At 64.8% G+C, this 55,782-nt stretch carries 55 protein-coding genes, 2 tRNA genes and 1 pseudogene (1 of these 58 cut by a window edge); 32 read left to right on the forward strand and 26 right to left on the reverse strand.

All coding sequences use genetic code 11. The annotated features are described in order from the left end of the window. The 4 genes in view from ISF28_RS07420 to ISF28_RS07435 are tightly spaced (at most 18 nt apart) and all read left to right on the forward strand, a layout consistent with a single transcriptional unit that may run on beyond the window. A protein-coding gene (locus ISF28_RS07420) for a type VI secretion system Vgr family protein (protein WP_198116516.1) crosses the window boundary here: on the forward strand, positions 1–1,430 show its 3' portion. 1,297 nt of this gene lie to the left of the window's left edge; 1,430 of the gene's 2,727 nt are visible here — the last part of the coding sequence; its start codon lies off the left edge, out of view; the stop codon is at positions 1,428–1,430. Positions 1,431–1,441: 11 nt separating this feature from the next. After that, complete coding sequence (locus ISF28_RS07425) at positions 1,442–3,589, forward strand: T6SS effector phospholipase Tle3 domain-containing protein (RefSeq protein WP_198116517.1); 2,148 nt, start codon at positions 1,442–1,444, stop codon at positions 3,587–3,589. Positions 3,590–3,607: 18 nt separating this feature from the next. Next, entirely contained in the window at positions 3,608–5,083 is a 1,476-nt protein-coding gene (locus ISF28_RS07430; RefSeq protein ID WP_198116518.1) for a virulence factor, read from the forward strand. A gap of 12 nt (positions 5,084–5,095) precedes the next feature. Beyond that, the gene (locus ISF28_RS07435) at positions 5,096–5,359 is read left to right on the forward strand and encodes a PAAR domain-containing protein (RefSeq protein WP_198116519.1); all 264 of its coding nucleotides are present in this window, start codon (positions 5,096–5,098) and stop codon (positions 5,357–5,359) included. 14 nt (positions 5,360–5,373) lie between these two features. On the opposite strand, the gene ISF28_RS07440 is transcribed toward ISF28_RS07435, so the two are convergent. Further along, a complete protein-coding gene (locus ISF28_RS07440; protein WP_198116520.1) occupies positions 5,374–6,324 on the reverse strand; it encodes a LysR family transcriptional regulator in 951 nt (316 codons plus the stop codon). 97 nt (positions 6,325–6,421) lie between these two features. Between ISF28_RS07440 and ISF28_RS07445 the strand changes: the two genes are divergently transcribed. Beyond that, a complete protein-coding gene (locus ISF28_RS07445) occupies positions 6,422–7,636 on the forward strand; it encodes an MFS transporter (protein WP_198116521.1) in 1,215 nt (404 codons plus the stop codon). A gap of 57 nt (positions 7,637–7,693) precedes the next feature. Here the strand turns inward: ISF28_RS07445 and ISF28_RS07450 are convergent, their stop codons facing one another. The 10 genes from ISF28_RS07450 to ISF28_RS07495 all read right to left on the reverse strand — a co-directional run bounded on the left by ISF28_RS07450 (position 7,694) and on the right by ISF28_RS07495 (position 17,425). Further along, complete coding sequence (locus ISF28_RS07450; protein WP_198116522.1) at positions 7,694–8,737, reverse strand: hypothetical protein; 1,044 nt, start codon at positions 8,735–8,737, stop codon at positions 7,694–7,696. Positions 8,738–8,942: 205 nt separating this feature from the next. Beyond that, on the reverse strand, positions 8,943–9,281 hold the full coding sequence (locus ISF28_RS07455) for a PAAR domain-containing protein (protein WP_198116523.1): 339 nt from the start codon (positions 9,279–9,281) through the stop codon (positions 8,943–8,945). A 251-nt stretch (positions 9,282–9,532) separates the two neighbouring features. After that, positions 9,533–10,492, reverse strand: a complete 960-nt coding sequence (locus ISF28_RS07460; RefSeq protein WP_198116524.1) for a DUF4268 domain-containing protein — start codon at positions 10,490–10,492, stop codon at positions 9,533–9,535. A 295-nt stretch (positions 10,493–10,787) separates the two neighbouring features. Further along, positions 10,788–11,264 carry a hypothetical protein gene (locus ISF28_RS07465; RefSeq protein ID WP_198116525.1) on the reverse strand — a complete coding sequence of 159 codons (477 nt, stop codon included), beginning with the start codon at positions 11,262–11,264 and terminating at the stop codon, positions 10,788–10,790. 7 nt (positions 11,265–11,271) lie between these two features. Next, positions 11,272–11,469, reverse strand: coding sequence for a hypothetical protein (locus tag ISF28_RS07470; RefSeq protein ID WP_198116526.1), 198 nt, complete (start codon positions 11,467–11,469; stop codon positions 11,272–11,274). Between the two features lie 244 nt (positions 11,470–11,713). After that, positions 11,714–12,376, reverse strand: a complete 663-nt coding sequence (locus ISF28_RS07475) for a GAD-like domain-containing protein (RefSeq protein ID WP_198116527.1) — start codon at positions 12,374–12,376, stop codon at positions 11,714–11,716. Then, positions 12,373–13,491, reverse strand: a complete 1,119-nt coding sequence (locus ISF28_RS07480; RefSeq protein ID WP_198116528.1) for a polymorphic toxin type 15 domain-containing protein — start codon at positions 13,489–13,491, stop codon at positions 12,373–12,375. Before ISF28_RS07480 ends, ISF28_RS07475 begins: the two co-directional genes overlap by 4 nt. 3 nt (positions 13,492–13,494) lie before the next feature. Then, positions 13,495–13,848, reverse strand: coding sequence for a DUF4150 domain-containing protein (locus tag ISF28_RS07485; protein WP_198116529.1), 354 nt, complete (start codon positions 13,846–13,848; stop codon positions 13,495–13,497). Between the two features lie 9 nt (positions 13,849–13,857). After that, a complete protein-coding gene (locus ISF28_RS07490) occupies positions 13,858–15,279 on the reverse strand; it encodes a DUF2169 family type VI secretion system accessory protein (RefSeq protein WP_198116530.1) in 1,422 nt (473 codons plus the stop codon). Positions 15,280–15,292: 13 nt separating this feature from the next. Next, positions 15,293–17,425: a type VI secretion system Vgr family protein gene (locus tag ISF28_RS07495; protein WP_198116531.1), complete on the reverse strand. Its 2,133-nt coding sequence runs from the start codon at positions 17,423–17,425 to the stop codon at positions 15,293–15,295. A gap of 294 nt (positions 17,426–17,719) precedes the next feature. On the opposite strand from ISF28_RS07495, the gene ISF28_RS07500 reads away from it, so the two are divergent. The 4 genes and pseudogenes from ISF28_RS07500 to aroQ all read left to right on the forward strand — a co-directional run bounded on the left by ISF28_RS07500 (position 17,720) and on the right by aroQ (position 20,688). After that, positions 17,720–18,091, forward strand: a complete 372-nt coding sequence (locus ISF28_RS07500; RefSeq protein WP_198116532.1) for a FlxA-like family protein — start codon at positions 17,720–17,722, stop codon at positions 18,089–18,091. Between the two features lie 76 nt (positions 18,092–18,167). After that, positions 18,168–19,388, forward strand: coding sequence for a hypothetical protein (locus ISF28_RS07505; RefSeq protein ID WP_198116533.1), 1,221 nt, complete (start codon positions 18,168–18,170; stop codon positions 19,386–19,388). 34 nt (positions 19,389–19,422) lie between these two features. Beyond that, a pseudogene (locus ISF28_RS31150) lies at positions 19,423–20,214 on the forward strand (transporter substrate-binding domain-containing protein); the annotation flags it as partial. Between the two features lie 12 nt (positions 20,215–20,226). Beyond that, a complete protein-coding gene (aroQ, locus tag ISF28_RS31155) occupies positions 20,227–20,688 on the forward strand; it encodes a gamma subclass chorismate mutase AroQ (protein WP_267876948.1) in 462 nt (153 codons plus the stop codon). Positions 20,689–20,703: 15 nt separating this feature from the next. Here the strand turns inward: aroQ and ISF28_RS07515 are convergent. From ISF28_RS07515 to ispB, 3 genes are all read right to left on the reverse strand, one after another. Further along, a tRNA-Pro gene (locus tag ISF28_RS07515) sits at positions 20,704–20,780 on the reverse strand. A 50-nt stretch (positions 20,781–20,830) separates the two neighbouring features. Then, positions 20,831–20,907: transfer RNA gene (locus tag ISF28_RS07520), tRNA-Pro, on the reverse strand. 53 nt (positions 20,908–20,960) lie between these two features. Next, positions 20,961–21,950, reverse strand: a complete 990-nt coding sequence (gene ispB, locus ISF28_RS07525) for an octaprenyl diphosphate synthase (protein ID WP_198116535.1) — start codon at positions 21,948–21,950, stop codon at positions 20,961–20,963. A 241-nt stretch (positions 21,951–22,191) separates the two neighbouring features. Here ispB and rplU point away from each other — a divergent pair, with 241 nt between their 5' ends. The 5 genes from rplU (at position 22,192) to proB (ending at position 25,699) form a co-directional block, all read left to right on the forward strand. After that, positions 22,192–22,503: a 50S ribosomal protein L21 gene (gene rplU, locus ISF28_RS07530; RefSeq protein ID WP_036230184.1), complete on the forward strand. Its 312-nt coding sequence runs from the start codon at positions 22,192–22,194 to the stop codon at positions 22,501–22,503. Between the two features lie 42 nt (positions 22,504–22,545). Then, positions 22,546–22,818, forward strand: coding sequence for a 50S ribosomal protein L27 (rpmA, locus tag ISF28_RS07535; RefSeq protein WP_036229665.1), 273 nt, complete (start codon positions 22,546–22,548; stop codon positions 22,816–22,818). A gap of 208 nt (positions 22,819–23,026) precedes the next feature. Then, complete coding sequence (gene cgtA / locus ISF28_RS07540; protein ID WP_198116536.1) at positions 23,027–24,139, forward strand: Obg family GTPase CgtA; 1,113 nt, start codon at positions 23,027–23,029, stop codon at positions 24,137–24,139. Between the two features lie 4 nt (positions 24,140–24,143). Further along, complete coding sequence (locus ISF28_RS07545) at positions 24,144–24,584, forward strand: hypothetical protein (RefSeq protein ID WP_198116537.1); 441 nt, start codon at positions 24,144–24,146, stop codon at positions 24,582–24,584. After that, on the forward strand, positions 24,581–25,699 hold the full coding sequence (gene proB, locus ISF28_RS07550; protein WP_198116538.1) for a glutamate 5-kinase: 1,119 nt from the start codon (positions 24,581–24,583) through the stop codon (positions 25,697–25,699). Before ISF28_RS07545 ends, proB begins: the two co-directional genes overlap by 4 nt. A gap of 18 nt (positions 25,700–25,717) precedes the next feature. Here proB and ISF28_RS07555 read toward each other — a convergent pair whose 3' ends face one another. The 3 genes from ISF28_RS07555 to ISF28_RS07565 all read right to left on the reverse strand — a co-directional run bounded on the left by ISF28_RS07555 (position 25,718) and on the right by ISF28_RS07565 (position 27,393). After that, on the reverse strand, positions 25,718–26,266 hold the full coding sequence (locus tag ISF28_RS07555) for a hypothetical protein (protein ID WP_198116539.1): 549 nt from the start codon (positions 26,264–26,266) through the stop codon (positions 25,718–25,720). Between the two features lie 105 nt (positions 26,267–26,371). Further along, positions 26,372–26,989, reverse strand: coding sequence for a LysE family translocator (locus ISF28_RS07560; protein WP_198116540.1), 618 nt, complete (start codon positions 26,987–26,989; stop codon positions 26,372–26,374). Positions 26,990–27,000: 11 nt separating this feature from the next. Continuing rightward, on the reverse strand, positions 27,001–27,393 hold the full coding sequence (locus tag ISF28_RS07565) for a VOC family protein (RefSeq protein ID WP_198116541.1): 393 nt from the start codon (positions 27,391–27,393) through the stop codon (positions 27,001–27,003). A gap of 143 nt (positions 27,394–27,536) precedes the next feature. Between ISF28_RS07565 and ISF28_RS07570 the strand changes: the two genes are divergently transcribed. From ISF28_RS07570 to ISF28_RS07625, 12 genes are all read left to right on the forward strand, one after another. Then, a complete protein-coding gene (locus tag ISF28_RS07570) occupies positions 27,537–29,003 on the forward strand; it encodes a UbiA family prenyltransferase (protein WP_229518922.1) in 1,467 nt (488 codons plus the stop codon). Continuing rightward, positions 28,997–30,292: an FAD-binding oxidoreductase gene (locus ISF28_RS07575; protein WP_198116542.1), complete on the forward strand. Its 1,296-nt coding sequence runs from the start codon at positions 28,997–28,999 to the stop codon at positions 30,290–30,292. The genes ISF28_RS07570 and ISF28_RS07575 overlap by 7 nt, the downstream gene beginning before the upstream one ends. A 1-nt stretch (position 30,293) precedes the next feature. Continuing rightward, positions 30,294–31,046 (forward strand): SDR family NAD(P)-dependent oxidoreductase, encoded by a 753-nt coding sequence (locus ISF28_RS07580; protein ID WP_198116543.1) that lies wholly within the window; start codon positions 30,294–30,296, stop codon positions 31,044–31,046. Between the two features lie 5 nt (positions 31,047–31,051). Beyond that, the gene (locus ISF28_RS07585; RefSeq protein ID WP_198116544.1) at positions 31,052–31,207 is read left to right on the forward strand and encodes a hypothetical protein; all 156 of its coding nucleotides are present in this window, start codon (positions 31,052–31,054) and stop codon (positions 31,205–31,207) included. A 2-nt stretch (positions 31,208–31,209) separates the two neighbouring features. Continuing rightward, positions 31,210–33,207, forward strand: a complete 1,998-nt coding sequence (locus ISF28_RS07590; protein WP_198116545.1) for a magnesium transporter — start codon at positions 31,210–31,212, stop codon at positions 33,205–33,207. A gap of 9 nt (positions 33,208–33,216) precedes the next feature. Then, positions 33,217–34,161, forward strand: a complete 945-nt coding sequence (locus ISF28_RS07595; RefSeq protein ID WP_370663401.1) for an NAD-dependent epimerase/dehydratase family protein — start codon at positions 33,217–33,219, stop codon at positions 34,159–34,161. Beyond that, entirely contained in the window at positions 34,162–35,451 is a 1,290-nt protein-coding gene (locus tag ISF28_RS07600; protein WP_198116546.1) for an NAD(P)/FAD-dependent oxidoreductase, read from the forward strand. After that, on the forward strand, positions 35,448–35,849 hold the full coding sequence (locus tag ISF28_RS07605; protein ID WP_198116547.1) for a GtrA family protein: 402 nt from the start codon (positions 35,448–35,450) through the stop codon (positions 35,847–35,849). The genes ISF28_RS07600 and ISF28_RS07605 overlap by 4 nt, the downstream gene beginning before the upstream one ends. Before the next feature lie 153 nt (positions 35,850–36,002). Next, positions 36,003–36,704, forward strand: a complete 702-nt coding sequence (locus ISF28_RS07610; RefSeq protein WP_198116548.1) for a MotA/TolQ/ExbB proton channel family protein — start codon at positions 36,003–36,005, stop codon at positions 36,702–36,704. After that, positions 36,694–37,113 (forward strand): ExbD/TolR family protein, encoded by a 420-nt coding sequence (locus ISF28_RS07615; RefSeq protein ID WP_198116549.1) that lies wholly within the window; start codon positions 36,694–36,696, stop codon positions 37,111–37,113. The genes ISF28_RS07610 and ISF28_RS07615 overlap by 11 nt, the downstream gene beginning before the upstream one ends. Before the next feature lie 2 nt (positions 37,114–37,115). Further along, on the forward strand, positions 37,116–38,594 hold the full coding sequence (locus tag ISF28_RS07620) for a hypothetical protein (protein WP_198116550.1): 1,479 nt from the start codon (positions 37,116–37,118) through the stop codon (positions 38,592–38,594). A gap of 141 nt (positions 38,595–38,735) precedes the next feature. Next, positions 38,736–39,092: a cupin domain-containing protein gene (locus tag ISF28_RS07625; protein WP_198116551.1), complete on the forward strand. Its 357-nt coding sequence runs from the start codon at positions 38,736–38,738 to the stop codon at positions 39,090–39,092. An 18-nt stretch (positions 39,093–39,110) separates the two neighbouring features. Here ISF28_RS07625 and nth read toward each other — a convergent pair whose 3' ends face one another. Beyond that, positions 39,111–39,758, reverse strand: coding sequence for an endonuclease III (gene nth, locus ISF28_RS07630; RefSeq protein WP_198116552.1), 648 nt, complete (start codon positions 39,756–39,758; stop codon positions 39,111–39,113). 7 nt (positions 39,759–39,765) lie between these two features. Beyond that, complete coding sequence (gene rsxB, locus ISF28_RS07635; protein WP_198116553.1) at positions 39,766–40,452, reverse strand: electron transport complex subunit RsxB; 687 nt, start codon at positions 40,450–40,452, stop codon at positions 39,766–39,768. Positions 40,453–40,699: 247 nt separating this feature from the next. Between rsxB and ISF28_RS07640 the strand changes: the two genes are divergently transcribed. Next, positions 40,700–41,116 carry a VOC family protein gene (locus ISF28_RS07640; RefSeq protein WP_198116554.1) on the forward strand — a complete coding sequence of 139 codons (417 nt, stop codon included), beginning with the start codon at positions 40,700–40,702 and terminating at the stop codon, positions 41,114–41,116. 224 nt (positions 41,117–41,340) lie between these two features. Here ISF28_RS07640 and ISF28_RS07645 read toward each other — a convergent pair whose 3' ends face one another. From ISF28_RS07645 to ISF28_RS07660, 4 genes are all read right to left on the reverse strand, one after another. Further along, positions 41,341–42,576 (reverse strand): polyhydroxyalkanoate depolymerase, encoded by a 1,236-nt coding sequence (locus ISF28_RS07645; protein ID WP_198116555.1) that lies wholly within the window; start codon positions 42,574–42,576, stop codon positions 41,341–41,343. Positions 42,577–42,817: 241 nt separating this feature from the next. Then, positions 42,818–43,915 (reverse strand): NAD(P)/FAD-dependent oxidoreductase, encoded by a 1,098-nt coding sequence (locus ISF28_RS07650; protein ID WP_229518923.1) that lies wholly within the window; start codon positions 43,913–43,915, stop codon positions 42,818–42,820. A 121-nt stretch (positions 43,916–44,036) separates the two neighbouring features. Beyond that, a complete protein-coding gene (gene fdxA, locus ISF28_RS07655) occupies positions 44,037–44,360 on the reverse strand; it encodes a ferredoxin FdxA (RefSeq protein ID WP_198116556.1) in 324 nt (107 codons plus the stop codon). Between the two features lie 189 nt (positions 44,361–44,549). Beyond that, positions 44,550–46,097 (reverse strand): gluzincin family metallopeptidase, encoded by a 1,548-nt coding sequence (locus tag ISF28_RS07660; RefSeq protein ID WP_229518924.1) that lies wholly within the window; start codon positions 46,095–46,097, stop codon positions 44,550–44,552. 285 nt (positions 46,098–46,382) lie between these two features. Here ISF28_RS07660 and ISF28_RS07665 point away from each other — a divergent pair, with 285 nt between their 5' ends. Then, positions 46,383–46,661 carry a polyhydroxyalkanoic acid system family protein gene (locus tag ISF28_RS07665; RefSeq protein ID WP_198116557.1) on the forward strand — a complete coding sequence of 93 codons (279 nt, stop codon included), beginning with the start codon at positions 46,383–46,385 and terminating at the stop codon, positions 46,659–46,661. 14 nt (positions 46,662–46,675) lie between these two features. On the opposite strand, the gene ISF28_RS07670 is transcribed toward ISF28_RS07665, so the two are convergent. Together ISF28_RS07670 and ISF28_RS07675 are read right to left on the reverse strand one after the other, a co-directional pair. Then, complete coding sequence (locus ISF28_RS07670) at positions 46,676–46,933, reverse strand: acyl-CoA-binding protein (RefSeq protein ID WP_198116558.1); 258 nt, start codon at positions 46,931–46,933, stop codon at positions 46,676–46,678. Positions 46,934–47,059: 126 nt separating this feature from the next. Further along, entirely contained in the window at positions 47,060–47,416 is a 357-nt protein-coding gene (locus tag ISF28_RS07675; protein WP_036235195.1) for an FKBP-type peptidyl-prolyl cis-trans isomerase, read from the reverse strand. Between the two features lie 244 nt (positions 47,417–47,660). Between ISF28_RS07675 and ISF28_RS07680 the strand changes: the two genes are divergently transcribed. The 4 genes from ISF28_RS07680 to ISF28_RS07695 all read left to right on the forward strand — a co-directional run bounded on the left by ISF28_RS07680 (position 47,661) and on the right by ISF28_RS07695 (position 54,622). Continuing rightward, positions 47,661–48,485, forward strand: coding sequence for an EI24 domain-containing protein (locus tag ISF28_RS07680; protein WP_307727424.1), 825 nt, complete (start codon positions 47,661–47,663; stop codon positions 48,483–48,485). Between the two features lie 73 nt (positions 48,486–48,558). Next, on the forward strand, positions 48,559–49,359 hold the full coding sequence (locus tag ISF28_RS07685) for a competence/damage-inducible protein A (RefSeq protein WP_198116559.1): 801 nt from the start codon (positions 48,559–48,561) through the stop codon (positions 49,357–49,359). A gap of 228 nt (positions 49,360–49,587) precedes the next feature. Beyond that, the gene (locus tag ISF28_RS07690; protein ID WP_229518925.1) at positions 49,588–53,220 is read left to right on the forward strand and encodes a transglycosylase domain-containing protein; all 3,633 of its coding nucleotides are present in this window, start codon (positions 49,588–49,590) and stop codon (positions 53,218–53,220) included. 40 nt (positions 53,221–53,260) lie between these two features. Then, positions 53,261–54,622 (forward strand): TAXI family TRAP transporter solute-binding subunit, encoded by a 1,362-nt coding sequence (locus ISF28_RS07695; protein WP_198116560.1) that lies wholly within the window; start codon positions 53,261–53,263, stop codon positions 54,620–54,622. 2 nt (positions 54,623–54,624) lie between these two features. On the opposite strand, the gene ISF28_RS07700 is transcribed toward ISF28_RS07695, so the two are convergent. Next, complete coding sequence (locus ISF28_RS07700) at positions 54,625–55,716, reverse strand: NHL repeat-containing protein (protein ID WP_198116561.1); 1,092 nt, start codon at positions 55,714–55,716, stop codon at positions 54,625–54,627. Between the last annotated feature and the right edge of the window lie 66 nt (positions 55,717–55,782).

The following is a 55,782-nucleotide window of genomic DNA, read 5'->3' on the forward strand; positions in this document are numbered from 1 at the left end:
ACGTCACCGTGGTCGGGCCGGTGAACGAAGAGATCCATTGCGACCATCTCGGCCGCGTCAAGGTGCGCTTTCCCGGCTGCCGCGAGGACGACCACGCGCACGCGCAGGGCGCGGGCGCGTCCGGCAGCGACCGCGACTCGGCCTGGGTCCAGGTGGCGAACCCCTGGGCGGGCGACCAGTACGGCACGATCTCGCTGCCGCGCGTGGGCCACCAGGTGCTGTGCGCCTTCGTCGGCGGCGATCCGGACAAGCCCTTGATCATCGGCCGCGCGCACGGCGGCAGGACGCCGCCGCCGTCGTTCAGCCGCACGAGCCGCCTGCCGGGCGACCGTTACCTGTCCGGCATCGTCAGCCGCGAAGGCAAGTCGCAGCGCTACAACCAGCTGCGCCTGGACGACACGCCGGGCGAGATCAGCACCCAGCTGGAAAGCGTGCACGCGCGCAGCCAGCTGAACCTCGGCTACCTGACGCACCCGCGCCAGGACGGCCGCGCCGACCCGCGCGGCCAGGGCTTCGAACTGCGCACGGACGACAGCGGCGCGATCCGCACGGCCAAGTCGCTCTTGATCTCGGCCTGGAAACGCCTGGACGCCGCCGGGACGCAACTGAGCGGCAACGAACATCTCGCGCTGATGCAGGACTGCCTGGACCTGTTCAAGACACTGGGCGACTACGCCGCCCAGCACCAGGGCCTGCCGGTCGACCCGGCGCCGCAGGACGCGCTCAAGGCCGACCTCGAAGCCGCGCCGGGCGCGCGCGGCGCCGACGTGGCGGGCGACGCCAAGCCGACCGTGAGCCTGACCGGCCCGGCCGGCATCGCGTTCAGCACGCCGAAGACGATCGTCAGCTACGCCGGCGTCAACCTGGACACGGTCGCGCAACAGCACATGCAGCTGGCCAGCGGCAAGCGCTTCAACGTCAACGCCGGCAAGGGCATCTCGCTGTTTTCGCACAGCGACGGCATCACGCAGATCGCGCACAACGGCGACTTCACGATGCAGAGCCAGCACGACGACATGAAGCTGGTCTCCGCGAAGGACATCAAGGTCACGGCGGCCAAACGGATGATCGCGATGGCCCAGGACGAGATGACGTTCATCGTCAGCGGCGGCGCTTACCTGAAGCTGAAAGGCGGCGACGTCGAGATCGGCGGACCGGGGAATTTGACCGTCAAGACGGCGGAGCATCACTGGAACGGGCCGGCGAGCGGGAAGACCGAGATCCCGACGTTCGATGCGGGGACGTTCGAGCGCACGCCGCGGCTGGTCCGCGCCACCGACGGCAAGCCGGTCGAGGGCATGCAGGTGCACATCGAGCGCGACGGCGCCGATGCGCTCACCGGACAAACCAATGCGGCCGGCGAGGGCCCGAAGATCAAGGGCGACCGGCTGGAGCAACTCAAGGTGACGTTCAAAAAACTGTTGAAGTAAGCGGGAGCGGCATGGAAGGCATGACAATGGACGGCCCGACCGTAATCACGGTGGGCGACGGCAGCGGCAGCACGCTGCTGAATGAGAGTTACCTGGACGTGGTGATGCAATTGCCGCTGCCGGGGATCGTGATCTTCGTGCACGGGGTGAATTCGGATGGGGAGTGGTTCCAGGCGGCGGAGCGTGGCTTGTGCGACGGCTTGAACAAGCGCCTCGCGCGGCAGGATTGGCAGATCGTGCACGCAAACACGGAAGGCGGGCAGTTGAAGCCGGTCGCATACCTGGACGATCTGACGGCCGACGGATACCTGAATCCGGACAAACAGCCGGATACGTTCATCGCGCCGGATGCCCACTTCTCACCCGTCATCCAGTTCCGCTGGGGCTACAAAGCGAGCGCCGACGATTTGCAGACCTATGGCGACGGCATTTACCTGAACGAGCAGAATTATTGGGGCGGCGGGCCCTTCGCCAACGGCTGCACGTCGCTGCCGGATTTGTGGGGCCAAGGCCTGAACGATCAGCTTTTCCTTTGGCTGCACGCGCAGCACCTGAACCCCACTAACGACCGCATGGTATATGCTTGTCCGCCACGTCCGTATTACGTGCTGGCTGCATTGCGGCTTGCGAAGCTGGTCAAGGCAATCCGGGAAAAGCAGGCGGACGTGCCTATCACCATCGTGTGTCACAGCCAGGGCAATATGGTCAGCCTGGCGGCTGCGTTTCTCGGCGATCGGCTCGGTGAGGTCAAGGACGGCGCCGGAAAGCTAGGCCGCTGCGTGGCCGACAGCTACGTACTGTGCAATCCGCCGTACAGTCTGGTGCAGAAGAACATCGTCGAGGCATGGTCGGGCACCGAGATGGCGGCCGGGGAATTGCACTGGGGCCGGCAGACCTTCAAGGCGCGCAGCACCACCTTGAAGAACTTCTTCGAAATTATCGGGAAACAGGCGGCAAAAGCGCAAGCGCCGGAAAAGATCGATGAGTTCATGAAGAACGAGGCGCACGAATTCACGGCAAAAGCGGATCGCGAGCAGTGGGGGTACGGTCCGAACAAGACGAACCATGGCCGGGTTACCTTGTACTTCAATCCTCACGACCAAGTCATTTCAGCCAGTCCGGTCCAGGGTATCGGCTGGCGCGGGATGAGCCAGAAAGAAATCGATGCGACAGGAGCTCACGGTGTGTTCTGCCAGCGCGTATTCGCCGAAAAATTTACTGTAGGGAAAGAAAACGTCAAGACCTACCATTTCTGGAAGAATCATCATGGCGTCGGATTGAAACCCGGCAGTCGGCATTTCTGGTATCCCGAATCGCCGCGGGCGAAGTACGCGATCAAGAAAGGCTTGGACGCGAACAAGAACTGGATTGCCAAGGTGGCGACTGTCTTCACGGCGCCGATCTTTTACCTGGTCACGGCTGTCATCGATATCCGCATCAACGCGCTCCCGGACGACGATTGGGAAACGCCGCTGGAGGCCCCGAAGTTACCGGAACCGTTCGAGCCGAAGTCGAAACGTTTTGGGAAAATCGACGATGTATTTGACGAAGGAACGGATGCGCCCGGCGCCAGTCGTGACAGGGAGCGCGTGCGTGACGACGACGATCCCTACAATACCGAAAAAGGAGGGGCTGCCGAGGGGAACAAGGAAACCGAGGCAGCCCTGCGCTACGAGCATCACGCCCTGCTGCGGATGAGGGCAAGGCGCGAAGACTTGTACATAGACTCGGACAAGAGCAAGGGATCGTATCGGGAATCGGAATTCGTCACCGAGGAGGATAATCCCGACCGCGCCAGCGATGATTACAAGGCCTGGCGTGCGAAAAAGATCAAAGAAACGCTGGCCGAGAATGTCAAGGCGCCGGCTACCGATCACTCGTCGATCATGACGAATCCGGATCATGCCAGGATGGCGTTGGCGTATGACATTCCGGTTGGGGTGTGTCATATAAAAAGCGACGATATGCGAGTATTTCGGCAAATGGCAGATTGGCGATATTTAAGCGGTTTAGATGACGGGAATATCTTCAAGGAATTCATCGAATACTTAAAAATTGGAAAATTCAAAGGAAATGTTGTCTACGACTGGGCGAAAAACGATCCCGAGGGGAGAATGCCCAATAAGATTGTCGACGAGCGAAACATGCTCGGTCTTTGATTATTGAGAAAGCGATACATGCGTAGTCTTACCAGCACATCGATCCGTCGTGTCGCATGCGGCACTTTTGTCTTCGCGCTAGCATTGTTCGTGTCGCTCTGGATGATGTGGCGTGCCGATCCAGACGCTACGCGCTCTTCCACCAGTGCCCAAATTTTTACCAGATTGTTTGCGCTCCCTGCGACGTTTGCCGCGATCACTCTTGGCGTTATGACCGTTTTTTCCTCACGTCCCGCACGCGCCGAGGCGGTCGCGAAACCCGTGGAGACCACGCAGAAGGCGCGACCATTCATGGCTCAGGTGGTGGGATTGCAGTGGCTGAATCCGTTGCAGCGCCGGGACTATCCCACTGAATGGCAGCTGCTGTGGACACTCGGTATAGTGGGACCAAACAAGAATGACGATATGGTTCGCGCTAAGCCTGAGAAATATGGCAAGTTGCAGGCTATCGGTTCGATTGCTGTCGGGAACGATGGTAAAGAAACCTTTAAGGGATACCATCATAAATATATTGAGGAATTGATATACGCATACCACGATATCTACTTCATGGATTCGAATTATTTTTATAATGCACATTCCAGAGAAGATAAGTCGACATGGAGAGAGCTGGCAGGAATCCATATTGAATATGCCATTCCCAAGGACAAGCTCGATCCCGTCGAATCAGGAAATTATCTGCGAGATATCCTGATCAATACTTTCAGCATCGGGAGCAAATCGTTCCCGAATGCTTGGACCCGCAGTACTCCCCCCGACGTGCGCATCACCATGGGCGGCGCGAACGCCGGCTTCACGTCGCTGTCCGCCGCGCTGGACTACCTGCAAGCCCATCCGAACGAAACGGTCTGGGTCATGAACTGGGACGCCCCGAGCCGTCCGAAAGACCGCCAGATCAACGAAAACATGGTGCAACTGATCCTGGCAGGCCCCAACTACAAGACGGAACGCGCGCCGCTGGCCTGGCTCGGCTATCCGGCCAGCGCCAAGGTGTCGGACTTCGACAGCGCCAAGGACAAGCCGCCGCGCGTCATCCAGGCCTGGAAGGCGGCGGTCGAGAAAGCGGCGCACAACGCCGGCAAGCAGACGACTGACGTCGGCTACGTCATCCACGACGCCAGCAACAACAAGCCGACGATGTCCGACCGTATCGCGGCGCTCGCGCGGACGGTGACCGAGGAGATGCCGGAACTGGATTTCACGAAGCACGCGTTCAACACGCCCGAGCTGCTGGGCGAGATGGGCGCGGGCACGGCGCTGACGAACGTCGCGCTGGGCATCGCCTACGCCAACCACATCGGCAAGACCGTGCTCGTCGCTGGCACGACGGACGAGGCCCAGCCGATCGCGACCGTCGTGGTGCCGCCGGCCGTCGTTCGGCCGATCCGGCCCGACGAGCCATGGTTCCGTGCCCGGGGCGAGAACGCGGCTCATCTGGCCTGGTGGGGCATCCGTCATGACGTCAAAGATATCGAGCAAGGCTATTCCCGCTGACACGAGGCCCGCATGCGCAAAGTGATCCGCCTGAACGACCCGACCACGCACGGCGGCAAGGTCATCACGGCATCTTCCAACAGCAAGGTGCTGGGGATCGCCGTGGCGCGCAAGGGCGACCGCTGCCTGTGCCCGATCCGCGGCCACGACAACTGCGTGATCGCGGAGGGCGATCCGCACGTGTTGATCGATGGCGTGCCGGTCGCGTTCGAAGGCCATGCGACCAGTTGTGGGGCCAAGTTGATCTCGACCGTGGGCGCGAGCGGTCGTGGTTGAGCGTCGTTCCTCGATCAGCGCTCCGGCGGCGCGACGATGCCGAAGGCTTGCGGCACCGCCACGCGCATGATGTCGATGAAACGGCGCAGCCGCGCCGGATAAAAGCGCGCTGGAGGATAGATCAGCCAGATCGGCAGCGGCGCCGCCTGCCATTCCGGCACCAGCTGCACGACGCGGCCCGCTTCCAGTTCTTCCCGCAGCGCCCAGCGCGACCCGATCGCCGCGCCCACGCCCAGCACGACGGCATTGCGCATCGCATATAGATTGTCCGTGTACAGGCGCGGCCGGATATCGAGGCGCGCGGTCTCGCCGCGCTGCGCATGGGTCAGCGTCACCTCGTCGCGATAGAAATGGCTGACGGCGACCCAGGGCAGGCGCGCCAGTTCGTCCGGATGCGCGGGCAGGGCGCCGCCGTCGAGCAGGGCCGGCGCGGCGACGACGATGCGCGGCACGTCGCCCAGCCGGATCGCCACCACGGACGGATCCGTAATGTCTCCCACGCGGATCGCGCAATCGATGCCTTCGCCGATGAAGTCGGGCGTGCGGTCGTGCAGGGTCCAGTCCACCGTCATGCGCGGATAGCGCGCCAGGTACGCGGCCAGCGGCGTCACCAGCTGCTGCTGGCCGAACGCGTGCGGCGCGACGACGCGCAGCATGCCGACCGGCTCGTCCACCGCGCCCCGGATCTCGCTCTCGAATTCCTGCCAGCCCGCGATGAGTTCTTTTGCCCGGGCATAGCAGCGCATGCCGTCGTCCGTCAGCTTCATCGCGTGCGTGGACCGCTGCAGCAGGCGCACGCCCAGCGATTTCTCCAGAGCTTTCAGGCGCCGGCTGATCGTCGGCTGCGTCGTCGCGAGCGCCCGCGCGGCGGCGGACAGGCTGCCGGCGTCCACGATGCGCACGAAGGTTTCGACCAGCATCATACGGTCGGCAGATGGATTGATAATCGAAAAGTCTGTGCTCATACGTGTATCGTATAACAGTTCGACGCCCGCCGCTGCTACACGCGCGTTTCCGCCATCTCCATAATGCGATGCAACATCACTCACCGGAGTCACCACCATGAGCATCGCACACACCGCCCCGGCCGCCGCACCGGCGCACACGCGACTGACCTCGCCGCTGATCTTCCTGCTGGCCGCCAGCACCGGCCTGTCCGTCGCCGCCCTCTACTACAGCCAGCCCACGCTGGGCATCCTGGCCGCCGAGCTCGACGCCAGCAACCGGGCCGTCGGCTGGATTCCGACCTTGACGCAATTCGGCTACGCCCTCGGCCTGCTGTTCCTGGCGCCGCTGGGCGACCGCTTCGACCGCCGCACGATCATCGTCGTGAAATCGCTGCTGCTGGCCGCCGCGCTGCTGGCCATCGGGGTCGCGCCGAACCTGGCCGTGCTGCTGGGCGCGAGTCTCGCCGTCGGCCTGCTGGCCACCGTCACCCAGGACATCGTCCCGGCCGCCGCCACGCTGGCCCCGGCCGAGCACCGCGGCCGCATCGTCGGCACCGTGATGACGGGGCTCCTGCTGGGCATCCTGCTGTCGCGCGTCGTCGGCGGTGTCGTGGCAGAGGCGTTCGGCTGGCGCGCCGTGTTCGTCGGCGCCGCGGGCATCGCCGCCCTGACGGCCGCCGTCCTGGCCCGCTGGCTGCCGCGCTTCAAGCCGACGAGCACCGTCACCTATCCAGCCCTGCTGGCGTCGCTGGCCGCGCTGTGGAAACAGCACCGCGCCCTGCGCCTCGCCGCGACGGCCCAGGGCCTGCTGGCGGTCGGCTTCTCGGCGTTCTGGTCCACGCTGGCCGTGATGCTGCATGGCGCCCCGTTCCACCTCGGTTCGGCCGCCGCCGGCTCGTTCGGCCTGGCCGGTGCCGTCGGCGCGCTGGCCGCCCCGTTCGCCGGCCGCCTGGCCGACCGCCGCGGTCCGCAATGGGTGACCCGCCTCGGCGCCGCCTTGTCCGTCGCCTCGTTCGCCGCCATGTTTGCCATGCCGCACCTGTCGACGCAGGCGCAGCTGGTGCTGCTGGCCCTGGCCACCGTCGGTTTCGACCTGGGCGTGCAGGCGACCCTGATCGCCCACCAGACCATCGTCTACGGCATCGCGCCGGAAGCCCGCAGCCGCCTGAACGCGGTCCTGATGACCACGATGTTCGTCGGCATGGCGGCCGGCGGCGCCCTCGGCGCCCAGGCGCTGGCTGCATGGGGCTGGAACGGCGTAGTGGCCCTGGCCGTCGGTGCGAGCCTGGCCGCGCTGGCGGTGCGCATGCGGGCCGCGTCGGCAAAATAAGCAGTGGCAAGAACGCACGGCGCCAGGCCACCGCAACGCGGCCTGGCGCCGTGCTCTTCAGAGCGCGGCGCCGGCGCGCGTCACGAGCGCCGTCGTGCCCACGCAGGCCGCGACGACGGCGACGAATTCGCCGTAGCGCGTCGTCGTCGGCTGTTGCATGATGGGATGGCCGAGCAGCGTCGCCCCCGCCGCGACGAGCAGCATCATGACGGGGAAGTGGAAGAAAAAGGTGAACGCCGCGGCTGACCCGGTCCGGTCCACGACCGTTCCGCCGTAGAACGCCCGTGCCGGATACACCGCCAGGGCGGCGACGGCGAAGCTGGCCCCGACGAGCAGGTATTTGCACTGGATGAGCCAGGCGCCGAACGGCGGTGGCAGCACGTGCGTGTCGGCGCCGACGATCCTCGACAGCAGCAGGGAACCCACGAAGCAGGCGAGGGCTATGGCCAGGGACGGCCGCGCGTCGCGCGTGGCGCCGAGCCAGGCGACCGCGAGGCCCGACATCCAGATGGCGGCCCAGACCAGAAACTGGAACGGCACGAGCAGGACCACGGCCGCCAGCAACAGCACCTGGACGAGCCGCTTCGCGCGCAAGACGAGGGCGAGCAGGACGAGCGACCAGAACAAATAGGACAGCAGGTACAGCATGCCGTTGCTGCCGAACGTGGGCACGACGAACGGCTGCAGCATCAGCAGATTCCCCAGCAGCGAGGTGTAGCTCAGCGTCAGTGTGCTGAATGCCGGGTAGGCCGTGTACAGGCCGGAACCGTTGAAGTACCGTGCGCCCAGCACGTCGAGGAAGGCGCCGAGGACCAGGCCGGGCAGCAGGAGCCGGTACAGGCCGGCCACGTGCCGGCCGACGGCCGCGCCGGGTGGGCCGCGCTGCAGCATGAGTCCCGTCAGGATGCCGTCGACGACGAAGAACACGGCGAACGATTCGTGGCCGAGCCCCGTCAGGAAGTAGAACGCTTTCGACAGGCCTGTTTTCGTGTGCACGTCTTCGTAGTCGACGAACAGCAGGAACCGCACGTGGTACATCAGCGCCACGATGACGCTGGTCCAGCGTGACACGAGCAGGAACGTTAGGAATCGGTTGGGCATGTGAAACCACACGGTCGTCGATTTGGAAGTCATGTCTCGCGCGACAGTGCTGCAAGACATTGACGAAGTTCATCTGGAAGCATGCAGTTCAATGGTAGGAAATACACCGGCGTCGGGCTTGAGGCGACGCAGCTTGCTTAGATGGCTCGACGGAATCGCGCGGGATGGTTGGCCGGATTGTCGCGGGCGGGCCACGCAGTGCGCGTCATCCCGAAGCGGGCGACGGGGACGCGGGGTTGGCCGCGGCCCAGCCTGCGTCGATGATCTGCCGGAACAAGGTCTGGCTGGCGACCAGGCGCGGTGGCGGGTCGCACCTGCAGCGGCACAGGTCGTCGCCGAGCGCCACTTCCTTGCCCTCGAACCGGTCGCCAAGGCGCGGCCCGTCCGGCTCGATCACCCCGGTGGCGTGGCATGTGGGGCAGGACACCGGATCGCCCGCGCAGGCGACCCGCACCCCGTTGATCGTCTGGGTCGAACTGCCCGACACGACCTTGCCGCCGGCCGTGGTGCTTGCGCCGGCCGTGATGAGGTATCGGATGAGCATGGCGTCCTTTCGTTGGCATCGTCGGCTGAAAACGCCAATCTAGCCGGGGGCGGGGATGCTGTTTTGATGGGTCACAACGGGCGGCCGTTCCATGCAACGCCTGCGGCGGCGGGATGCACGAGGTGGTCCGGCGGTATGCGCGGCGCCCGTGGCGGCTGGCCGCCGGGAGACAGGACTCGACAAGTCCTATACCGCTGAGTGGTCGAATTTCGTTCGACCGGCAACGTTATGTGGTTGAATGCTTGATATATTTATAGAGCATTGCTTGGTAGTGATCTAATCATCGGTCGGAAAATGCCGTCGAGCTTCTTTAAGGATTGTGCTTGCCACTGGATATATTCGGGCCAGCGAGTTTCATCTTCGATATCGCAGTCATGGCGAATCATACCAATGCCTATTCCTTTCTTTTCAGGCAGGTCCGCCCATTCGAGCGCATGACCTACGGCAGCTTCAATCTCGTCTTTGCGGGTGTGAAAGTATCGAAAGATTGCTTTTGGACTAGGAGAGTTGCATACAACGTAAAGCCGAACTGATATTCTTCCTTCCCATGATACGATAGTTTCAAAGGAGAAGCCTGTGCGACCGGCGCTGAACGATAGCCAGTGCTGCGGAAATGGTTTGGGTGCCTTGATCGGCGGGTTTTGTTCTTTCTGATACTGGTGAAATGCTTGCCAATAACGGAAATAAAGCGCCTGCCGCGGCCCGTGAATTTTGTTCGAAGAAGCTGCTTCTTTAACGCTCCGGCTCCACTCATTCGGACTCGAAATTACGTTGAATTTCGGAGCAGGGACGGAATCGCCAATCCGCCAAAGCTCAATCTCTAGACCGAAAAACTCATGTTCTTCATTCGTTATTTCATTTAGCCAGTCGATCGCTGCGCGATGTTCATCAGTAAAACGAGAGGCCACCCATATCACGGTCTTAGCTTCAATCCCAGCGGCATAAGTTAGGATTTGCCCCAGATGGAGATGATCTGTTTTTTCAAGCTGGTTCTCCACGAGAACAGTCTGACCACTAAGCCGATCTTTACAAATAATGTCCGCGCGATAGGGACCAATAAATTCTTCTTGACTGACCAACTCAAGGTCAAGCCCAACTGAAGCACTCATTACTGCGAGATTGTCCGGACTTGCAAGCCAAGGAGTGAAATCTGTAGCTTCGTGCGTCCAAACATCACGCAGGTTTACACGAGAAAGTGATCCTAATTGCATCGTTGACCTTTGAATGCCGATAACAGATTTGCATGATGCATTAAAATTGCGCCTGCGCCAAGCTTTTTATTCCGGTCGTGGTTTTGGTTGTGGATCGATATTTGATGACCGCGATAATAGGCAGGCAACGCCGCGCTGATCCTGGACTATATCGCTTCATGGATGTGATGATGTCATCCCATATGCCTCGAGCGAATGCTGTAATTGCTCGTGAACTATCGTCAATCCTTGTGAATCCCCGTAAGAGTTATGCCGAGAATTAAAAACACTATCGAGCGATTTCCAATGAATGCATTTAATTATGGGTGGAGTTGGTTTTCTGCGAGAATGGTTTCAATTTCGGAAGTCTTTTGTCCCAAGCGCCGCGTGGAAATAGTGCTACCGATTTCTGTGAAATGTCATGATCATGAAAACCGGCAAGTGTCATGCCAAGATTCAGTAAAACTACGAAGCCAAGGTACAAAAATGGATTGCCATCCTCCAATGTTAATCTTTTTAGAACCTGATCTTCATCATCAAGAAATATGTTTGCATCTTTAAATTGCACGCCCTCCATTTGGCGTCCGAAGCCAATGTGAGATACGCCTTCGGTAGGGCCAGTCGAGTAGCCAACATTCATGAATGATCGGAATTCTACTCGCTGCTTAAGATGATTCAAACTTACACTGTCCGCAGGGCCATATATGGTCTCAACTTCTTGTGGCGTCATCCCGAAGCTAATTTTTCCGGCGCCGCTGTACGGAAGGATGTCAAAAGGTTCATTTTCATTCATGTTTTCATCACTTTAAAAGAGAATGCTTTTCGAGGCATTTGTAATGCTCTAGCATTTCCAGTATTGCCTCATTGTATTTTCTTGGGTCGCCAGCTTCTTTTGCGATTCTTCTTACATCTCGGACTTCAATAGCCATTGCCTCCCTCCATTTTCCTTGCGAAATCAACTCTTCAAGTGATTCTCGATATTCGATTGAGCCAGCCATTTGACCGTTACTTGAGGTTTTGCCATGGTCTTTGGCATATCGTTATACACATCTTTTTCACTAATAAAATCAATGACTTGAAGCTGACTTTCCCGGGTCGTCGCGGGCACGGAAGCGAGCGCAAAATTGGTGCGTTTGATACAGAAGTCTCACTTTTCGCCCAATTTTTAAGCAAAACGTCACGAAAATCGCAGCCTAGGGCTGAAATGGCGCTGAGCGGAAAAAGATGTGTATAACGCTATGGCTATGGTTTGAGTAGCTTTTCAATGTCAGTATTTGAAAACGGTAGTGTCGGTGACGCGAGCTGTCGAAGAATGGTCAAATGCACGTCTAGCTTGAGCTTTACAAGATTTTCTAGACGCATTTTTCCTCCAAGCACAATGGCTGGTTCAAAACCATACATTTCATCTGCCGCAAGCGGACCTAATTTGGCAAGTGCCTGCTCAAAGAGTGGGGTGCCAGACTCATCCTTTAGATCGCATTCACTGATACTTAATCCGATAAATGACTTAACTGACCAGTCTTGATCTTCTTTGCTTTTGGGTTTTAGGTCTTTTGGTAAGGCAAAGATTGCGTTGAGTGGGCCACTGATTGTCATATTTACGCCTGAGTGCTCGCCGCAAACGTATAAATTTCCAAATGCTGTCCGTCCAACAACGTGAAACGCATCTATTTGTTCAAGCAATGTATCTTCAAGCCATTCATCAACTAGGTCTTCATAGTCATCTGGATTGACAATCCAAAAAAGGCCGTTCGCATAGCTGCCCCAACCTTCTTCTTGCCAGTATGTTAATAACTGATCCGGGAGCTTAGTGCGCCATTTCTCAATCGTTTCGACCGGTACAGAAACCTGATTGGTCGCTTCACCAAATTTGCTCACAAAATATTCAAAATCTTCATCTCTCATCTTATTCCCTTGCCCCGGCAAGGCTCCAATTTAACATTCATTTTTTGATCCCCGCGACCGTTCCCAATTGCCCTGTTCGCTTCGCGATCCATTCCTGCTACTCTATCATTTTGGTTCCAACTGCCGCCGATCGACGAGTTCACGTCCGCGCGGCCCATACCTGTCGGGTTCGGGTGCATCCAGCCACCAGCGACCATGTCGGGCTCGTGAAGCGCTGCCAACTTTTCCATCACAGCTTTTGCGCGCGTCGCGGCCTCAGCATCCGCTTTGGCAGCCCCCATTCCGGCTTTTCGAAGACTCTCGCGGATACTCGTCGCTATTCTGGATGAAGCAATTTCGCGGAATCCGGCCTGTGCGGCATCCGCAGCCGGGTTACGATTCATTGACGCAAATGCATCTCTCGCGGCTTTGTATTCGGTAGCCGAAAGGCTGTTGATCGCGTCTTCTTGGCGTTTGAGCTGCGCGGCCATTTCCTTCAAATACGCCTTTTGCTCGTCCTTGCTCATCCGCATGAACTTCTTCTTGTCGAAGGGATGAAAGCAAGGCACTTTATGCTCGCGGGCCTTGACCGTCACCTCTTTTTTAGGCTTCCTTGGACCAGGCGCAGCTTCCCGAGCCTCTTCCGCTTCCTTGGCTTCTCGAGCAACCCGGGCGGCTTCTTCCGCATCCTTGGCTTCTCGGGCAACCCGGTCGGCTTCTTCCGCTTCCTTGGCCGCCTTCGCGGCTTTTGCAACTTCGTCCGCTTCGTGTGCGCCCTTGGCGATCCGCGCAGCCGCCCCGGCACCTTTCGCCATGCCGACGGCACCTTTGGCGACCTTGCCTACCGTCGTGACGACTTTACCACCGGGGATCATGCTTGCTGCCGCGATGCCCGCTTCGACAAAGTCGCCCTCGGCTGCGTAGATCGCGGCATCCGCCGCTCCCGTCACGACCGACAGGCCGGGAACAAAGCTGACAATTCCCAGCGCTCCGTGCACCCACGGGCTGGACTTTTGCCAAATGGTCTTTTCAGCTTCGGTTTCGGGTTTAAGTGCAGGATTGGCACCGCCGCCGTGCGGTTCGATGTGCGTTACCGATTGCTCAGCCTGTTCTAGGATGACCCCTTTTGTGCTCATGGCTTAACTCGCCAGATTCATGTCGCATTCGTCGCCATGGCGCACCACAAATTTCTGCTCCGCCCTCACGGAATTCGCGCTTTGTGTTGCGCGCACCTTGCCTTTATTGACGCCCGACTTCATGCCACCGCCCGTTCCCGCCTCGTTGCCGGTCACGTGCGTGACCACACTGTCGCTGAGCAGAAAGACAGGGTTGCCATTGAACCTCACCGACTTCGCCACCTCGACGCTATCGCTCAAGTCGGCAATGATGGGATAGGGCACAGGCACCATATTCGGCCCCATCGGCGTCTTGCACACATTGGGAACGAGGCTGACCGCCTTGAAGATACTGTTCTTGCGCGCACCAGTTGGCATGGATTCCTCTCAAACCGCGATTGGCGTACTTTGAACGGGCCGGATCGTGGACGGCATGGCCTCTGGATTTTGGGCCTGTTCGCGCAACGCCATCACGTCCGCGCGGGACAGCATTCGGGCTTCGAGCACGCGGATGGCGGGTTCGCAGGCGACCGTGGCGCGCCAGACGCATACGACGGAAGGTTTTTTGTCCGGGGCGTCGGCGTCGTGGGCCGTATCGATGATGAGCGTATCGAGCTTGGCCGCGAGTTCTCCGATGCGCCCGTCTTCGAAGCGAACCACCACGAACGGCAGATGGCCGGGCAGCGCGAACGAAAGCAGGGTGTTCCCCGCGGGGTCTTGCGTTGTCGCCGTGCCCGCTGGACTGAGGTTGTACAGCGTGATGGTTTCGTCGCCGTCCAGATGCGGGACGACTTGCTGGTCGGCGGGCGCGCCGTTCCAGTACGCGAAGTTGAAATCGGCGGGCAAACCGGGATGGCGGTTTTCCAGCCAATCCTGATCGTAGGTGCCTGCCAGCTCCAGGCGCGGTCGCCAAGCGCGTCCAACGACGCCAAAGCCGTCTGGTACGTACTCGTCACCAAAGCGCGCAATGGGCTGGTTAGCGGGTTCTATCTGCGGAGCCGGCACGCGTGAAAGATTTGTCGCACGAAGATACCAGTCTTCGGCGAAGCCACGGCCTACCGGATTCTGCTCGCACACCGTGTGGGCGATCGCTTCGGGTGCTTCGCCCGTGGCCGGGTTGTCGGGTTGCGGTACGCGGTCCGGCAACCGGTGTTTTTTACGCACGCGCCTGGCCGCCCGCTCGGTGACGAGTATCTTGTTCTCGCCGCCGTAAGCGTATTCGTAGCGCAGTGGCAGGGTCGTGACGGTCTGCGGCGCCGTCAGTTTCCACTTCGGCAGCGTGAACAGGCTCAGCGCCCGCAACAGGAGAGGGCGCTTGCGCCATTCGCGCGCGCCGGTGATCGTCAGTATCTTGCATAGAATCAAAGGGCCTTGCCTGGCTTGCGCCGTCAAACGGGCGCATTCCTGTCGCCATTCGGCCATGCGCTCCGGCGATGCATGAAATGATGGATTCATGCCATGCGGTTCGGGCGGCAGATCCGGTTCCGTGGGCGCGCCGTTGATCTTGAGGGCGACGGCGAATTCACGGGCCGGTCGTCCTTGCGGCGCGCAGGCGTCGCCGATCACGATCACGTCGGTGTGCGGTTTGTACGGCGCCAGATCCGACTCCTGTCTGACGTTGGAGCGATTAATTTCGCCGTAATACTCGTCGCTCGTCGCCAATGGCGTTTGCACGGGCGCGAGCAGCAGTTGGCCGTCGTCCTGCAACTCGAACGTGAGCCGCATGACGACCACGTGGAAGCGCTGGTCGTGCTGGTCGAGGGCATCGAAGGCCATGGAGGGGTAGGGCGTGAGGTTGCGAAATTCCATGTTCGGTGCGCGCCTAGTTGATATCGACGTCCTTGCCCGATATCTGCAGCGGCCCGGTCGCGTCCACGCTGATCTGGGAACCGTTGATGAATATCTTGCCGTCCGCCGTCATCTTGAGCGTCGCCAGGCCGACCGTAATCGACAGTTCTTCGCCGGCCGTGATCGAGACCGTCTTGCCCACCTTGGTGATCTGGTCGATGCCCACGACCGTCGCCATGATCGTGCCGACGTTGAGGTTGTAGGCGAGTCCCACGTTGTCCATGCGGCCCATGCCGACGTTCTGCATGTAGGCCATGCCGACGGTTTCCGTCTTCATCCGGGCCACGTGCGTCGACCAGTTGCGGCCGATGTCGTCCTTGCGGTTCCGGCCGATCGACTTGACCCGGTTGCCGCCAATGGCGACCGATTCGTTCCGGTCGACCGTCTTCTTGCGGTCGTTGCGGATCGCGATCGTCTCGTCGTTGCCGACCGTCTCGGTACGGTCGTGCCCGACGTGCGTGGTCTCGTCGCGGTCGATGGTCTTGCGGCGGTCGTTGCCGACCCATTTGTCTTCGTCGTGTTCGACTTCGGTGAGCTGGTCCCGCTCCGCGTGCAGCCAGAGTTGTTCCCGGCCTTTCATGTCCTCGAAGCGCAGGGCGTTGGCATTGTCGTAGCCGCCGTTCGGCGTCGAACGGGACAGGATGCCACTCTGGGTCTTGTTCGCCGGCAGGGGCCAGGGCGGCATGTTGTGCGCGTTCGGCACCATGCCGGTGACGATCCCGCGATCTGGATTCCCATCCAGGAACTGGACCAGGACTTCGGTGCCGATGCGCGGGATCGACGTCATGCCGAAGTTCGATCCGGCCCAGGCGGTGGCGACGCGCAGCCACGCCGAGCTCCGTTCGTCGAACCGTCCCTCGCGATCCCAGTGGAACTGCACTTTGACGCGCCCGTATTCGTCGGTGTGGATCTCCTCGCCCTTGGGCCCGACCACGAGCGCCGTCTGCACGCCGTAGATTTTCGGTTCGACGCTGTTGAAGCCGGGACCGGGCCGCCACGGGATGGCTTTGCGAATGCAGGTGATGCGGTTTTCGTAGTGGGGCGGACCGGCGTCGTTCACGTGGTAGTTGTTGCTGGCACTGTGGTGGACGCTGAGGATGAGGAACTCGCGGTCCTCGTTATTCCCGCCGTGGAAGCGGCCCGTGAGGCGGAACCAGCGTCCGGGCGCCACGTTACGATTGTTGCCCGTGCCCTCGAACAGCTTGCCCGGGTGCTCCAGTTCTTCCATGCGCAGCGCGGCGACGCGTTCGCCGTCGCGCCGGTTCTTGAAACCGTACGCGCCCGCATATTCATGGGATTCCTTGCGCGGCACCAGACCTTGCACGTGCCGCGTCGGCACGTCGACGTGCTGGGGGCGGGGCGCCTTGAAATCGAACGAGGACAGCGCCACGCTCGCAGGCATGATGCGGCGCCGGGCCGACCATTCGACGATGCTGTTTTCTTCCTGCGAGCCGGTGTGGCGCCGGAGTTCGATGTCGACGCCGTCGATCGGCGCGGCGCGGGTGGTATCGTCGCTCAGGATCAGCTTGTGGCCCTTGGCCGTGTGTTCGTAGGCGTAGTGCCAGCCGGCGGCTTCCCAGCGCCGGCTCAGGTAGTTGTAGTCGGACTCGTTGAATTGGCACGCTTCGGTCACCGGCAAGTCGTCGCCGTGGACGCGGAAGTCCCAATCGGGGTGGGTGCGGTAGTCGCCGAAGATGTGCCGCGTCTGGTCGTACAGGGGCGCGCCATGGAACAGGAAGCAGTTCTTGCGCAGGGCCAGATACTTCAGCCATGGTCCGAGCGCGGCTTCGTAGAACGCGACGTTGCCGTCGGTCCTGATGAAGCGGAAGCTGAAGACGTACCCCGTGAAATAGCGCATGCCGCCGTCATGGCGGACCAGCTCGACCGCCAGCAGCTTGCCCTGCAGGTCCTTGAGGTCGAGCGAGGCGTCGTCCGACAGCAGTTCGACCGTGAATTCGAAATCGCGGGACAGTCCCTCGTCCGCGTCCAGCCTGTTGACCAGCAGCTCGGATGCCGGGCCGTCGCGGTTGGGGAATGATAACCGCAGGATACGCGCGTGCTGACGGAGAATGAGGCGTTCCTCGAGCCTACGGAGTGCATTGCCCATGCCGGTTTTCCTGTACTCAACAAAATCTTGTGCAAAATACAATAGCGGCACGTACTATATACGATTGTTGAGCTGGCGGGAGAAAATCGTTAACACTTTTGCGCAATGCCCGTTTTGCGCATGATCTGGATCGAGCAAATGCAACGACAGCGGCCACGCGCGAGTGCACCGAGGCAGGTCCGGTTGCCCACGACGCACGGCAGATAAAATATTCAGGCGCTCTGTAACCAATGCGTCGCGACCCACGAATTAACGACAATGCACGCCGGCAGGATCCGCGCCCCATCGGATTGATTGCCGCTCGCGTGCGGGCACAACAACACAGGCGGCATCGAAACCACCATGACACAATCTAATGCGGTTGGAATATCGACGGGCATATCGACGGGCGCCTTCCTTGGCTATGGCGGCGGGCCGTCCGCTACGAGCTTGCAAGCGCAATTGCAACGCTATGAAAAGCAGCTGTCCGAATGCGTCAACTGCGAATCGGCCAAGACACCGCAAGGCAAAGCCGATATCCAAGCGATCTCGGCGCGTATCAGCCAGCTCAAGGAAAGCATCGCGCAAACGGACAAGGCGTCGGCCAGCCGCGCCGTCCCGGACGCCCCGGCGCCTGCCGCATCGGCGAATGCCGGGCCGGGACAATTCATCGACGTGTTTGCCTGAAGTCGTGGTCCCACTCAAGCCCCAATGCAGGATTTCCTGAAAGGCGAGCCGTTGAATTGCCATGTATCATGCAAGCATGAGCCCGCGATTTCTGATCCTTGCCCTGACGCTGCTTGCAACCGGCGCCCGCGCCGCGGAACTCCGCGGCCTGCTGGACCTGCGCGCCGTGGACGCCGATGCCAGCCGCAGTTTTCTCGATGGCGGCCTGGGTAAAACCCGCTATGACAAGTCCTCGCCGACGATCGGCATCGGCCAGGCCGTGCTGAGCGGCGACGTCGACGTGCTCGACACCGTCGGCGCCCGCGTGGAACTCAGCGCGGACGACAAGCACCACGGCATCGTCGACGTGCGCGACGCCTGGCTCGAATGGCGTCCCGTGCCTTCCAGCGCCTGGAAGACGCGCGTGAAGGCGGGCTTCTTTTTCCCCCCGACCAGCGTGGAGGTCGACTACGACGGCATCGGCTGGACGCCCAGGCGCACGATCTCCAGTTCCGCCATCAACAGCTGGATCGGCGAAGAAGTGCGCACGAATGGCGTGGAGTGGAACGTGCGCCGCCTGGGACGCTACGCGAACGCGCCCTACGACCTGGGCTTCGTGGCGGCGGTGTTCACGGGCAATGATCCGACGGGCACCTTGCTGGCCTGGCGCGGCTGGTCCATCAGTGACCGTATCGTCGGCCGCAACGAGTCCCTGCAGTTGCCCGACTTGCCTGTCTACCGGCGCTGGGGGGCGATTCCATGGCAGCACCGCACGATCCACCCGTTCCGGGAAGTGGATGGGCGGCTCGGCTACTACGCGGGCGCGAACGTGAACGTCGGCGCGCGCCAGGAGCTGGCGGCGCTGCACTACGATAACCGCGCCGATCCGCTTCCCGTCAAGGATGGGCAGTACGCCTGGCGCACGCGTTTCGACCACGTGAGCGCCGTCTGGAGGCCGGGCGCCGGTTGGGAATTCCTGGCGCAGGCGATGCGCGGCGATACGCTGATGGGCCCGAATGCCGTGGCGTTCGATTTCCAGTCCTGGTACGCGCTGGCCAGCCACCGCCTGGGGCCGGGGACGGCGGCGCTGCGCTACGACCGCTTCAGCACGACGGAGCACGACGACCTGCCCGGCGATCCGAACAACGAGACTGGCCACGGCGTGGCGCTGGCGTACAACTGGCCGCTGTCGCGCAGTCTTGCCGTGATGACGGAGTTGCTGGAAGTTCAAAGCGAACGTCCTTCGCGGGTGCTGGTCCGCGAGCAGCCGGGCCAGACGGAACGCAGCTTCACGGCTTCGTTGCGTTGGCGGTTTTAGTCCGCGCCCCCCATGGATAGAACAAGGAAGATGCATGCACGCAGTGACCCGTCGTAGAACCTGGATACAGTCCTTCGCTTTCGCCGGCCTGCTGGCCGCGGCGCTGGCGCCGGCGCAGGCCGGCCGGCTGGACGACATCGTCGCGCGCGGGGTACTGCGGGTGGGCAGCACCGGCGACTACAAGCCCTTCAGCTACCGGCAATCCGGCGGCGAGTTCATCGGCATGGATGTGGAGCAGGCGGGCGAGCTGGCGCGGGCGCTCGGCGTGCGGCTGGAACTGGTGCCGACCAGCTGGCCGACGCTGATGGCCGATCTGGGCGCGGACAAGTTCGATCTCGCCCTGGGCGGCGTGTCGGTGACGGCGGAGCGGCAACGCCGGGCGTTGTTTTCGGTGGCCTATCTCCACGACGGCAAGACGCCGATCACGCGCTGCGAGAACGTCGCCCGCTTCCGGACGCTGGCGCAGATCGACCAGCCGGACGTGCGGCTGATCGTCAATCCGGGCGGCACCAACGAACGCTTCGCCCGCGCCCGGGCGCCGCGCGCGCAGCTGACCGTGTACCCGGACAATGTGACCATCTTCGGTCGGATCGTGAGCGGCGCGGCCGATCTGATGATGACCGACGCCATCGAAGCCCGTTTGCAGCAGCGCCTGCACCCGCAGCTGTGCGCCGTGCATCCGGAGGCGCCGTTCGACTTGACGGACAAAGCCATCCTGCTGCCGCGCGATGGCGCGCTGAAGGCGTATGTCGACCACTGGTTGCAGCAGCGCCTGGACCATGGCGACGTGCGAAGGAGCCTGGAGCGCTGGCTGGCTTTCCCGTGGGGCCTGGCGCCGCTGCGGCAGGCCATCGATCAGCGCCTGCTGCTCGCGCAGGATGTGGCGCGCGCCAAGTGGAATGCGAAGGCCGCCATCGAAGACTTGCCGCGCGAAGAAGTGGTCATCGCCGCGGCGGTGCGCCAGGGGGCCGCGCTGGGCCTGCCCGAGGCGTGGACACGCAGTGTGTTCCGTGCGCAGATCGAAGCCTCCAAGACGGTGCAGCGCGCGCTGTACGCCCGCTGGCAAGCCGACGGCGCCGGCCGCTTCGACGACGCGCCCGATCTCGCCAAAACCATCCGTCCCGAACTGGACCGCCTCACCACCCAGCTGCTGCGCGCCATGGCCGATAACCAGGCCCTGCTGCACGACCGCGAGCGCGCGGGCGACATCGCCGCCGCCATGCGTGGATTGCAGGCACGCGCCGTCAACGAAGCTGCTGCCGAGCAGGCCGTGGCGCCGTTCTTGGTTTCCGTTGATTAGGGGTACTAGAGATGTTGGTCGGGGTGAGAGGATTCGAACCTCCGGCCTCTACGTCCCGAACGTAGCGCTCTACCGGGCTAAGCTACACCCCGACGGTAGGATATCTTTGAAACAGCCGGGGGCTGCAAAAAGAAGAGATGGGTGGTCGGGGTGAGAGGATTCGAACCTCCGGCCTCTACGTCCCGAACGTAGCGCTCTACCGGGCTAAGCTACACCCCGACTGTTTTGAGACTTCGTCACCGAAATCTCGGGAAGGCATTACTATAGTTGCCTCAGTGGTTTCTGTCAACAGCGAAGGCGCATAACTGCAGCAGGCTCGCCTTGTATTCGCTCTCCGGCAAGTCGGCGATGGCGGCGGCGGCGCGGCGTGCGGCGGTCTCCGCTTCGCGGCGGGTGAAGTCCAGCGCGCCGCTGCTCGTGACGGCCGTCAGCACGGCGTCGAAATGGGTTTCGTCGCCTTGCTCGATGCAGCTGCGGATCAGTTCGCGCTGCTCGGGCGTGCCGTTTTCCATCACGTAGATCAGCGGCAAGGTCGGCTTGCCTTCGCGCAGGTCGTCGCCCACGTTCTTGCCGATCTCGGCGGCGTCGCCCGCGTAGTCGAGCACGTCGTCGATCAGCTGGAACGCGGTGCCCAGCGAGCGGCCGTATTCGCCGGCCGCCTCGATCTGGTCGTCGTTCGCGCCGGCCACGAGGGCACCCAGCTGGGCGGCCGCTTCGAACAGCTTGGCGGTCTTCGAGCGGATCACGCGCAGATAGCTGTCCTGCGTGACGTCCGGATCGTGCATGTTCAACAGCTGCAGCACTTCGCCTTCGGCGATGACGGTCGTCGCGCGCGACAGGATCTGCATGATGCGCATATTGTCCAGGCTCGTCATCATCTCGAACGAGCGCGAGTACAGGTAGTCGCCGACGAGCACCGACGCGGCGTTGCCGAACATCGCGTTCGCCGTCTGGCGGCCGCGGCGCATCGAGGATTCGTCGACGACGTCGTCGTGCAGCAGCGTCGCCGTGTGGATGAATTCCACGACGGCGGCCAGCTCGTGGTGGCCCGTGCCCCGGTAGCCGTAGGCGTTCGCCAGCAGCAGCACCAGCACGGGACGGATCCGCTTGCCGCCGGCGTTGATGATGTACTCGGCGATCTGGTTCACCAGCGCCACTTCGGATTGCAGGCGCTGCCGGATCACCGCATTGACGGCCTCCATGTCGGCTGCGATCGTGCGGGTGATGGAATTCTGTTGTGCGGTTTGGATGGCGGCGGACAAGGCGGACCTGCTGACGTTGGATGCGGATAGGTTTTGTTGAGTCGCGATTATACGACAAGCAAGCAAAAGTCGCCCTTTTTCCCAGCGGCCGTAGAGGGAAACACCCAGCGCGGCCGCGCCATCACAACCGTTTTGACGCCCCGCACCATTCCATGTATAATCCTCTGTTCCCTGAATTCGCTGCTGTTTTTTCGCCGGCTTCACGGGAATATTTCTTAACAATCAACGAGGTTTCTCAATCATGTACGCGGTCATAAAAACCGGTGGCAAGCAATACAAAGTTGTCGCTGGCGAAAAACTCAAAGTAGAACAGATACCGGCAGACATTGGTTCCGAACTCACTATCGATCAGGTTCTCGCCGTCGGCGAGGGCGAGAGCATCAAGTTTGGTGCTCCGCTGGTGGAAGGTGCTTCGGTTCGCGTGACTGTTGTGTCGCATGGTCGTCACGACAAAGTGCGTATCTTCAAGATGCGTCGTCGTAAGCACTACCAGAAGCGCCAGGGCCATCGCCAGAACTACACCGAAATCCAAGTGGTTGCGATCAACGGCTAATCGCCGCGCGTCCCTTCTTCAGCTAATCAAGGAGCATTTGAAATGGCACACAAAAAAGGCGGCGGCACTACGCGAAACGGCCGTGACTCAGAAAGCAAACGCCTCGGCGTGAAAGTCTACGGCGGCCAGGCGATCAACGCCGGCGGCATCATCGTGCGTCAGCGCGGCACCCAGGTTCGTCCGGGCACCAACGTTGGCCTGGGCAAGGACCACACCCTGTTCGCCCTGGTCGATGGCACGGTCAAGTTCGTCAAGCAAGGCGTCGGCTCGAAGCAGTACGTGACCGTCGTCGCAGCGGAAGCAGTCGCTGCTTAATTGCGGCATCAGCGGGACCGGCTCCGGTCAGGTCCCGCTCGGTAAGGCGTCAAGCCTTGCAATCGATAGGCTCTGCCCTCCGGTAGGGCCTTTTTAATTTTTGGCGTTGTCACCGTTAAGTGCGGAACGTTCCGCGGCCGTTCGTCTATCATGGATGCCCGGTCCGCTTTTAACAGTGACACAGCCTTTCGTATCTGGTGGTCTCATCATGAAGTTTATCGACGAAGCACGCATCGAAGTCATCGCCGGCGACGGCGGCAACGGCTGCGCCTCGTTCCGCCGCGAGAAATTCCGCCCGTTCGGCGGCCCGGACGGCGGCGACGGCGGCCGCGGCGGCTCGATCTGGGCGGTTGCCGACCGCAACGTCAACACGCTGGTCGACTTCCGCTTCTCCAAGGTGCACACGGCGCGCAACGGCGAGCCGGGCCGCGGTTCCGACTGCTACGGCAGGGGCGCCGAGGATGTCTACCTGCGCATGCCGGTCGGCACCCTGATCGTCGACGACGTCACCGGCGAGATCGTCGCCGACCTCACGGAGCACGAGCAGGTCGAACTGCTGGCCAAGGGCGGCGAGGGCGGCTGGGGCAACATCCACTTCAAGACGTCGACCAACCGCGCGCCGCGCCAGAAGACGGACGGCAAGGACGGCGAGCGGCGCGAACTGCGTCTCGAACTGAAGGTGCTGGCCGACGTGGGCCTGCTGGGCATGCCGAATGCCGGCAAGTCGACGTTCATCACCGCAGTGTCGAACGCGCGTCCGAAGATCGCGGATTACCCGTTCACCACCTTGCACCCGAACCTCGGCGTCGTGCGCGTCTCGCACGCGAAGAGCTTCGTCATCGCGGACATTCCGGGCCTGATCGAAGGCGCGGCGGAAGGCGCCGGCCTTGGCCACCAGTTCCTGCGCCACCTGAGCCGCACGGGCCTGTTGCTGCACATCGTCGACGTCGCGCCGATGGACGGCAAGACCGATCCCGTCAAGGAAGCCAAGGCGCTCGTGAAGGAGCTCGAGAAGTACGACGAGGAGCTCGTCAACAAGCCGCGCTGGCTCGTGCTGAACAAGCTGGACGTCGTGCCGGAAGAAGAGCGCAAGAAGGTCGTCAAGGACTTCGTCAAGCGCATGGCGTGGAAGGGCCCCGTGTTCGAGATTTCGGCGCTGAACCGCGAAGGCTGCGAAGACCTCGTGCATGCGATCTACAAGTACCTCGAAGAGACGCGCCACAGCGAACAGCGCTCGGAAGAGACGCAGATGACCGAGGAGGCGCGCGGCATCTCGTCGATCGATCCGGACGATCCGCGCTTCAAGATCCTCGAAGATTAAATCGTTGGCAGTCTCCACCGCCCACCTCGCGAGCGGCACGTTGCGCGCGCGCCTGCGCAGCCGGCTGCTGTCGGTCTGCGCCACGGCGCATTCGCTGGCCGCGCTCGCGGCGCTGCTCAATCCCGACCGGGTCGCGGATGCGCTGGGACTGTTCCTCGTCGGCGTGAACGGCTACAGCCAGTTCTACGCCGTGTACGTCGGAGCGCGCCTCGCCACCGCGGGGCTGGCTCTGCTGGCGGCCAGGCAGGGCGACCAGCCCATCCTCGGCGACCTCGCAGCATTGTTCATCCTGGCGCAGCCGGCCGGCCGCCTCGTCGCGGCGTTCGCGATCGGCCTGCCCCAGGGATTATTGTTCGTCGTCAGCGGGATCGAGCTGGCGGTCGGCCTGGCGCTGATCGGCCTGCGCCCGCGAGGACGTTTCCTGTCAATCCGACCGTCGCCATGAACTCCGTCATCCAACCAGCCAGCCGCATCATCGTCAAAGTAGGGTCTTCGCTCGTCACCGACGAAGGCCGGGGGCTCGACCACGGCGCCATCGCGCGCTGGGCCGCGCAAATCTCCTCGCTTCGTTCGCTCGGCAAGGAAGTCGTGCTCGTGTCCTCGGGCGCCATCGCCGAGGGCATGCTGCGCCTCGGCTTCACGTCGCGCCCCACCGACATCCACGAACTGCAGGCCTGCGCCGCCTGCGGCCAGATGGGCCTCGCGCAGATCTACGAGACGAGCTTCCGCAGCCACGGCGTCAAGACCGCGCAGGTGCTGCTCACGCACGCCGACCTCGCCGACCGCGAACGCTACCTGAACGCGCGCTCCACGCTCACCACGCTGCTGCGGCTGGGCGTCGTCCCGATCATCAACGAGAACGACACGGTCGTCACGGACGAGATCAAGTTCGGCGACAACGACACGCTGGGCGCCCTGGTCGCCAACCTGATCGAGGCGGACGCGCTCGTGATCCTGACGGACCAGAAGGGCCTGTATTCGGCCGACCCGCGCAAGGATCCTGCCGCGCGCCTGATCGAAGAAGCGCAGGCGGGCGACACGTCGCTGGAAGCGATGGCCGGCGGCGCCGGCAGCAGCATCGGGCGCGGCGGCATGCTGACGAAGGTGCTGGCCGCCAAGCGCGCCGCCCGCTCGGGCGCGCACACGGTGATCGCCTGGGGCCGCGAAGACAACGTGCTGACGCGCCTCGCGCACGGCGAAGCGATCGGCACGCAGCTGATCGCGCCGACCGCGCACCTGACCGCGCGCCGCCAGTGGATGGTCGACCACCTGCACACGGCCGGCCAGCTCGTGCTGGACGCCGGCGCCGCGCACAAGCTCCTGAAAGAGGGGAAGTCGCTGCTGCCGATCGGCGTGACCGGCGTGCGCGGCGAATTCGGCCGCGGCGCCCTCGTGGCTTGCGTGGACGAGGCGGGCAACGAGATCGCGCGCGGCCTCACCAACTACACGAGCGGCGAAGTCAAACGCATCATGCGCCACGCGTCCAGCGAGATCGAGAGCATCCTCGGCTATGTCGAGGCGCCCGAGCTCGTGCATCGGGACAACCTGGTCCTGCTCTGATCTCGTCCGGGCCGGCGTTCAGTCGGCCTTGAGCACGGCCGCGTCGGCGACCATGGTTTTTTCCTTGGCGGGACGGAGCGTGATGCGCAGTGCGGCGACGTCGCTCGCGCCCGCCGCGGAGGTGTGCTCGACCTTCACGAATTCGCAACCGTCCGGCGCGTCGGGCGGCACGCCGGTCCAGGCCACGCTCCATGTGCCCTGGGCGTCGCGGGTTTCCACTTTGTCGAGATGCTGCAGGGCGGCCGGATTCAGCGCGATGCGGAAGGCGCGGGTCCGGATGGGCGTCCCGAACGTGAACTCGGAGGCGTACGGCTGGCCGGGGACGGGCGCGGCCTTCGTCGTGGCGAGCCACAGGCCGGCCGTGATCGGGACATCGCCGAGCGTGCACTTGGCCGGCAGCGTCGCGAGCCTGACCGTCACATCTGCTGCTTCGCGGCGCGCGTCGTCGATGATCTTCTGGACGTCCGCCGGCGGCTTCGGGCCGCACGCCGACAACGCGGCGCAGGTGCCGGCCAAGGCCAGCAGGATGGATGGGATGGCGCGGGCGCATTGGATGAATCGGGTCATGGAATTTCGCCGTGATGATGGTGGTCCGTGGACTGGCCCATGCCAGCCGGCCGTGAATGTAGCACGCGGCAGGCGTTGGTAAATACGCGGATTGTCACCGCGGGTTCAGGGCGCCTGGCTGGCAAGCAGCATGCGCATCCCGGCATACCCGAACACGCCGGCCAGCGCGGCATTCACCCAGCGCTCGCCCGCGCTATAGGCGCGTCGCGCCGCGTGGGTGGAAAACGCCAGCGCGTAGCAGCAGAAGATCGTCGCGCTGAGCGTCGCGCAGGAGAGGACGAATGCCAGCGCGTCGGCCTGGCGCGCGCCGGTGGGCAGGGCCAGCGACACCACCGACAGCCAGACGACGATCGACTTCGGATTCGTCAGGTGCATGGCCAGGCCGCGCGCGCATGTGCGCGCATAGCCTTCGCGCACCGGCTCCACCGTCGTCGCGCGTGCCGCGCCGCGCACCCTGCGCGCCGCCTGCCACGCCATCCACAGCAGGTACAGCCCGCCGATCGCCCTGACGACGGCCAGCGCGCCGGACCAGCGTTCCATCAGCGCGGCCAGTCCGAACGCGGCCGACAGGCCCCAGCACAATGAACCGCAGACGATGCCGGACGCCAGCGCCAGCGCCCGCGTGCGGCCCTGGGCCATCGCCGTGCCCATGACGGCGAGGACGCTGGGACCCGGGCTCGCGACCCCGATCGCGAACGCCGTGTAGGCAAGGAGTGCAGCCATGTCGTGTTCCCTTACGCAGGATCGTGGCACACCACGCACAGCTTGTTGCCGTCCGGGTCGCGCACGTAGGCGCCGTAGTAATTCTCATGGTATTCCGGCCGCAGCCCCGGCGGGCCGTCGCCGCGGCCGCCGTGCGCCAGCGCGACGGCGTAGGCCGCGTCGACGGCCGCGCGGCTGGGCGCCAGCAGGGCCGTCATGTGGCCGTTGCCTGCCGCGTGCGGCTGGCCGTCGTACGGGGCACCGATCAGGAACAGCGGGCGCGGCCGGCCCGGCTGCTGCCAGCCGGCCCACGGCCGCGAGCGGTCGCGGAAGCGCGCCTGCAGGCCCAGTGCCGCCATCAACGGTTCGTAAAACGCGAGCGCCCGGTCGAAATCGCCGACGCCGATGAATACGTGGGAAAACATCGTCGCCTCATGGTAAAAAAAGATGACAAATCGTTACAATAAAGCCCCGGCACGCGAGGCTGAAATCAAGAAGCCATTCATATTGCTCGGTTATAATACTGAACTTTTGCTATTAAGTATTTCACAGTGTCTGGTGATAACGCATGAGTTCGCCAGTCTCCCTGCAGGACACTCAATTGAACACGGCCCCCCTCATCGTCGACCTGGACGGTACGCTGATCCATACCGACATGCTGCACGAATCCGCGCTGCGGGTTTCGCGCGACCGTCCGCTGGACGTGTTGCGCATCCCGCTGTGGCTCCTGCGGGGCAAGGCCGTCCTGAAGAGCGAACTGGCCAGCCGCAGCAGCTTCGACGCGGCGCTGCTGCCGTATAACGAATCGCTGCTGGACTGGCTCAGGGAAGAGCGCGCGGCCGGCCGCCGCATCGTGCTGTGCACGGCGTCCGACCGGTCCATCGCAACGGCCGTGGCCGACCACCTGGGCGTGTTCGACGACGTGCTGGCCAGCGACGGCGACGTCAACCTGGCCGGCGACCACAAGGCCGACGCGCTCGCAAAGCACTACGGCCACGGCAACTTCGACTACGTCGGCAACTCCAGCGCGGACCTGAAGGTGTGGCGCCGCGCGCGCCGCGCCATCGTCGTCAACGGCGGGCGCGGCCTCGCGCGCAAGGCGGCGGAACTGTGCAGCGTCGAACGCGAATTCCCGCCGCAGAAGCGCGGCATCGCCGCGTGGCGCAAGGTCTTGCGCGTGCACCAGTGGATGAAGAACCTGCTCCTGTTCGTGCCGCTGCTGGCCGCGCACCGCATCGCCGACGTGGACGGCTGGCTGACCCTCGTGCTGGCCTTCGTCTCGTTCAGCCTGTGCGCGTCGACGGTGTACATCTCCAACGACCTGCTCGACCTGGAGAGCGACCGCGCCCACCCGCGCAAGCGCCTGCGCCCGTTCGCGTCGGGCGCCGTGCCCGCCTGGCAGGGCGTCGCGCTGGCGCCCGTGCTGCTCGCCGTCAGCCTCGCGCTGGGCGCTTTCGTCGGCGGCACGTTCCTGCCCTGGCTGCTGTTCTACTTCGTGCTGACGTGCGTGTACTCGTGGGGTCTGAAGCGCGTGATCCTGTTGGACTGCATCACGCTCGCCATGCTGTACACCTTGCGCATCACGGCCGGCGCGGCCGCGCTGTCGATGCCGCTGTCGTTCTGGCTGCTGGCGTTTTCCGTGTTCCTGTTCCTGTCGCTGGCGTTCGTGAAACGCTATGCCGAACTGCAGACGCAGGCGCTGTCCGGCAAGCAGAAAGTGCATGGCCGCGGCTATTACACGAGCGACGAGCCGCTCGTGATGAACCTCGGCGTCACGGCCGGCTATGCGTCCGCCGTCGTGCTGGCGCTGTACCTGAACAGCGACGCGGTGCTGGAACTGTATGCGCAGCCGGAAGCCGTGTGGGGCGCCGTGCCCGTGCTGATCTTCTGGATCAGCTGGATCTGGATGCAGGCGCACCGCGGCCATATGCACGACGACCCGGTGGTGTTCGCCGTGAAGGACCGCGCCAGCCGGCTGGCCGGGCTCGCGTTCGGTGCCGCGCTCGTCGTCGGCGCGCTCGGGTGGCCATGGTAAGAATCTCGTCGTGGGGCCGGCTGGACAGCCACGAACACGACCTCGTGCCGCTCGCCGACCGCGACCAGGCCGTGCGGGCCGTCGCGGGCGGCCGCGGCCTCGCGCAGGGCAATGCGCGCAGCTATGGCGACGTGTGCCTGAACCCGGACGGGCGGCTGTGGCGCATGACGGGCCTGGACCGCTTCATCGCCTTCGATCCGGCCAGCGGCCGGCTGCGCTGCGAAGCGGGCGTGCTGCTGCGCGACATCCAGCGCATGAGCATCGCCCATGGCTGGCTGCTGCCGGTGACGCCGGGCACGCAGATGATCACGGTGGGCGGCGCCATCGCCAACGACGTGCACGGCAAGAACCACCACGTGCTGGGATCGTTCGGCGACCACGTATTGAAACTGCGCCTCGCGCGCACGGACGGCCGCGTCATCGAGTGCGGCCCGGACGCCGAGCCGGACTGGTTCGCGGCTACTGTCGGCGGCATGGGCCTGACGGGCGTGATCGTCGAGGCCGAGCTGCAACTGCGCCGGGTGTCCGGTCCGTGGCTCGTGACGGACACGGTCCCTTACCGCAACCTCGACGAATTTTTCCAGCTGGCCGACACCTCCGAGGCGGGCTGGGAGCAGACCGTGTCGTGGGTCGACTGCCTGTCCGGCATCGGCCGCGGCCTGTTCTTTCGCGCGAACCCGGCCGAGATCCCGGACCGCATCGCGCAGTCGGGGCGCAAACCGAAGCGCGTGCCGTTCGTGCCGCCCGTGTCGCTCGTGAACGGCGTGTCGCTGCGGGTGTTCAACGAGGCGTACTTCCGCGCCAACACGTTCAAGGCGGGCTACGCCGTCGCGCACTTCGAAACCTACACCTACCCGCTGGACAACCTGCACGACTGGAACCGCATGTACGGTCCGCGCGGGTTCTACCAGTACCAGAGCGTCGTGCCGCGCACGGCCGGGCGCGCCGCGATCCGCGCGATGCTGGAAGCGATCAAGGCGTCGGGGCAGGGCTCGTTCCTGGCCGTCCTGAAAACCTTCGGCGACCGCGCGAGCCGCGGCATGATGAGTTTTCCGCGGCCCGGCGTCACCCTGGCGCTGGATTTTCCCAACCGCGGCGCGCGGACCGCCGCCTTGTTCGAGCGCCTCGACGCCATCGTGCGCGACACGGGCGGTCGCATCTACGCGGCCAAGGATGCGCGCATGCCGCGCGACCTGTTCGAATCGGGCTACCCGCGCCTGGCCGAATTCTTGCAATACCGCGACCCGGGCATCAGCTCGGCCATGTCGCGCCGTCTGATAGGAAGCTGATATGCCGGATTCCCTCCAACGCATCGTGATCGTCGGTGCGACTTCTTCGATCGCCGAGCATTGCGCGCGCCTGTGGTCGACCCAGGGCCGCGTCGCGCTGACGCTCGTCGGCCGCGATGCCGCCCGCCTGGAGCGCGTGGCCGCCGACCTGCGCGTGCGCGGCGGTGGTGCGACCGTCACGGTGCGCACCGCCGATTTCTCCGACCCGCGCGCCATCCGCGCGCTGGCCGATGCCGTCGTGGCCGAGGGGATGCCGCAACAGGTGCTGATCGCGCACGGCTCGCTGCCGGACCAGCAGCAATGCCAGCGCGACCTCGACGCGGCCCGCGAGGCGCTGGACGTGAACGGCGTGTCGCCCGTGCTGTTCGCGGAAGCGTTCGCCGGCCACATGGAGCCGGTGGGCGGCGTCATCACGATCGTCGGTTCCGTCGCGGGCGACCGCGGACGGCGCTCGAACTATGTGTACGGCGCGGCCAAGGGCCTCGTCACGCGCTACGCGCAGGGCTTGCAGCACCGCCTGGCCGGCAGCGGCAGCGCGTTGAAAGTCGTGCTGGTCAAGCCGGGACCGACGGCCACGCCGATGACGGCGCACCTGCCGCAGCAGGGCCTCGCGCCCGTCGAACAGGTGGCGCGCCTGATCGTGGATGGATCGAAGGCCGGCAAGCCGGTCGTGTACGCACCCGGCAAGTGGGCGTTGATCATGATGGTGATCCGCCACCTGCCGGCGTTCGTCTTCAACAAAATGAACATTTGACGGCCATGCTGGACACTCCACATTCGCGGTTCCGGGCCCTGTACGACGACGTGTATCGGGCCGGCGCACGCAACCCCGTTCCGGGCAATCCCGACGTCGAGGCAGCCCACCTCGCCCTGTACAGCGCCGCATCGGCGCCCATCGCCGCTGGAGTCCAATGATGATGAACCGTCCCTCTTCCGTCGTCGCCGACGATCGTCAACCGCTGATGAATGCCCGCACCCTGTCGCCGAACGTGCTTCTGTTCCTGGCGATCGCCATCGCACTCATGATCTTCCAGTGGCAGATCGATGCGAACAAGGTGCTGCACGAGATGGGCGACTTCGGCGCCAACAGCCTCCTGATCCTCGACGCCAAGCGCCTGCACCTCCTGTACGGGAATTACTCGCGCATCGGCGTGAACCACCCCGGCCCCGCGATCCTGTACGTGCTGGCTTTCGGCGAACTGGTCTTCCACGACTGGCTGCACGTCGTACCGTCTCCGTTCTCGGGCCAGTTGCTGGCCGTGTGCCTGTACAGCGCCGCCTGGATCGTGACGGTGTTCGCACTCGTCCGCCGCATGGTGGGCGGCGTGGTGCCCGCGCTGATGTTCACGCTCGTGTTCACGGCGGCGCTCGGCCTGTTCGAACCGTCGGTCTTTCTCGGCATCTGGTTCCCGGACCTGTACATCCTGCCGTTCGCCGTGGTGGTGCTGTCGATCTCGCGCCTGGCTTGGGGACGCACGGACGCGCTGCGCACGCTCGCCGTGTCCAGCGGCTTCGTCATCAACGGCCACGTTTCGTTCATTCCGATGCTCGGCGTGATGCTGATCGTGATGCTGGCCGCGAACTTCCTGATCACGCTGCGCAATCCGGAGCGGCGCATCCTGTCGGCCGCCTTCCTCGTGCGCCACCGCCGCGACATCCTGGTTTCGGTGGGCATCCTGTTCCTGTTCTTCGTCCCGCTGATCCTCGCGACCATCGTCGATTTCCCGGGGCCGGTTTACGGCTACATCTGGTTCGGTAGCAACGACAAGCACAATTCTTTGCAGGACGCGCTGGCGTTCGTCGGCCTGTTCTGGGAGCCGGGCTATGCGTGGGCCTGGGGCGTGGCCGTGGCGCTGATGTTGCTGACGGGCGTGCGCGTGGCGTCGAAGGGCGTGCTGCGCGACGTGCGCGCGCTCGGCATCGCGTTCGTCGCGGCGTCGGCGGCGCTGCTGTTCTACGCCAAGTTCGGCATCGATCGCCTCGGCCTCGTCTATCTCGGCCTGTTCTACTACGCGGTGCCGGCGCTGGCTGCGGGCTTGGGCCTGCTGTGCCTGTACGAGGCGGCGCGCTCGAAGGCGAAGACCGTCGCCGCCGGCATCGTGACCGTCGCGGCCATCGTTGCCACCGGCAACGCGGTGAAAGTGCCGGTGTACTACAACGAGCTGTACGACATTCCGGGCTCCGCGCAGCTGTACGACCAGTTGCGCAAGCTGCCCGGCCATGGGCGCATCGTGCTGGACGTGGAGCAGAACGGCAAGGCCTGGGAATACGTGTGGGGCAACGTCGTTGCGCTGCAGTTGTATGCGCGCCGCCAGGGCGAGGACCTGTTCTGCATTAACGAGCACTGGCAAATCCTGTTCACCCGCCCGGCCAAGTGCCGTCCGGAAGAGTTGAACACGCCGCGGCGCTTCTTCGTGCGCCCGATGCGCACGTCCAACATGGCCGCGGAAGATCCGGATTTCCAGGGCCAGGGCCTGCTGCTGTACCGCCACGGCCGCGTGCTCACCCCGGCCGCTTACACGCGACTCGTAGACCACCACGACTATTTCCGCTCGATCCTGGGCAAGGGCTGGTCCAACATCGAGACCGACTTCGTGTGGTCGATGGGTCCGGTGGCGGAGATCAACCTGCCCGCCGATCCGCGGCGCGCGCAAGAGATCCACCTGGACCTGGGCGGCTTCATTCCCGAGAAGTCCTTCCGCCAGCACGTCGACGTCACCGTGAACGGCAAGCCAGCGGGCGGCTGGGACTTCGACAATTTCGAGATACGCCGCCAGGTCAGGATCCCGCTGGGCCCCGAGCCGGGCGCGCCGCAGCACATCGAACTGCACATCGCGCACCCTGTCTCGCCGAAACAATACAACTGGTCGCCGGACGGTCGCCTGCTCGGCGTGTCGCTGTACGGCATCCGATGAGGACTTCGCATGACTGACTTGAACCGCAAGATCGTCCTGCCCGGCGGCGCCGGGCTGGTCGGACAAAACCTCGTGGCGCGGCTGATGGCCCGCGGCTACCGCAACATCGTCGTGCTGGACAAGCACCGCGCCAACCTCGAGGTGCTGCGCCGCGTGCAGCCCGACATCGCGGTCGAATACGCCGACCTGGCCGAGCCGGGCGAGTGGTCGCGCCACTTCACGGACGGTTCCACCGTCGTCATGCTGCAGGCCCAGATCGGCGGCAACGACTGGACCGATTTCGTGCGCAACAACGTCGACGCGACGCGCCACCAGCTCGACATCATCAAGGGCCAGCCGAACACGCGCCTCGTCGCGATCAGCTCCTCGGTCGTCGTGTCGGTGGCCGACGATTTCTACACGCGCAGCAAGCGCGAGCAGGAAGCGATGGTGCTCGCGAGCGGCATCGCCTGCCCCGTGCTGCGGCCCACGCTGATGTTCGGCTGGTTCGACCGCAAGCACCTGGGCTGGCTGTCGCGCTTCATGAGCAAGGTGCCCGTGTTCCCGATCCCGGGGCACGGCCGCTACATGCGGCAGCCCTTGTACGTGGGGGACTTCTGCAGCGTGATCATCGGCTGCATCGAAGACCCGTCCATCGCGGGCGTCTACAACATCTCGGGCCACGAGGAAGTCGACTACATCGACATCATCCGCGAGATCAAGCGCGTGACGCGCGCGAAGACCCCGATCGTGAAAATCCCGTACGGCCTGTTCTACGGGCTGCTCTGGGTGTGGGGCAAGTTCGACAAGAACCCGCCGTTCACGACGCAGCAGCTGGCTGCGCTCGTCGCGCGCGACAGCTTCGAGGTGATCGACTGGCCCGGCATGTTCAAGGTGCAAAGCACCCCGTTCGCGCAGGCCATCGACGAAACCTTCAACGATCCGAAATACAGCAACGTCGTCCTGGAGTTCTGAATGAAGCAGCGAATCGCCGTCCTGGGGGCGGGGCCGATGGGCCTCGCCGTGGCCTACCAACTGGCGCGCGACGGCATTGAGCCCGTCGTCTACGAAGCGGACGACCGCGTGGGCGGCATGGCCGCGCACTTCGATTTTTCCGGCACGTCGATCGAGCGCTACTACCACTTCCACGCGATCTCCGACCACGCGTTCCTGAAGGTGCTCGACGAGCTGGGATTGTCGTCGAAGATGCACTGGGTCGCGACCAAGATGGGCTACTGGTTCCGCAATGAAGTACAGGAATGGGGCAACCCGGTCGCGCTGCTGAAGTTCCGCGGCCTGGGTTTCGCCGCCAAGTTCCGCTACGGCCTGCACGCGTTCCTGTCGACGAAGCGCGACGACTGGAAGCCCCTCGACCACGTGGAGGCGAGCGGCTGGATCAAGCGCAACGTCGGTGCCGAGGCATGGGAGGTGCTGTGGCGCCGCCTGTTCGATTACAAGTTCTACGACTACAGCGACAACCTGTCCGCCGCGTGGATCTGGAGCCGTATCCGCCGCATCGGCCGCTCGCGCTACAACCTGTTCAAGGAAAAGCTGGGCTATATGGACGGCGGCTCCGCGACCCTGCTGGAAGCCATGCGCGCCGACATCGAACGGCACGGCGGCATCGTGCGCCTCAAGACCCCGGTCACGAAGGTCGTCATCGAAGACGGCAAGGTGAAGGGCGTGGAAGCTGCCGGCCGGTTCGAGGCGTTCGACAAGGTGATCAGCACGATCCCGCTGCCTTACGTGCCGCGCGTGATGCCCGACCTGCCGCCCGCGATACTGGATGCGTTCCGCGCCAAGAAGAACATCGCCGTCGTGTGCGTGATCGCCAAGCTGACGAAGCCCGTCACGGAGAACTTCTGGCTCAACACGAACGACGAGGAGATGGACATCCCCGGCCTCGTCGAATACACGAATTTGCGCCCGATGGGAGACCGGCACATTGTCTACGTGCCGTTCTACATGCCGGGCGAGCACCCGAAGTTCGCGGAACCCGACCAGGCCTTCCTCGACAAGGTGAAGCGCTACCTAATGAAGATCAATCCGTCCCTGCAGGACGCGGATTTCGTGGACATGCGCGCGAGCCGCTACCGCTACGCGCAGCCGATCTGCGAGCCGGGCTACCTCGACCGCCTGCCGCCCGCCAAGCTGCCCGTGGGCGGGCTGTGGGTCGCGGACACGTCGTACTACTACCCGGAAGACCGCGGCATCTCCGAGAGCATCGATTTCGGCCGCAAGATGGCGCGCGAGGCCGGCGCGTGATCAAGAGTTTCGCCTCGCGCCAATTCCTCGTCTTCCTGCTGACGGGGGGCTTCGCCGCGGCCGTCAATTTCGGTTCGCGCATCCTGTACAACCGCACGATGCCGTTTTCCTCGGCCGTGATTCTAGCCTACATCACGGGCATGATCACCGCGTTCATCCTGGCCAGGCTGTTCGTGTTCCGCGAAACCCGCCAGGCCACGCACCATGCGGCCGGCTGGTTCATCCTCGTGAACGTCGTGGCCGTCGCGCAGACGTGGGCGATCAGCATGCTGCTCGTGAAATGGGGCCTGCCGGCGCTGGGCATCACGACATTCACGCGCGAGATCGCGCATGGGGTCGGCGTCGTCGTGCCAGTGTTCACCAGCTATCTCGGGCATAAGCATTTCAGTTTCCGCTGAGCGGTACCGCGCTGGACGGCCTTCCTGGACGCGGCATTTATTAATTCCGTCAAGCAACAATAAAAATTGCGCAGATCGGGCGCCATGTTGCCGATCTGTGAAGATATCGTGCTACATTGACACGTAATCCGTTGTTTTCCGAGAAAGAATACGATGTCCCGCTTGTCCCGCTTCACCCTGTATGGTTTGTTGTTCCTCGCATTGCCGGCCCGGGCGCAAGGCCTGAACATCGCGTCCGAACTGGTCCACGGCGGCGTGGGCATCGTCGCGATCGGCGCGCTGTCCGTGCTGGCGCTGGCCGTGACGATCGAGCGGTTCGTCAACTTCCGCCTGGCAAAGGTCGCGCCGCCCGACCTGGCCCATGATGCGGAAATCCTGTGGCGCGCGGGCCATTTCGAGCAGTTGCGCGAGCGGGTGGCCGGCGGCGACAGCTGCCTTGCGCGCATCCTCGGCTGGATGGTCGAGCAGCGTCACCTGCCCGCGGACAAACTGGCGGCACGCGTGGCGGAGATGGCCGGCGTCGAACTGCGCCTGCAGCAGCAAAAGGCGTACGCGCTGAACGTCGTGGCGACGGTCGCGCCCATCGTCGGCCTGCTGGGCACCGTCATCGGCATGATCGAATCGTTCCACGTCATCGCGTTCAACGGCATGGGCGATCCGACCTTGCTCGCGGGCGGCATCTCCAAGGCCCTCGTCAACACGGCGGCGGGGCTGTCCGTGGCGCTGCCGTCGCTGGCGATGCACCACGTCTTCCGCAACCGCATGGTCGGCATCGGCATCGCGCTGGAGCGCCAGCTGAACCGCGTGCTGGACGGCATGCCGGCACGCACGCTCGAGGTGGTCCATGCGCATTGACCTCGGCGACGACGAACAGCCCGAGATCGGCCTGATCGCGCTCATCGACTGCATCTTTTTCCTGCTGATGTACTTCATGGTGGCGACGTCGTTCCGGCATCCCGAGGCCAAGAAGCCGGAGAAGGAGCTGCCCATCGTGCTGCCCACCGCGCAGGTCAGCCTCGACCGCGCCACGACCGCTCCCGCGCCGCTCGTCATCGGCGTCGACGCCGGCGGTACGGCCTACATCGACGGCAAGGAGGTGTCGACGCAAGAGCTGCACGACCTGCTCAAGCGCGAAGCGGCGCGCGATCCGGCGCGGCCGATCCGCATCGACGGCGATCAATCCACGCGCTACCAGGACATCGTGCACGTGCTCGAGCTGTGTCAGTTCGAGGGGTTCACGAAGGTGGCGATGCACACGCGCTGACGATGGTCCTGGACGACTACCGGACGCCCCGCGCCGCGCCGCTCGCCCATGTGCGGCGGCATCCGTTCATCTACCTGTCGCTCGTACTGCACGCGGTGCCGCTCGTCGTGCTGTACCACCTGGGCAGCCAGCGCATCGAGCGCGCCCAATTCGACCGGGAACAACGGTTGATCGAATCGGGCGATCGGCTGACGGCGCAGGCTCGCCTGGAAAAGCGCGTGCACGACATGGAACGGATCAAGTCCCTGCTCGAGCAAAGCGCGGCGGCGGGCGGTGCGGAGAAGAAAGCGCCGCCCGGTGCGCGCAAGGACGACGACGTGCAGTTCAGCGCGCAGCCGAAGGCGCCGGAAGCATTGCTGAAACAGGCCAGGGAACTGTCGCGCAAGATCGACGACATCGAGCGCGACATCAAGGCCGAACGGCTCGCGCAACTCCTTCACATCCCCAAGGAACAGGCGCTGAAACAAGTCGAGGCGACGCGCAAGCCTGAGGCGCCGCCCGGCGCGGCACCGAAGACCGCCGCCGATGCGGCCGCGCAGATCGAACGACTCGAAGCGAAGGCGCGCGACGTGCTGGAACAGCGCCGCCGGCAATTGGAGCAGCAGCAGAACGGCATCCAGGTCGCGGCGCGCGCGCCGCATGCGGCCGATGCGGCCGGTGCGGCCGGTGCGGGGCCGGGCGGTGCCGACAAAGGCGGTTCGAACGGCAACGGCAAGGCGGACGGGAACGGCCAGGGCGGGCAGGGCGGGCAGGGCGGGCAGGGCGGGGGGCAAGGGAAGAACGGCGGCGCGGGCATGACCGTGCTGGACCGGATCGCCGCGTTCGCGAATCCCGACCTGCCGGATCGCGCGACGCAGGCGTACGCCGGCCGCGGGGGCTTCATCTTCGACGGCGGCGTCGGGCACGTTCCCGCTGTCGACGCCGCGACCATGGTCAAGGGCGCGGGCCGGATTCTCGGCCCCGGCGGCGCCTATGCGAATCGTGTCTGGGTCAACAGCTGGTATGTGATCGGCCCGTTCGCCGGCAAGCATGGCGACGGCCTGTTTTCGAATGACCGCTATCCGCCCGAGCAGGGCGTGGAGCTGGACGCCGCCTATCGCGGCAAGGACGGACGCCTGGTCAAATGGGACTACGTCGACATGGCGCGCTACCCGCTGATGCCGCCCGTGCCCGCGGAAGACGCCGTGTATTACGGCTATACGGAGCTGATGGTCGATGAGGAACAGGACTTGACGATCTGGGTCGGCGCCGACGACGATGCGCAGCTGTGGCTCAACGACAGGCTGGTCTGGGCCGGCGGTAACTCCGACAAGGCATGGTTCTTCCAGCGGGTCTACGACACGGCGAACACGTTCGTGCGCGACTACAACCTGAGCGAAGGCAAGCGCGTGGTGCACTTCAGGAAGGGCCGCAACAAGCTGTTCTTCAAGCTGTCGAACGGCCCGACCCGCTTGTTCTTTTCGCTGGTCCTGACGAAATGATCGGCCGCCGGGCTTGAGCGTGCAGCGTTACGTCGGGCCCGAGATGAGCGCCACCGGCCGGGAGAATGCCGTTGTCATGCACGATTGTGCAAGACCCGCGGTCGCGTTCGCGCGACAATGGGGTTTTCATCGGGAGACATGATGCACGCCGCAATCGACCTGGCCGCCAAGCTGGTCACCTTCACGGAAGCCTTTCAACCCCGCACGGTGGCCCTGTTCAACGGCCACGACGTGATGGTCGCGAAGCTGCGGGGCGAGTACCACTGGCACGTCCACGACACGACCGACGACTTTTTCCTCGTGCTCGCCGGCCGCGTCGACATCGACCTCGAGGACGGCTCGACGGTGACGCTGGAGCCCGGCCAGATGTTCGTCGTCCCGAAAGGCGTGCGGCATCGGCCGCGTGCGCACGGGGAGGCGCACATCCTGCTCATCGAGCCGACGGGCACGCCGAACAGCGGCGATCCGCTGACGGCCGCGCCGCGCCGGGTCATCTGATTCGCGCGCCGGCGGCGGTCACGCGTCGGCCGGCGCCGGCGTCTTGTCCTTGTACTCGCACAGGTCGTTGATGATGCAGTTCCAGCACTTGGGCTTGCGCGCCACGCACGTGTAGCGGCCGTGCAGGATCAGCCAGTGGTGCGCGTCGTGCAGGAATTCCTTCGGCACGAATTTCAGCAGCTTGCGTTCGACTTCGTCGACGTTCTTGCCGGGCGCGATCCTGGTGCGGTTCGCGACGCGGAAGATGTGCGTGTCGACGGCCATCGTCGGCTCGCCGAACGCCGTGTTCAGCACGACGTTCGCCGTCTTGCGGCCCACGCCGGGCAGCGCTTCCAGCGCCTCGCGCGAACGCGGCACTTCGCCGCCGTACTGGTTGACGAGGATCTCGCACGTGGCGATGACGTTCTTCGCCTTGTTGTTGTACAGGCCGATCGTCGAGATATAGGTCTTGAGTTCGTCCAGGCCCAGGTCGAGGATGGCCTGCGGCGTGTTCGCCACCGGATACAGGCGGCGCGTGGCCTTGTTGACGCCCACGTCCGTCGATTGCGCCGACAGCAGCACGGCGATCAGGAGTTCGAACGGCGTCGTGTATTCGAGTTCGGTGGTGGGATGCGGGTTGGCGTCGCGAAAGCGCGTGAAGATCTCGTAGCGTTTGGCGGGATTCATCGATGCGTCAGTCTTTCTTGTCCGGGGCGGCTTTCTGTTTCGCGCGCTCGATTGCTGCGGCGATGATCGCGCGCTTGCGTTCTTTCTCCGCCAGTTCTTCGGCCGTATTCGTTTCTTCCGCCGTCACGGCGCGCATCTTTTCCACGGCCTTGGCCGCCAGGCGCGCATCGTTTTCTTCCTTTTCGCGGCGCAGGCGCGCCGTGCGGAAGTCGTGGCGGGCGCGGGCGTCGTCGGCCAGTTCCTGCGACCACGCGGCCCAGCCGGTGGGCTCGCTCGCCGGGTCGTCCGTGCGCGGGATCATGGCGATGCAGTCGACCGGGCAGGGCGCCACGCACAGGTCGCAGCCCGTGCACAGGCTGGGCAGGATCGTGTGCATCTGCTTCGGGGCGCCGAGGATCGCGTCGACCGGGCAGGCCTGGATGCACAAGGTGCAGCCGATGCACAGGCTTTCGTCGATGAACGCGACGGGACGCGGCCGCTCGACGCCGTTGGCCGGATTGATCGGGATGACGGGGCGGCCGGTGAGGCGCGCCAGCCGCGCGACGCCTTCCAGGCCGCCCGGCGGGCACTGGTTGATCTCGGCCTCGCCGCGCGCGATCGCTTCCGCGTACGGACGGCAGGCGGGATAGCCGCACTTGGTGCATTGGGTCTGCGGCAGCAGGTCTTCGATCTGGTCGGCGAGCGTCTTGGTCACGGCGATGCAACTTCGAAACTGGTTAAACCGTCATTATCCGCTAAAAGCCCGGCCGCGTCGAAATGCCGCGCCGGACATCTTGAACCCGGCGGAGATCTGCTCTAGACTTGACGGACACACAACCGAAGAAAGGAGGGCCATCGTGAACACCGCATTCCCGCCGAGCGCACACGAGGCCCGACTTCCGTCATGTTGACCGCATGATGCCGCTCGGTGGGCCTGTCTACCCATCATCAAGCGAGCAACCATGCAAGCAATACCTACCTTGTACTTTCCGGGCGCGTGCGACCTGGCCCTGTCCTTCTACCGCGACGCCGTCGGCGCCGACATCCTGTTCCACCACCGCGTCGGCGACATCGTCGACGCCGCCCACGTCAGGCCCGGCACGGCGCATCTCACGTTGCGCGCGGGCCTCGTCATCGGCGGCGTCCGCTTTTATCTTGCCGGCGGCCACGGCGTCGGAACCGGCTTCCAGGGCGTGTCGCTGACGCTGTCCTGCGCGTCGGCAGACGAGGCCGAACGGATGCTGGCGGCGCTGGCCGACGGCGGCGCCGTGCAGATGCCGCTGCGCGCGACGGCGTGGGCCGAGGTGTTCGGCACCGTCGTCGACCGCTTCGGCCTGCACTGGATCATCGAGGCCGGCAAGCGGCACGACGCGGCCTGATCGCTTACACTGGGTGGGTGAACAACTTGCCCATGTGTATCCGATGACATCGATGTTGCCCAACCTTTCCCGCCGCCTGTGCGCGGCGGTGCGGGACCGGGCAGCCGGTGGCCAGCGGGCGCTGGCTGGGCGACGAGTTGCAGCGGTATCGGGCCGCGCACGGCGCCGCCAAATGAAAAATGCCGCGGCACGGGCCGCGGCATTGTGAGGACTGCTGAGCGAACTCAGGCGTTTTTGCGGATGAACTCGCCGATCATCGGGCAGATGATCTCGCGCCAGCGGCGGCCCGAGAAGATGCCGTAGTGGCCGCATTTCGGCGCCGTGAACTGCTGCTGCTTGGCGGCCGGGATGCCCGTGCACAGCTCGTGCGCCGCGTGCGTCTGGCCGGCGCCGGAGATGTCGTCCAGCTCGCCTTCGATGGTGAACAGCGCGACGTCCTTGATGTCCTGCGGACGCACGAGCTGGCCGCCCACTTCCCACGTGCCCTTGGGCAGGCGGTATTCCTGGAATACCGTCTTGATCGTTTCCAGGTAATACTCGGCCGGCATGTCGAGGACGGCGTTGTATTCGTCGTAGAACTTGCGGTGCGCTTCCGCCGAATCGTCGTCGCCGCGCACCAGGTGCTGGTAGAACTCGCGGTGGCTCTGGGCGTGGCGGCCCGGGTTCATGGCGATGAAGCCGGCATGCTGCAGGAAGCCCGGATAGACTTTGCGGCCGAAGCCCGGGTAATTGCCCGGCACGGCATAGATCACCGTGTTCTCGAACCACGAGTACGGCTTTTCGGCGGCCAGGTCGTTGACGGCCGTCGGCGATTTGCGCGGGTCGATCGGGCCGCCCATCATGACCATCGTCTTGGGCAGCTTGGGATCCTTGTTCGTCGCCATCAGCGAGATCGCGGCCAGCACCGGCACCGTCGGCTGGCACACGGAGATGACGTGCACGTCCGGGCCCAGGTGGCGGATGAAGTCCTGGACGTAGAAAATATAGTCGTCCAGGTGGAACGGGCCGTCCGACATCGGCACCATGCGCGCGTCGACCCAGTCGGTGATGTAGACGTCCTGGTCCGGCAGCAGGGCGCGGACGGTGTCGCGCAGCAGGGTCGCATGGTGGCCCGACAACGGGGCCACGACGAGCACCGTCGGCTGTTTGAGCGCGGCGAAGTCGCCTTCGCTCATGTCTTTTTTGAAATGCAGCAGCTTGCAGAACGGTTTGCTGACGACCGTTTGTTCGACGATGCCGACCGTCTTCCCGTCGATGATGGTCGAAGTCAGGCCGAAACCAGGTTTCTCATAGTCCTTGCCGAGGCGGTACATCAGCTCGTAGCCGGCAGCGATACGCTGCGAGAACGGGGTGTGCGCGAACGGTGAGACCGGATTCGAAAACAGTTTGGCAGAGGCATCGGCCCACTGCATCAGCGGGTTCAGGAAGGAGCGTTGCATCTCGTGCAGTTGGTAAAGCATAATTTATTCCTTCATGACTCTGTGCGCGCTTGAAATCGTTTGCGCAACGTGTTCGGTCAATTATAGGCTCATTCGGCTTGGCGGTGGGCAACAGCGAGCCCGAGTCGCAAACTGTTTATTACTGCATTGCAGCATTTGTATCACAGTTGTCCGCGCCCGGTTCGTTAAGTGCAGTACATAAGAAAAATGCCCCGCGTCGGCGGGGCATTTTCGTGGTGTGAGGCTTACGGAACGGCTGGTGTCAGTCGAACACGGGCGTCTCGACGCCGAGGATCTTGTGCAGTTTCGGCGACGTCGTCGTGTACTGCATGTGGATCTTCTTGTCCGGGAAGATGTACGGCGCGGCGCCGAAGGCGGCCAGCGCGGCTTCGTGGAAGCCCGACAGGATCAGCTTCTTCTTGCCCGGGTAGGTGTTGATGTCGCCCACGGCGAAGATGCCCGGCACGTTGGTCTCGAACTTTTCGGTGTCCATGACCTTCAGCTGGCGGCGCTCGATGTCCAGGCCCCATTCGGCGATCGGGCCCAGCTTCGGCGACAGGCCGAAGAACACCATCAGCATGTCCAGCGGCACGCGGCGGGTGACGCCGTCGGCGCCGGTGACCTTGACTTCGGACAGCTGGCCGTCCTTCTCGTCGAAGCCGGTGACCTGGCCGATGATCAGCTGCATTTCGTAGTCTTCGCACAGCTGCTTCATCTTGGCGACGGAAGCGGGCGCGGCGCGGAAGTCTTCGCGACGGTGCACCAGCACGACGGATTCGGCCTTGCCGACGAAGTTCAGGGCCCAGTCCAGGGCGGAGTCGCCGCCGCCGCAGATGACGAGGTTCTTGCCTTCGAACAGGCTCGGATCCTTGACGCGGTAGAACAGCTGGCTGTTGTCGAACTTCTCGATGCCGTCCACCTTGATCGTGCGCGCCTGGAACGAGCCGACGCCGGCCGCGATGAAGATGGTCTTGGTGATGAAGCGGGTGCCGGTCGACGTTTCGACGTTGAAGCGGTGGTCTTCGCGACGCTGGACGGTGGTGACTTCCTGGCCCAGGTGGAAGGTCGGCTCGAACGGTTCGATCTGCTTGAGCAGGTTGTCGGTCAGTTCCTGGCCCGTGCAGACGGGCACGGCCGGGATGTCGTAGATCGGCTTGTCCGGATACAGCTCCACGCACTGGCCGCCGACGGCCGGCAGCGAATCGATCACGTGGGCTTTGATCTCCAGCAGGCCCAGCTCGAACACCTGGAACAGGCCGACCGGGCCCGCGCCGATGATCACGGCATCGGCTTCGATGGCGCCGGCAAAGGAGCTGTTGGGAGCGATGGTGCCCACTTCGGGGGTGGCACTGATAGTCATTGCTAAGATTTCCTGTTATATGCAGTAGGTAGGCGAGGGCGGATAGTGTGCCACGAATGGCGCACGTCTGCCGGGACCGGCAAAGGACGCCGGCCGCGGTGGGCCGGCGTACAGGGGCGTGTTAGCGGGCCAGTTGGTCCAGCTTGTTCTTGACGTCTTTCCACTCATCCGCGTCGGGCAGCGCCGCTTTCGTCTTGGTGATCGACGGCCAGTTGCGCGCCAGGTCGGCGTTGATCTTGATGAATTGCTGCTGGTCCGACGGCACGTCTTCTTCCGCGTAGATCGCGTTGACCGGGCACTCCGCCACGCACACGGCGCAGTCGATGCACTCGTCCGGGTCAATGGCGAGGAAATTCGGGCCTTCCCGGAAACAATCTACCGGGCATACATCCACGCAATCGGTATAGCGACAACGGATGCACGATTCGGTGACAACGTGGGTCATAACAGTCCTATCAGTGAGTGGAAGCGGCGGCGTGTGATTATTTACTGAGAGCGTTCGCCGGACGCGGCAAAGCACTGTATTTTAGGGCAATTCTGCTCCTACGACAAATCAGGCTTATACACAATACACATAAGCAAATGTATTGGGTGTCGCCGCACAGGCCCGGAAAACGGGCCCGTACGGCATGCCTCACGGCCGCGCGGACAGGTCCACGACGGCCGTCGTCGCGACGGCGGCGCCGGTGTCGTCCGTGACCGTGACGGTCTTGAGCGCCATCGCGGCCGACGTTTGCGTGGACGGGGCCGGCTCGCCGGCCGGCCCGGACCGTCCGTGTTCCGCGCACCAGTGCGCGAGCGCGTCCGCTTCCGCTTGCAGCAGGCGTTCGACGTCGTGGTATTCGGCCAGGTTCATCGTGCCGCAGCAGGCGCGCCGGTCCTGGCGCGCGCCCGGCGCGTCCGTCACGAGCGGCAGCAGGCGCAGGCCGGGCGGGTGGTCGCTCGACAGGCCGGCAGGCACCGCGAACACCTCGCGCTGGGCGAAGCGGTCGCGGATGGCGTTGACGACCGCCTGCGGTTTGCCGTCTTCCTGCGCAAGCCGCAGCATCTCGTTGGCCACGTCGGCGAACGTGGCGGCCGCGTCCGGGGCGGCGATCAGCGCGCGCAGCACGAGGCCGCGCAGCCAGCCGGCGACGCGGTGCAGCACGCTCGCGCAATCTTCCAGCGCGGGATTGCGCTCGAGGGCGAACACGTCGGCCAGGATGTCGTAGACGGCGCCCGTGAACACCTGCGAGATCGCGTGCACCTCGGTGCCGGCCTGCGACAGGGTCAGGTCGTTGTCGGCATTGCGCAGGCCCGTCGTGCTGCCGAGGGCGAGGCCGAACTGCTCGGCGATGTCGGCCAGGAACGTCTTGTCGTGCAGGCGCGCCTTGGTCTGGGCGACGACGGCGTCGCACTGGTCGAGCTGGGACAGCGCGAGGAAGATCGCGGTCAGGTCGCCGAACGATTCGTGCAGGCCGCCCGTCTGCGGCCGATTGCCGGCCATCAGCCATTGCGGCTTGAGCCCGTCCAGCACCGCGTGCCCGGTCTCGTGCGAGACGATGTCGAACGAGCGGCAGGTGTAGATGCGGGCGGTTTCTCCGTTCGGGACGAAGTCGCCGAATTTCAGGCAGGCCTGCGCGCGGCTGTAATAGGCGTTCATCACGTTCGGCAGGCCGTAGGGGTAGACCTGCAGCGGCGACGTGTCCGCGCTGCTGTTCCATTGCCAGGGCAGGGGCATCGCGCTGCCCGCCGTCGACAGCGCGCGCTGGTACATCGTCAGCGTCTGGCGCACGACGGCGAACGTGTGGACGGCGTCGAACTGCGGGGTGTCCGGCATCGCCACGAAGTCGCCGAACGCATTCGGTTCGACGGGCGGGATGCCGGAATCGCCGAGCACGATGCGGGCGTCGCGCGGTCCGGCCAGCACGACGCCGGGCAGGAAGACCTTGCGCGTGCCGATCTCGTCCACCGACGGGTCCTGCTTCCACATCAGCACGCGCGCGCCGGACGCATAGGGCAGCGGCACGTCGGGCGCCGGGTTCGCCTCGGACGGGGAGGCGCCGCCGGGACCGGCCAGCGGCCGCGGCCGGCCCGGCTGGTCGAGCAATTGGGCGGCCTTGCGGTGCTGGCGATAGGTGCTGCTCGGCGTCGGCACGAAGCCGACGGGCGGTGGGCGGCGGGTGGGTGTCGATGAGTCCATGGTCGCTTCCTCCTTGATTTCACAGGGAAGCTCGAAAAACCTGCTGCGCGTTGCATTTGCGGTCTGCGATGCTCACTGTACTCCTCGTACAGCTGCGCTTCTCAACCGCAACTGCCGCCGCTCGCGACGGTTTTTCTAGGTTCCCAGAGGAATGGTCGCCGCTTACCCGATGGGGGCATTGACGCTCATCAATTGATTATTCTCGAGGCAAGCGCTGGCCTTTGTGCCCGCCAACTGGCATCATGTCGGGCTATTTTGATTTGGACTAATTAGCAAGGAAATCGAATGCCGGACATCAGCGTCACCCAACCGCACAGCCTGAGCCAGACCGACGCGCGCGCCGCCGCGCAACAGGTGGCGGACAAGCTGGCCCGCGAATATGGACTGAATTGCAAATGGGACGGGGACGTGCTGCGTTTCGCGCGCAGCGGCGTGGAAGGGGCGCTCACGCTGGGCGAGCGCCAGGCCGCGTTGCGCATCAAGCTGGGCTTCCTGATGGGTGCTTTCGCCTCCACCATCGAGCAGAAGGTGGCCGAAAGCATGCGCAAGGTCTTCAGTAACTGATTTCGGTAACGGATTTACGCGTCTTTCAGTTCTTCGATCAGGTCGACGTACTGTTGCATCGCCTCGTCCCGCGACGTGCCTTTCAGCGCGGACCAGGCGTCGTACTTGGCGCGGCCGACCATGTCGGTGAAGCCGGGACGCTCGCCGCTCACGTCGCCGCTGGACCCCTGCTTGTACAGGGCGTAGATCTTCAGCAGGGTCATGTTGTCCGGACGCTCGGGCAGGTTCTTCGAGTCGAGCTGGGCCTGGGCGAACTGTTCTTGCAAACTCATGGTAACTCCTTGGTCGATGTGCGGGCATCTTAGCGCATCGTGTCGGGAATTATGGTTGAATTGATCGGATTTTAGAGGTGATGCTCGGTCCGCAATGGCGGGCACGGGGTGCCCGCCATTCGCACATTAAACGTCGAGGAGCTCGACGTCGAAGATCAGGGTGGCATTCGGCGGAATCACGCCGCCCGCGCCGCGCGCGCCGTAGCCCAGGCTTGCCGGGATGATCAGGCGCCGCGCGCCGCCGACCTTCATGCCCTGCACGCCTTCGTCCCAGCCGCGGATCACGTGGCCGGCGCCCAGCGGGAACTGGAACGGGTCGTTGCGGTCCTTGCTGGAGTCGAACTTGACGCCGGTGCTGCCGTCGTCGTTCTGCAGCCAGCCGGTGTAGTGCACGGTCACGTAGTTGCCGGCCTTCGCTTCGGCGCCGCTGCCGACGACGGTGTCTTCGTATTGCAGGCCGGAATTCGTGGTGGTGATGGACATGGTTTTCCCTTGTTGGTCGGATGAAGGGCCGATTGTAGTGCATGGCCTGTCAAAGTGCCATCGCGGTCTCGAGCGCAAAGGGTCTCGATTCGCTACACTGGCGGGCATCCGGCTTGCCCATATTGATCCCAACCACGAACCGACACATGATCCAGCATTTCGAACCAGCGGCCGAACCCGCGCGGCCCGCCCTCGCAGCATCCATGGAAGACGCTCGCGCGGACGACGCCCGGCGCGAGGCGGCATGATGCGCCCCGTCGCCATCGCCTACGGCCGCGCGCTGCGGTCCCAGTTCTCGGGACGCATGCTGCTCCTGTCCGTCGTGCCGCTGCTGCTGTCGCTGGCGCTGTGGGGCGGCCTGCTGTACGCCGGCATGCAGCCGCTGCTCGATTGGCTGCACGCGCTGTTCGCCGACTACGGCCTGTTCGAGGCCAGCGGCAGCATCCTCGCCACCCTGGGCCTCGGCTTCCTGAAGACGCTCGTGATCCCGCTCGTGGCGATGCTCGTGCTGCTGCCGCTGATGATCATCACGTCGCTGCTGTTCATCGGCGTGGGCGCCATGCCGGCCATCGCCCGCCACGTGAGCCGCGTGCAGTTCCCGGCGCTGGAACGCAAGGAGGGCGGCAGCTTCCTGGGCAGCCTCGGGGTGAACCTGTCGGGCATCCTCGTGTTCGCGCTGCTGTGGCTGTTCACGTTGCCGCTGTATGCGCTGGCTCCCGTCGCCCTCATCGTGCAGGCCGTGCTGTGGGGCTGGCTGACGGCGCGCGTGATGGCCTACGACGCGCTCGCGATCCACGCGAGCCTCGAGGAGCGCCGGACGATCGTGCACGCGCAGCGCCGCTCGCTCCTGTTGATCGGCACCGTGTCCGGCCTGCTTGGCGCGCTGCCGGGCGTGGCGTGGGTCGGCGGCGCGCTGTTCTCGGTGGTGCTGTTCCCGGTGCTGGCCGTGCTGTCGATCTGGCTCTATCTCGTGATCTTCATCTTCACGGGCCTGTGGTTCCAGTATTTCTGCCTGCAGGCGCTGGCGGACCTGCGCGCCGGGCAGACGCTCAAGGACATCGAACCCTGAGCGTGGGCACGCGGCCGTACGGCGCGGCAGGCCGCGGCGTACTGTGGCACACTGGACCCGAAAGGAGCTGCGCATGGCATTCGGCCTCATCATCGTCGGCGACGAAATCCTGTCCGGGAAGCGGCGCGACCAGCATCTGCCCAAGGTGATCGAACTCCTGGGCGAGCGGGGATTGCGCCTGTCCTGGGCGGAGGTGATCGGCGACGAACCCGAACGCATCACGGCGCTGTTGCGGCGCACGTTCGCGGGACCGGACATCGTGTTTTGCTGCGGCGGCATCGGCGCCACGCCGGACGACCACACGCGCCAGTGCGCGGCCGCGGCCCTCGGCGTGCCGCTCGAACTGCATCCGGAAGGCCGGTCGCTGATCGAAGCACGCATCCGCGAGACCGCCGGCCCCGAGGCCGACCTGCGCGCGCCCGAGAACCTGCAACGCCTCAAGATGGCCGAATTCCCGGCGGGCGCGCGCCTGATCCCCAACCCCTACAACCGCATCCCCGGCTTCACTGTGGCGCAGCACCATTTCGTGCCCGGATTTCCCGTGATGGCGTGGCCGATGATCGCCTGGGTGCTCGATACGCTGTATGCCGACCGCTTCCACGGCGAACCGCGCGCCGAACGCGCCTTGCTGGTGTACGGGCAGGCCGAGGCCGTGCTCACGCCGCTGATGGAAACGCTGGAGGCACGCTACCCCGGCGTGCGCGTGTTCAGCCTGCCCAACGTGGGCGATGCGCACACGCGGCGCCATATCGAATTGGGTGTGAAAGGCGAACCCGGTCAGGTCGAAGCGGCCTGGACTTTTCTATGTGCGGAGCTCGAACGCATGGGCGCGGAAATGCAGCCGTTGCGGGCCGTGGACAGTCGGGCAAACTGAGCCGTTGTTTTTTTGCGAAAATATCGGGGCGACGTCAAAAAACTGCGCGAGTGGTTCCTGCATGTCACATTGATGTGGTGGAATGGTGACTGTGAGCGGGGGCGATCCGGAGTGAGGTCGCGTCCGCTTTGTGAACTTTTACGACCTGGATCACTCGAACCGACCAGCAGCAGGATGGCGAGCAGGTTGACGGGATTTGCAGGCGTGTTTCAAACCGGTTGAGCCATCATGGATAGTATTCGCCGTCAACGACGGCCCCGTTTCTTCTCCCGCGCATTCCGCCGCATCTTCGGCGGGGCCGCGTTGGTCCAACCCGTGCTCGCCGGCGTGCCCGCCATGGCGGCCGAGCAGGATGTTCCCGTTCGCACGTCCCCGCCGCGCCTGGAGCCCAGTTTCGACTCGAGCCTCGCGCCCGCGCTCGAACCGGACACCGGCGACGGCGGCGACGCCGGCGCCGCGCCGGAACCGCAGCCGGCCAAGCCCAAGCGGCGCTGGCGCAAGACCAAGCGCGCCTTGCTCGTCGCGCTGCTGGTCCTCGTGGCCGGCGTGTCCGCCGTGGGCGTGTACGAAAGCCGCACGTCGGCGCTGGAGGCGCGCTTCTTCGCCGGCCTGGCCCAGAAGCTCACCTACCGTGTCGGCAAGGGCGCCAGCGATGCGATCCGCTTCCCGCAGGCGAGCCCGTACGACGAGCGTCTCGGCTACTCGAACCTGCCGAACTACCTGGCCAAGCTCAAGACGCGCGACTACGTCGTCGTCGAACAGGCGCGCATGTCGCCCAAGATGCTGGAACTGGCCGATATGGGCCTGTACCCCACGTATCACGAAAAGACGCGCGCCGGCCTCGACATCCTCGACTACAGCGGCGCGCCGCTGTTCTCGGCCCGCTTCCCCGAGCGCCTGTACGAACAGTTCGACACCGCGCCGCAGTTGCTCGTGAAGAGCCTGCTGTTCATCGAGAACCGGGAACTACTGGACACGACCTATCCCAAGCGTAACCCTGCCGTCGAGTGGGACCGCTTCTCGAAGGCCGTGTTCGACAAGACCGTGCACGCCGTCGGCCTGGGCGGCGCCGGCCGCGTCGCCGGCGGCAGCACGCTCGCCACGCAGATCGAGAAGTACCGCCACTCGCCGGAAGGCCGCACGGCCTCGCCGGGCGACAAGCTGCGCCAGATGGCCTCGGCCACCCTGCGTTCCTACCAGGACGGCGAGGACACGAGCAAGACCCGCCGCCACATCGTGCTCGAATACCTGAACACGGTGCCGCTGTCGGCCAAGCTGGGCTACGGCGAGGTGAACGGCATCGGCGACGGCATGTGGGTCTGGTACGGCCGCGATTTCGCCGACGTCAACCGTATCCTGAAAAGCAACCGGGTGACGCCCGACTTCGCCCTCGTCTACAAGGAGGCTTTGTCGCTGATGATCGCGCAGCGCCGTCCCGCCTACTACCTGGGCGCCGGCGAGAAGGACCTGGAAAACCTGACGAACGCGCACCTGCGCGTGCTGGCGCAGGCCGGCGTGATCTCGCAACAGCTGCGCGACGCGGCCCTCGCCACCGTGCTGCACCCGGCACTCGGTTCCGGCGTGGCGCCGCCGCCGGCGAACACGTTCGTCACGCGCAAGGCCGCCAACGCCGTGCGCAACCACCTGGCCACGCTGCTGGGCGACTCGCGCCTGTACAACCTCGACCGCCTCGACCTGTCGGTGCGCACGACCTTGAACGCCGACGCGCAGAAGGCCGTCACGGCCACGCTGCGCAAGCTGACCAACAATGAGGCGGCCGCCGAGGCCGGCCTCACGGGCAAGGGCATGCTGGGCAACGGCGACCCGTCCAAGGTCGTGTACAGCTTCACCCTGATGGAGCGGGGCGACAAGGTCAACTACCTGCGCGTCCAGACCGACAACTACGACCAGCCGCTCGACATCAACGAGGGCGCCAAGCTCGACCTCGGTTCGACGGCGAAGCTGCGCACGTTGTCGACCTACCTCGACATCATCGACCAGCTGCACCAGCGCTACGAGCCGATGAGCAAGGCGGAACTCGCCAAGGTCAAGGTCGATCCGAAGGACCGCCTGACCCAGTGGGCCATCGACTACTTCATGGCCCTGCCGGACGGCGCCGACCGCGGCCTCGTGCCGATGCTGGGCGCCGCGATGGAGCGCAAGTACTCGGGCAACCCGGGCGAAGCGTTCTTCACGGGCGGCGGCGTGCACATCTTCGGCAACTTCAGCAAGCTGGACGACAGCCGCATCCTCACCGTGCAGGAGGCGCTGCAGCACTCGACGAACCTCGTGTTCGTGCGCCTGATGCGCGACATCGTGCGCTACTACATGTTCCAGCTGCCCGGCTCGTCCGCGCAACTGCTGGCCGACGCCGATGATCCGCGCCGCGCCGACTACCTGTCGCGCTTTGCCGACCGCGAAGGCAAGGACTTCCTCGCCCGCTTCTGGAACAAATACCGCGGCAAGGACTGGAACGAGATCGAGACGGCGCTGATGCAGGGCGTGCGCGCGAAGGCCTCGAAGATCGCGGCCGTGCACCGCACGATCTATCCGGACGCGTCGCCGGCCGAATTCGCCAAATTCCTCCACACCTACCTGCCGGCCGAGGCCGAGGTCGACGACGAGCGCATCGCCAAGATGTACGACCAGTACTCGGTCGCCAACATGTCGCTGGCCGACCGCGGCTACGTCGCCTCCGTGCACCCGCTCGAGCTGTGGCTCGTCGGCTACCTGCGCACGCACCCGAAGGCCGGCTGGGACGAGGTGGTGGGCGCATCGACCAAGCAGCGCCAGGAAGTGTATGCGTGGCTGTTCAAGACGCACCGCAAGCATGCGCAGGACAAGCGCATCGCGAGCCTGCTCGAGGTCGAGGCGTTCCTCAAGATCCACGCGCAGTGGAAGAAGTTGGGCTATCCGTTCGACTCGCTCGTGCCGTCGTACGCGACGACGCTGGGCGCGTCGGCCGACCGTCCGATCGCGCTGGCCGAGCTGATGGGCATCCTCGTCAACGGCGGCGTGCGCAAGCCCACGCAGCGCGTCGATTCGCTGCACTTCGCCAAGGGCACGCCGTACGAGACCGTCGTCAAGCGCGGCGACGCCGTGAAGAACGAGCGGGTGTTGAACCCGGACGTGGCCCGCGCCGTCGTCAACGCCATCCGCGGCGTCGTGCAGGACGGCACGGCCAAGCGCGCCAAGACGGGCTTCGTCAAGGACGACGGCAGCGTGATCGCGCTGGGCGGCAAGACCGGCACCGGCGACCAGCGCTTCGACGTCTACGGCCCCGGCCACCGCCTGATCGAGTCGCGCTACGTGAACCGCTCCGCCACGTTCGTCTTCAACATCGGCGAGCGCTTCTTCGGCACCATGACGGCGTATGTGCACGGCCCGGATTCCGCCCACTACGACTTCACGAGCGCGCTGCCCGTACAACTGCTGGTGAAGCTGGCGCCGAGCCTGATGCCGATGATCCAGCACACGGATACGGTCACGATCCCGGGCCTGCACGTCGAGCGCGCCGAACCGGCGCAGGCGGGACCGGCGGACGCCGTCGCGCGCGACACCGAGGAGGCCGCGCCGGCCGATGCCGCCACCGCGGAGGCCGCGGCCGAGCCGGCGGCGCCTGCCGCCAAGGCGGCCACGAAGCCGGAAGCCAAGCCCGCCGCCAAGCCGGCCGAAAAGCCCGCCGCCAAGCCGACCGCCAAGCCGGCCGCCGCGGCGCATCCCAAGCCGGCGGGCGAGGGCGCGCACCCGGCGCCGCACAAGCCCGCGGCCGGCGACCATCCCGCCGCCAAGGCGGCCGTCCACAAGGCCGAGCGCACCCCGCATTCCAAGCCGCCCGCCGTGGAAGAAGTGCTCCAGTGAGGGCGCGGGACGCCGACCCGGCGCACGGGAGCCGGGCCGCATGAAGCGGCTCCCGCTGCGTAAATTCAGCCTCGTGTCGTTGCGCGACCTCCTCGTGGCGGTGGCGCCGACCGCCGTGCTCGTGCTGGCCGCCTGCATCGTCGCCTACGTCGTCGTCGACCCGGCGCCGCCGCGCCGCGTCGTCCTCGCGACGGGCCAGGACAACAGCGCGTACGAGGAATTCGGCCACAAGTACGCGGCCCTGCTGGCCCGCGACGGCATCCGGGTCGAGCTGCAACCCTCGCTCGGTTCGGAAGACAATCTGCAGCGCCTCATCGAGGGCAAGGCCGACATCGCGTTCGTGCAGAGCGGGTCCACGAGCGAGGCGCAGGTCGAACGCGGCGGCCTCGTCTCGCTCGGCAGCCTGTTCACGGAGCCGGTGTGGCTATTCCTGCGCGAGCGCGACGCCCACGGCCGCAAGCTCGACGTGCGCAGCATCCCGCAACTGAAAGGCCTGCGCATCAACCTCGGGCCGGAAGGGACGGGCGTGCCCAGGCTGTTCCGCCAGGTGCTGGACGTGAACGGCCTGGAGCCCGGCCAGCTCAAGATCTCCGCGCTCGAGAACACGCCCGCCACCGTGGAATTGCTGGCGGGGCGCATCGACGGTCTCGTGTTCAGCTCCGCGCCGGAAGCGCCGCTGATCCAGATGCTGCTGCAGACGCCGGGCATCCGCCTGTTCAACTTCGACCAGGCCGACGCGTACACGCGCCGGCTGCCGTTCCTGACGCACGTCGTGCTGCCGCGCGGGATCGTCGACCTCGGACGCGACATCCCCGCGCACGACTTCCACCTGATCGCGCCGACGGCTACGCTGGTGGCGCGCGCGGACCTGCATCCGGCGCTGGTCGACCTGTTCGTCAACGCGGCCACGACGATCCACGGCGGCACGGGCTGGTTCCAGCAGCAAGGGCAATTCCCGTCGCCGCGCTACACGGAGATCCCGGTGGCGCCGGAAGCCGCCAAGTATTACCGCGACGGCCCGCCGTTCCTGCAGCGCTACCTGTCGTTCTGGCTGGCGAATCTGTTCGACCGGCTGTGGGTCGTCGTCGTGGCACTGGCCGCGTTGATCATCCCGCTGTCGAAGATCGTGCCGCCGCTGTACGTGTGGCGCATCCGCTCGCGCGTGTACCGCTGGTACGGCCAGCTGCGCGCCGTCGAACAGGCGCTGGAGAATGCGGGCGGCGAACACCGCGAGGAGGCGCGGGAGGAGCTGCTGCGCCGCCTCGACGACATCGAGCAGCGCGTCAACCACATCTCGATCCCGCTGGCGTACGCGGACGCCCTGTACGGCCTGCGCAGCCACATCAACTTCGTGCGCCAGCGCGTGCGCGTCGCGCTGGCGCCCGCGCAGGACGCGCCGTAACGTTACTGCGGCACGATCTTCACGACCGCATTGCCCGTCGTCGCGTACAGCGTGCCGCTGCCGTCGACGGCGATGCCGCGCAGCTGGGCGAAGCTGCCGGGCAGCTTGCCCGTCCTGAGCGTCGTCGACTTCGCCGTGCCGGCGACCGTCGTCACGATGCCGGCCGGCGTCGTGATCTTGCGGATGGTGTTGTTGATGGCGTCGGCGCCGTACAGATTGCCGTTCTTGTCGATGGCGAGGGCGACCAACTGCTGGAAGCGGGCCGTCGACGCGTTGCCGTCGGCATTGCCGATCTGGCTGCGCGCGCCGACGAAGGTCGTCAGGGCCGTGGCGCCGGGCGCCGCGCGGCTGAGCGTATGGGTCAGGTCCGCCACGTACGCGGTGCCGTCGGGATCCACGGCGACGCCGCGCGGCACCAGCTGGCCGGTGCCGTAGATGGCGTCCACGACGCCGTTCTCCAGTGTCGTGTAGCGGCCCGGGTTCGAGAGCGGGATGCGCCGCGTGTCGATGCCCGACGTGACGTACAGATTGTCGTTGCCGTCGGCCGCGATCCCGGCCGGGGTGTTCTGGACGTCCACGCCGAAGTTGCCGAACGCGAGCCGGGTGACGGTGGTGACGGTGCCGTCCGCCGTGATCTTGCGGATCGCCGTCCCGTCCAGGACGTACAGGTCGCCGTTGCCGTCGATCGTGACGGCCGTGGGTTGCGAGAAGCGGGCGCGGTCGCCCTTGGCGTCCGTCGTGCCGCTGGCGCCGGCCAGGCCGGCGAACGTGGTGACCGTGCCGTCCGGCGCGATCTTGCGGATCGTGAAGTTGCCCTCGTCCGCCACGTACACGTTGCCGTTCGTGTCCAGGGCCAGCCCGCGCGGCGTGTTGAAGCGCGCGGCCGTGCCCTTCTTGTTCACGTTGCCGCCGGTGACGGCGTCGCCGGCCAGCACGGAAATGTCCGTGCTGGATGAGCCGCCCGTGTCGCCGCCGCTGCCGTCGTTGGTCTCGCGCTTGGGGCCGCCGGGGCCGCATGCGCACAACAGCGCCGCGACGCCCGCGCACAGGAGGCGCACGCGCAGGCGGGCGGGAACGGCGGATTCGAAGGTCATGGTCTCATCTCCAGGTCAGCGGTGAGCCGGCATGCTAGCACGGACACAGGGCGTGGAATCTCTGCG

It is taken from the genome of Massilia rhizosphaerae (assembly GCF_016093545.1).
GTDB classification, from domain to species: domain Bacteria; phylum Pseudomonadota; class Gammaproteobacteria; order Burkholderiales; family Burkholderiaceae_D; genus Telluria; species Telluria rhizosphaerae.

Excerpts from the sequence above, each read along its gene's own strand:
- ISF28_RS07565 (WP_198116541.1), bottom strand. The coding sequence starts at position 27,393 with ATGTTTTCCCACGTATTCATCGGCGTCGGCGATTTCGACCGGGCGCTC.
- ISF28_RS07685 (WP_198116559.1), top strand. The coding sequence starts at position 48,559 with ATGGCATTCGGCCTCATCATCGTCGGCGACGAAATCCTGTCCGGGAAG.
- ISF28_RS07445 (WP_198116521.1), top strand. The coding sequence starts at position 6,422 with ATGAGCATCGCACACACCGCCCCGGCCGCCGCACCGGCGCACACGCGA.
- ISF28_RS07430 (WP_198116518.1), top strand. The coding sequence starts at position 3,608 with ATGCGTAGTCTTACCAGCACATCGATCCGTCGTGTCGCATGCGGCACT.
- ISF28_RS07480 (WP_198116528.1), bottom strand. The coding sequence starts at position 13,491 with ATGAGCACAAAAGGGGTCATCCTAGAACAGGCTGAGCAATCGGTAACG.
- ISF28_RS07595 (WP_370663401.1), top strand. The coding sequence starts at position 33,217 with ATGACTGACTTGAACCGCAAGATCGTCCTGCCCGGCGGCGCCGGGCTG.
- ISF28_RS07435 (WP_198116519.1), top strand. The coding sequence starts at position 5,096 with ATGCGCAAAGTGATCCGCCTGAACGACCCGACCACGCACGGCGGCAAG.
- ISF28_RS07580 (WP_198116543.1), top strand. The coding sequence starts at position 30,294 with ATGCCGGATTCCCTCCAACGCATCGTGATCGTCGGTGCGACTTCTTCG.
- proB (WP_198116538.1), top strand. The coding sequence starts at position 24,581 with ATGAACTCCGTCATCCAACCAGCCAGCCGCATCATCGTCAAAGTAGGG.
- cgtA (WP_198116536.1), top strand. The coding sequence starts at position 23,027 with ATGAAGTTTATCGACGAAGCACGCATCGAAGTCATCGCCGGCGACGGC.
- ISF28_RS07425 (WP_198116517.1), top strand. The coding sequence starts at position 1,442 with ATGGAAGGCATGACAATGGACGGCCCGACCGTAATCACGGTGGGCGAC.
- ISF28_RS07695 (WP_198116560.1), top strand. The coding sequence starts at position 53,261 with ATGAAGCGGCTCCCGCTGCGTAAATTCAGCCTCGTGTCGTTGCGCGAC.
- ISF28_RS07615 (WP_198116549.1), top strand. The coding sequence starts at position 36,694 with ATGCGCATTGACCTCGGCGACGACGAACAGCCCGAGATCGGCCTGATC.
- ISF28_RS07465 (WP_198116525.1), bottom strand. The coding sequence starts at position 11,264 with ATGAATGAAAATGAACCTTTTGACATCCTTCCGTACAGCGGCGCCGGA.
- ISF28_RS07665 (WP_198116557.1), top strand. The coding sequence starts at position 46,383 with ATGCCGGACATCAGCGTCACCCAACCGCACAGCCTGAGCCAGACCGAC.
- ISF28_RS07560 (WP_198116540.1), bottom strand. The coding sequence starts at position 26,989 with ATGGCTGCACTCCTTGCCTACACGGCGTTCGCGATCGGGGTCGCGAGC.
- ISF28_RS07600 (WP_198116546.1), top strand. The coding sequence starts at position 34,162 with ATGAAGCAGCGAATCGCCGTCCTGGGGGCGGGGCCGATGGGCCTCGCC.
- ISF28_RS07645 (WP_198116555.1), bottom strand. The coding sequence starts at position 42,576 with ATGCTTTACCAACTGCACGAGATGCAACGCTCCTTCCTGAACCCGCTG.
- ISF28_RS07620 (WP_198116550.1), top strand. The coding sequence starts at position 37,116 with ATGGTCCTGGACGACTACCGGACGCCCCGCGCCGCGCCGCTCGCCCAT.
- ISF28_RS07690 (WP_229518925.1), top strand. The coding sequence starts at position 49,588 with ATGGATAGTATTCGCCGTCAACGACGGCCCCGTTTCTTCTCCCGCGCA.
- ISF28_RS07610 (WP_198116548.1), top strand. The coding sequence starts at position 36,003 with ATGTCCCGCTTGTCCCGCTTCACCCTGTATGGTTTGTTGTTCCTCGCA.
- ISF28_RS07680 (WP_307727424.1), top strand. The coding sequence starts at position 47,661 with ATGATGCGCCCCGTCGCCATCGCCTACGGCCGCGCGCTGCGGTCCCAG.
- rpmA (WP_036229665.1), top strand. The coding sequence starts at position 22,546 with ATGGCACACAAAAAAGGCGGCGGCACTACGCGAAACGGCCGTGACTCA.
- ISF28_RS07640 (WP_198116554.1), top strand. The coding sequence starts at position 40,700 with ATGCAAGCAATACCTACCTTGTACTTTCCGGGCGCGTGCGACCTGGCC.
- rplU (WP_036230184.1), top strand. The coding sequence starts at position 22,192 with ATGTACGCGGTCATAAAAACCGGTGGCAAGCAATACAAAGTTGTCGCT.
- ISF28_RS07700 (WP_198116561.1), bottom strand. The coding sequence starts at position 55,716 with ATGACCTTCGAATCCGCCGTTCCCGCCCGCCTGCGCGTGCGCCTCCTG.
- ISF28_RS07460 (WP_198116524.1), bottom strand. The coding sequence starts at position 10,492 with ATGCAATTAGGATCACTTTCTCGTGTAAACCTGCGTGATGTTTGGACG.
- ISF28_RS07490 (WP_198116530.1), bottom strand. The coding sequence starts at position 15,279 with ATGGAATTTCGCAACCTCACGCCCTACCCCTCCATGGCCTTCGATGCC.
- ISF28_RS07555 (WP_198116539.1), bottom strand. The coding sequence starts at position 26,266 with ATGACCCGATTCATCCAATGCGCCCGCGCCATCCCATCCATCCTGCTG.
- ISF28_RS07675 (WP_036235195.1), bottom strand. The coding sequence starts at position 47,416 with ATGTCCATCACCACCACGAATTCCGGCCTGCAATACGAAGACACCGTC.
- ISF28_RS07475 (WP_198116527.1), bottom strand. The coding sequence starts at position 12,376 with ATGAGAGATGAAGATTTTGAATATTTTGTGAGCAAATTTGGTGAAGCG.
- nth (WP_198116552.1), bottom strand. The coding sequence starts at position 39,758 with ATGAATCCCGCCAAACGCTACGAGATCTTCACGCGCTTTCGCGACGCC.
- ISF28_RS07660 (WP_229518924.1), bottom strand. The coding sequence starts at position 46,097 with ATGGACTCATCGACACCCACCCGCCGCCCACCGCCCGTCGGCTTCGTG.
- ISF28_RS07485 (WP_198116529.1), bottom strand. The coding sequence starts at position 13,848 with ATGCCAACTGGTGCGCGCAAGAACAGTATCTTCAAGGCGGTCAGCCTC.
- ISF28_RS07505 (WP_198116533.1), top strand. The coding sequence starts at position 18,168 with ATGAGCCCGCGATTTCTGATCCTTGCCCTGACGCTGCTTGCAACCGGC.
- ISF28_RS07440 (WP_198116520.1), bottom strand. The coding sequence starts at position 6,324 with ATGAGCACAGACTTTTCGATTATCAATCCATCTGCCGACCGTATGATG.
- ISF28_RS07670 (WP_198116558.1), bottom strand. The coding sequence starts at position 46,933 with ATGAGTTTGCAAGAACAGTTCGCCCAGGCCCAGCTCGACTCGAAGAAC.
- ISF28_RS07625 (WP_198116551.1), top strand. The coding sequence starts at position 38,736 with ATGCACGCCGCAATCGACCTGGCCGCCAAGCTGGTCACCTTCACGGAA.
- ISF28_RS07450 (WP_198116522.1), bottom strand. The coding sequence starts at position 8,737 with ATGCCCAACCGATTCCTAACGTTCCTGCTCGTGTCACGCTGGACCAGC.
- ISF28_RS07455 (WP_198116523.1), bottom strand. The coding sequence starts at position 9,281 with ATGCTCATCCGATACCTCATCACGGCCGGCGCAAGCACCACGGCCGGC.
- ISF28_RS07470 (WP_198116526.1), bottom strand. The coding sequence starts at position 11,469 with ATGGCTGGCTCAATCGAATATCGAGAATCACTTGAAGAGTTGATTTCG.
- ISF28_RS07570 (WP_229518922.1), top strand. The coding sequence starts at position 27,537 with ATGAGTTCGCCAGTCTCCCTGCAGGACACTCAATTGAACACGGCCCCC.
- ISF28_RS07495 (WP_198116531.1), bottom strand. The coding sequence starts at position 17,425 with ATGGGCAATGCACTCCGTAGGCTCGAGGAACGCCTCATTCTCCGTCAG.
- ISF28_RS07585 (WP_198116544.1), top strand. The coding sequence starts at position 31,052 with ATGCTGGACACTCCACATTCGCGGTTCCGGGCCCTGTACGACGACGTG.
- fdxA (WP_198116556.1), bottom strand. The coding sequence starts at position 44,360 with ATGACCCACGTTGTCACCGAATCGTGCATCCGTTGTCGCTATACCGAT.
- ISF28_RS07590 (WP_198116545.1), top strand. The coding sequence starts at position 31,210 with ATGAACCGTCCCTCTTCCGTCGTCGCCGACGATCGTCAACCGCTGATG.
- ISF28_RS07575 (WP_198116542.1), top strand. The coding sequence starts at position 28,997 with ATGGTAAGAATCTCGTCGTGGGGCCGGCTGGACAGCCACGAACACGAC.
- ISF28_RS07650 (WP_229518923.1), bottom strand. The coding sequence starts at position 43,915 with ATGACTATCAGTGCCACCCCCGAAGTGGGCACCATCGCTCCCAACAGC.